The following is a 57,671-nucleotide window of genomic DNA, read 5'->3' on the forward strand; positions in this document are numbered from 1 at the left end:
TCAGTACCCACCTGCACTTCACGAATACGTTCCTTGCGGTCACTGAGTAAACGCTCTTCATGTGTGACTTTCTCCCCGTCGAGTGTCAGGCGGATCAGCGACTCTGACGCCAGCGCGCCGACAAACAGCGAGTTTTTCCATTGCGGGAATTTCTGCGCATTATAAAACGCCATGCCACTTAATGCCGGTGAAACTTTCCAGTAATAAATCGGATCTTCCGCGCCTGCTAACGTGGTGCCTTTGGCCTCCGGGATCGGCTGTCCGGAATAGTTGATCCCGAATGTCGCCAGCGGCCAGCCGTAGTTTTTACCGGCTTTCGGCAGATTCACTTCATCGCCGCCGCGCGGACCATGTTCGGTTTCCCACAACGCGCCGCTCCACGGATTAACCGCCAGCCCCTGCGGATTACGATTACCGTAGGTCCAGATTTCCGGTTTCGCACGTTTGTCGTGAACAAACGGGTTGTCCTGCGGCACCCCGCCTTCCGCTGTCAGACGTAAAATTTTGCCTTGCAACTGGTTGAGATGCTGCGCGTTAATGCGCTGGTTATTGTCACCGGTGGACAGAAAAATATTGCCCTTGTCATCAAATGCAATACGCCCGCCGAGATTAATGCCGCTTTGTAAGGCCGGTTGCTGAACAAATATGACCTTAAAATCTGCCAGGGTTTTATTGTCCGCCGACAATGTGCCATAACCCAGGGCGGCATGTGGTTCACCCTTTTCTCCCGGTTGCGCAAATGACAGATACACCCGGCGGTTACTGTCAAAATCAGGCGATAAGCGCACGTCCCACAAACCGGCCTGTCCTGCGACCCAGACGGCCGGTACACCGTTCAACGGCGCAGACAATCCTGAGTCCGGCTTCCACAGCCGCAGTTGTCCGCTGCGTTCGGTAATCAATGCCCCCTGATTATCGGGTAAAAAAGCCAAAGACCAGGGGTGATCGAGCCCCCTGGCCAGTTCCGTTACCTGTGCGCCGGCCAGCGGCGGTGGAACGGGGGATTTCGGGGCGGCACAGACGTGGGTGGTTAACATCATCGCTATAAAAGCAGGCAGTAATGTGTCGCGCAAAGAAAATGGCATAGCGCTTCTCCCGAAGTGATTTTTGCAGGTGAAGAGGAAAACATGAGAATCACAGACAAAATTCAGTTTAGGCCATGTCCCTGATTTTGCTCAGCGGTTGCGTACGGCTATAACCTACAGGAATAACAGCGCTGCGAAATATAATAACAACAAGGCATTCCCTCTTTTGTAACATACCGGTAAACTGCCCTCACAGAATAGACGTCCAGACAGACAGACTTCTGCACATCCTCAATCTGGAAAGCCGCATTGCCTTCCCGGATTTACGCCCAAAAACACCAGAAAAAACATCGCGTCCGACGGAGCTGTTCAATAATGAAAAAAATATCCGCCTCCCTGCTGGCATTAAGCCTGTTTTCCGCTCTGCCGGCGTTCGCTGCCGGTGAAACACCCGCGCCGGTTCCTGCGGTTATTGCTCAGCACAACGGTCCTGTGCGCATTGCGGTTATCCGTAATCTGGGCTCCGACGATAACACCACGCAGTTTCTGGCCGGTGCCATTAAACAGGGACGCGCGCTTGGCTTTAAAGTGGATACTTTCCTCAGTAATGGCGATGACGCGAAATTTCAGGATTTCGTTAATCAGGCTATTAGCCAGAAATACGACGGTATTATCCTGTCACAGGGGCGCGGCCCGTATTCTGAGGCGCTGGTGAAACGCATCGCGGCAGCGGGTATTGCGGTGTCCGCATTTGATACCGAAGTGCCGGAAAACATTCCTGGCGTTACGGTCACCCGCCAGGACGATGCCTCGCTGGCGAAAGCATCTGTTGGTCAGCTGGTGAAAGATTTCAACGGTAAAGCCAATATCGTCAAATTGTGGGTGGCCGGTTTCCCGCCAATGGAACGCCGCCAGAAAACCTACGAAGCGATTTTGAAAGAGAATCCGGGCATTCATCAACTGGAATCTATCGGCGCAGTCTCTTCTGATGTGCAGGGCGATACCGCAAACAAAGTCGGTGCAATTCTCGCCAAATATCCGAAAGGGCAAATTGACGCTATCTGGGGTGCATGGGATGCCTTTAGTCAGGGCGCATATAAGGCGCTGAAAGAAAATGGCCGTACCGAGATTAAACTTTACAGCATCGATGTGTCGAACCAGGATTTACAGCTGATGCGCGAAAAAGACAGCCCGTGGCAGATGACGGCTGCGGTGGACACACAGCTGATTGGTGCGGTTAACCTGCGAATTGTGGCACTCAAAATTGCCGGCGAGAAAACCCCGGCAACCTATGAATTCCCGGCGCAGACAATTCCGCAATCTTTGCTGCTTAGCCAGCCGGACGGCATCAACGTGACCGGACTGAGCAAAATCATTCCTGGCTGGGGTAAATCTGCAGATTTCACCGCACCGTGGTTTGCGACGCTGGAAGCCAAATACAAAAAATAATCCCCTGGACCTCCCGGAAACGGGAGGTTTTTTCAGCATTTTACGGGTCTATATCAGGCGCTTCCCCTCACTTTTCCCGCTCAACATTCCCCCGTTTGCCTTGTGCGATCACAGAAATAAAGAAACATAAATTCAGAAACAAAAATCTCAATAGCCGCAGACCCCCGCCAACCGTTAAAAACGTACTCTCCCTTTTCATATGGACATTCACGCAATGAGTACAGAAATCCTTTCGGTCAAGGAAAAGATTGGATACGGATTAGGTGACGCCGCCAGTCATATCATTTTCGATAACGTCATGCTCTACATGATGTTTTTCTATACCGATATTTTCGGCATTCCGGCGGGTTACGTCGGTACAATGTTCCTGCTGGCCCGCGCACTGGACGCGATCTCGGACCCGTGCATGGGATTACTGGCAGACCGTACCCGCACGCGCTGGGGAAAATTCCGCCCTTATGTGCTCTTCGGCGCCATTCCTTTTGGCATCGTCTGCGTATTCACCTACACCACGCCGGAGCTAAGCATGACCGGCAAAATGATTTATGCCGCCATCACATATACCCTGCTGACGCTGATGTATACCGTGGTCAATATTCCTTATTGCGCTCTCGGCGGTGTGATTACCTCTGACCCGGCGCAGCGGATTTCGCTGCAATCGTACCGCTTTGTTCTCGCCACGGCAGGCGGCATGCTAAGTACCGTGCTGATGATGCCGCTGGTTAACTTTATCGGCGGTGAAAATAAAGCGCTCGGTTATCAGGGCGGGATTGCGGTACTGGCGATTGTCGCTGCCGTGATGCTGGCGATTTGTTTTGCCACGACCAAAGAACGTATTGACCCGGGCAAACCGACCGGCACCATGCGCGAAGACTTACGTGACATCTGGCACAACGACCAGTGGCGTATTGTCGGCCTGCTGACCATCCTCAATATCATGGCGGTCGCGGTTCGCGGCGGCGCCATGATGTATTACGTGACGTACATTCTCGGCAATCCGGTGCTGTTCGCCTGGTTCCTTGGCGTGTATTCCGTCGGCAACCTGATCGGCAGCGCACTGGCGAAGCCGCTTACCGACTGGAAATGTAAGGTCAGCGTTTTCTGGTGGACTAACGCCATTCTGGCGGTTCTGAGCATCGGCATGTTCTTCCTACCTGTTCACGGCAGCGTTGTGATGTTTATCTTTATCTTTATTATCGGCGTCCTCCATCAGCTCGTGACCCCGATTCAATGGGTAATGATGTCTGACACTGTCGATTACGGTGAATGGAACGACGGAAAACGCCTCACGGGTATCAGCTTTGCAGGCACTCTGTTTGTGCTGAAACTCGGTCTGGCACTGGCTGGTGCCATGATCGGCTGGATGCTGGCAGGTGCCGGTTATCAGTCCGGTGCTGCCACTCAAAACAGTGCCACCATGACCAGCATTGTCGCACTGTTTACGGTGGTTCCGGCCGTCTGTTATCTGCTGAGCGCCATCATCTGTAAACGCTATTACATTCTTCGCACCCCGCTGCTGCGCCGCATCCTTGATGAGGTCGCACAGGGCATCCGCCGTAATCAGCAAGAATTTATGAAATAAATCTGCTTTTGAAGAACTGAAACTGTTTTAACTGAACATGCCCAAAATCATTCGTGCTGAATCAAGAGGGCAACTCAGTGAATCCCCGGGAGCATACATAAGTATGTGGCCGGGGTTCGCGAAGGCAGCCAACGCAGAGTCAGTATGAAGGATGAAGGGCTAGAGGAGAAAAATTAATGAAAATCAGTGATGGTAACTGGTTGATCCAGGATGGATTGTCACTCACGCATCCGCTTCAGGTGTTTGAAGTACAACGCTCAGGAAATGAGATGGTGATTTACGCCGCGCCGAAAGATGCATCGGAACGCGCCAGCCAGCTCGACTCACCGCTGTTTACGCTGCGTTTCTTCTCACCGCAGACCGGCGTAATAGGTGTACGCATTACTCATTTTGATGGTGAAAGAGAGAAAGGCCCGCATTACGCGTTAATCCAAACCGACACACCAGAACTGCGTTTTGAAGATAACGATGAATTCGCCGCACTGCACAGCGGTGATCTCTGTGTTCGTGTGACCAAAGGCAATAACTGGACGCTGGATTTCCTGCGCAACGGCCGCCGGATCACCGGCAGTGTTGCGAAGTCTAACGGCTATGTGCAAGATGCGAAAACACAGAAAACCTACATGATGGAACGTCTGGATCTGGGCGTCGGCGAAACGGTTTACGGCCTGGGAGAGCGTTTCACCGCACTGGTTAAAAATGGTCAGACGGTTGAGACCTGGAACCGTGACGGCGGCACCAGCACAGAGCAATCCTACAAAAACATTCCGTTCTACCTGACGAACCGCGGCTATGGCGTGCTGGTGAATCATCCCGAATGTGTGTCTTTTGAAGTTGGCTCTGAAAAAGTCTCCAAGGTGCAGTTCAGCGTGGAAGGCGAGTATCTCGAATATTTTGTTATCGACGGCCCGACGCCGAAAAAAGTGCTCGACCGTTATACCCGCCTGACCGGCCGCCCTGCACTTCCACCAGCCTGGTCATTTGGCCTGTGGCTGACGACGTCGTTTACCACCAATTATGATGAAGCAACCGTCAACAGCTTTATTGACGGCATGGCAGAACGTGAACTGCCACTGCATGTTTTCCATTTTGACTGCTTCTGGATGAAGGCTTTCCAGTGGTGTGATTTCGAATGGGATCCGCAAACTTTCCCGGATCCACAGGGTATGTTGCAGCGCCTGAAAGCGCGCGGTCTGAAAATCTGCGTGTGGATCAATCCGTACATCGGCCAAAAATCGCCGCTGTTCCATGAGGGCAAAGTAAAAGGCTATCTGCTCAAACGCCCTGACGGTCGTGTCTGGCAGTGGGATAAATGGCAGGCAGGCATGGGGATTGTCGATTTCACCAATCCACAGGCCTGCGAATGGTACGCCGGACACCTGAAACGTCTGGTGGATATGGGAGTAGATTGCTTCAAAACCGATTTCGGTGAACGTATTCCTACCGATGTTATCTGGCACGACGGCAGTGATCCGCAGAAGATGCATAACCATTATGCGTTTGTGTACAACAAACTGGTGTACGAAACATTGCAGGATAAGCTTGGTGCCGATGAAGCAGTCCTGTTTGCCCGCTCAGCCTCGGTGGGCGCACAACAATTCCCGGTTCACTGGGGTGGTGACTGTTATGCCACTTACGAGTCCATGGCTGAAAGCCTGCGCGGCGGATTATCCATCGGGTTGTCCGGCTTTGGTTTCTGGAGCCATGACATTGGCGGCTTCGAAAACACCGCACCGGCACATATCTACAAACGCTGGTGCGCATTCGGCCTGCTCTCCAGTCACAGCCGCCTGCATGGCAGTAAATCCTATCGTGTGCCGTGGGTATATGACGATGAAGCCTGCGACGTGGTACGCCAGTTCACGCAGCTTAAATGCCGCCTGATGCCGTATCTCTACCCGGCATCTGCACAGGCCGCCAGTCATGGAACGCCGGTGATGCGCGCCATGATGCTGGAGTTCCCTGAAGATCCGGCATGCGATTATCTCGATCGCCAATATATGCTCGGTGACGACCTGCTGGTGGCCCCCGTTTTCAGCGAAGAAGGCGACGTCGATTTCTATCTGCCGCAAGGCCGCTGGACGCATCTTCTGAGCAACGACGTGGCTGAAGGCTCACGCTGGCATCGTCAGCAGCATGGCTTCGACAGTTTGCCGTTGTATGTCCGTCCGAATACCTTGCTGGCGCTTGGCAGCAATGATCAGAAGCCGGATTATGTTTACAACCAGCAGCCTCAATTCCATTTGTTCGAACTGGAAGAAGGCGCGGTCGCGGAAAGCGCGATCACGGATCTGAGCGGGAAAACCGTCTTCACTCTCAGCGCGGTGCGCAATGGCAACACCATCATTCTGACCAGTAAAGGCGACGCGCCAGGCTGGACGCTCTGTCTGCGTAATATTCAGCAGATAGCCGGTTTTAGTCAGGGCACATCAGCAATTCAGGCATCGGGCATCGTCCTGACACCCGAAGCGGGCTGTAAAGAGTTCGTGATTACGTTATAAAATTCATCAATAACCGGCCTCGCCGCCTTTCCGGGCTGCGGGGCTTTTTTATGCGGTGCCTAAACGTCCTGATAAACACTTTCGCCATGAATGCTACGGTATTCTTTAGGCGTCATTTCATAGCCTTTTTTAAATACTGAATAGAAATATTGCAGCGAGGGATAACCGCACATTTGCGAGATCTCATTGATGGAAATCGAGGTGGCGGCCAGCAGATTGCGGGCACGATCGAGTTTTTCTTCGTGGATCACTCCGTGAATCGTTTGCCCGGTTTCATCTTTAAAACGTTTCTCAAGGTTAGATCGCGACATGCCAATGGCATCCAGCACCTGCTCAACTTTAATCCCTTTGCAGGCGTGATAACGGATGTAATGCATAGCCTGAATGACGGCAGGGTCACGCAGTGATCGGAAATCCGTTGAACGACGCTCTACTACCTTCACCGGCGGCACCAGAATACGCTGTAACGGCAATTCGCGCTGATCCAACAACTGATGCAAAAGTTTCGCGGCGCGATAGCCCATCTGACGCGTGCCCTGTACTACGGATGACAACGCGACACGCGACAGGTAGCGCGTCAGTTCCTCATTATCGATACCAATGACGCAAAGCTTTTCTGGCACAGGAATATTCAGATGCTCGCATACCTGTAACAGATGCCGCGCCCGGGCGTCGGTGACAGCAATAATGCCGGTTTGCTGTGGCAGTGTCTGGATCCAATCCGCCAGCCGGTTCTGGGCGTGCTGCCAGTTTTCCGGTGCGGTTTCCATGCCCTGATAGACTACGCCCTGATACTGCTCGGCAGACACCAGCTTTCTGAACGCATGCTCGCGTTCCTGCGCCCAGCGCTTTCCCCCTGCATCAGGCAGACCGTAAAATGCAAAACGGTTAATCCCCTTTTCTTTCAGGTGCATAAAGGCCGCTTCAACCAGTGCGTAGTTGTCGGTAGCGATATAATGTACCGGCGGATAATCTTCTTCCTGATGATAGGAACCGCCCACGCCGACAATCGGCACGTTGAGACCTTCGAGCAACGTTTCAATTTCACGGTCGTCAAAATCGGCGATCACGCCATCACCTAGCCAGTCTTTAATGTTGTCGATGCGACAGCGGAAATCTTCCTCAATAAAGATATCCCAGTCACTTTGTGAGGCCTGAAGGTATTCACCTACGCCTTCGACGACCTGACGGTCATAGACTTTATTGGCGTTAAATAACAACGTGATCCGATAACGTTTTTCAAACATACCTGTTTCTCACCGATGATCTAATAGACTAAAGCCTCATTCATTTGCACTAATGAATGAGGCTGATTGGGTTGGTCAATAGCACAACACAAGGGCTTACGTAGATTTGGCATAGCGAATTTGTGAGGCTCCTCAGGTTTTCCTGAATGACAGTCCGCCATCACGGTGATCTTCGCTGACTTTATGCGCGCCGTTTGGTCGCAGAATCCATCCAGACCGCCAGCAGTAAAATCGCGCCTTTGACGATGTATTGCCAGAACGTCGGCACATCCAGCATACTCATGCCGTTATCCAGCGAGGCCATAATGAAAGCCCCCATAACGGCACCGGCCACGCTGCCAACACCGCCTGCAAGGCTGGTTCCGCCAATAACACAAGCCGCGATGGCATCCAGTTCCGCGATATTGCCCGCCGAAGGCGAACCAGCCCCCAACCGCGAACTGAGGATCAGACCGGCAATCGCTACCATCAGCCCGTTGATCGCAAACACCGCCAGTTTGCTGCGCTCCACGTTAACGCCGGATAACCGTGCCGCTTCTATGTTGCCGCCAATCGCATAAATACGGCGACCAAATGCAGTACGGGAGGCCATGAACATGCCGCCCAGCATCAGCGCCACCAGAATCAGCACGGGCGTCGGCACACCGCGATAATCATTGAGCAGGTAAATAGCCCCCAGCGCAATAATCGCAGTGAGAGCCTGACGGGTCACATCACTTTTTGCTGCTGTCAGCGGCAAACCCAGTGCCGCCCGCTGTTTGCGCCTGCGCCATTGCCAGCCAATGAACAGGGCCAGCGCAATGGCGCCAATACCAAAACCGAAAGAATCAGGCAGATAACTCTGACCAATTAATGACATGGCAGGGGTTGTCGGCGATACCGTGGTGCCGCTGGTGATACCAATCAGAATGCCGCGAAACGCCAGCATTCCGGCCAGGGTTACGATAAACGAGGGGACCTTGCGATACGCGACCCACCAGCCATTCCAGGCACCCAGTAACAATCCGAGCGCCAGTGTCACCACAATAGTGAGCGGCAACGGCCAGCCGAGCCAGACATCGAAAATTGCCGCCGCGCCACCGAGTAATCCCATCATGGAGCCGACTGACAGGTCGATTTCCGCCGAGATAATGACAAATACCATACCGACAGCCAGAATGCCGGTGATTGCCGTCTGGCGCAGCAGGTTAGACACGTTACGGGCACTGATATATGCGCCATCGGTGGTCACGCTGAAAAAGACAATAATCACCGCAATGGCCGCCAGCATGACGAATACCTGCAGGTTAATGCTTTTTAGTTTCTGTATCGAAAATAACACGTCAGCCTCATCGGGACGGGCTGACGCAGACGGGGTTCCCGGCTGTGGAAATTTAGACATAAGATTCACTCCTCAGTGCGGCTTCCATGACCTGTTCCTGACTTAAATTATTGTTATCCAGACAGGCTTTGACCTGCCCGAGATGCATCACTACTACCCGATCGCTGAGCCCCAGCACTTCGGGTAACTCTGATGAGATGACGATAATCGCCATTCCCTGCGCCGCGAGCTGGCCGATCAATTTGTAAATTTCATGTTTTGCCCCGACGTCGATCCCGCGCGTCGGTTCATCAAGAATGAGGATTTTAGGTTTGAGCAGCAGACACCTCGCCAGAATGGCTTTTTGCTGATTGCCACCACTGAGCCGCCCGATCGCCAGTTCGGGAGAAGATGTTTTGATTTTGAGTTGCTTCACTGACTCACTGATAGTGTGCTGTTCCTGGGCTTCGCGCAGAACACCGCCGCCGCTGAACTGACTTAACGCCGCCAGCGTAATGTTGCTGCCAACCGCCATCACCGGCACGATGCCGTCACGTTTACGGTCTTCAGGCACCATCGCCAGCCCGCGGCGCATCGCATCACGGCAATCGGTGATCTGCACTTTTGAACCTTGCAACCAGATATCTCCCGACCAGCGCCCGGGATAAACACCGTACAAACATTCCATCATTTCTGTTCTTCCGGCACCCACCAGCCCGGCGACACCCAGCACCTCGCCCTGCCGCAGGGTAAAACCGGCGTTATCCACCCGTTTGATATGCCGGTTAACCGGATGCCAGGCAGTGAGATTTTCCACCCGTAAAATTTCTTCACCGATCTGGCGTTCACGGGACGGAAAGAGTTCAGTCAGTTCGCGCCCCACCATCATGGCGATAATTTCTTTCTCAGATGTCCCTGCGGCATTGCAGGTGGCGATATGTCTCCCATCACGGATCACACACAGTTTGTCGGAAATGGCTTTGACTTCGTTGAGTTTGTGGGAAATGTAAATGCAGGCGATATCGTGATGACGCAGGTCACGAATGATATCGAGCAAAATCGCCGTTTCACTTTCGGTCAGAGACGCCGTCGGTTCGTCCAGCACCAGCAACCGGACCTGCTTGTTCAGCGCTTTGGCAATTTCAACCAGTTGCCGCTGCCCAAGGCCCAGTTCACCAACCCGTGTATGCGGGTCAATATTGAGTTTGACCTGCGCCAGCATGCGCTGGCAGCGCAAATACATTTTATCGGTATCGAGCATCCCGTAACTGCCCCACTCATTTCCCAGAAACATGTTTTCCAGTACGCTCAGTTGTTTTACCAGCGCGAGTTCCTGATGAATAATCGCAATTCCTTTTTGCTCGGTATCCCGGATACCCTTCGCTGTAAGCCGTTCTCCTGAAAAATAAATTTCACCTTCAAATGTGCCTTGCGGATAAATACCGCACAACACTTTCATTAATGTGGATTTACCTGACCCATTTTCACCGCACAGTGATAACACTTCTCCCGCAGATAACGTCAGGCTAATATTATCAACGGCTTTTACCACACCAAACCTCTTAGTGATATTGCGCATATCCAGCAACGGTAATTTTTCATATTGTTCTGGCATTTTCACCCCCGGCAGAAACAACACCTCCACAAGGAGGTGTTGTTTCCATAGAAAATATTGAAAAATTAAAGGTCTGACTTTTTGTGGAATCCATCAGCCACTACGGTGCTTTCAATATTACTTTTATCCACCTGAATCGGTGTCAATAAATAAGATGGCACCTCTTTTTTACCATTATTTAATGTGGCATTTGATTTAGGGGTTTCTCCTTTACCTAACTGCACTGCAATTTCTGCAGCATCATTGGCCAGTTTAGTAATTGGCTTGTAAACGGTCATGGTTTGAGTGCCGGCTTCGATTCGTTTAATTGCAGCAAGGTCGGCATCCTGCCCCGAAATAGCCACTTTCCCTGCCAGCCCTTGTGCTGACAGTGCCTGCACTGCGCCCCCGGCTGTTGCATCGTTAGATGCCACCACCGCATCAATTTTATTGTTGTTAGCGGTCAGGGCATTTTCCATAATTTTTAAGGCGTTTTCCGGCAACCACCCGTCAGCCCACTGATCGCCCACGATTTTAATCTTTCCGTCTTTGATGAGCGGATTCAGCACCTTCATCTGGCCAGCGCGGAACAGCTTGGCATTGTTATCCACCGGTGAGCCCCCCATCAGGAAATAATTTCCCTGCGGTACACGCTGAACCAGGCTTTGTGCCTGGAGTTCGCCGACTTTTTCATTGTCAAAAGAGATATAAAAATCAATATCCGCGTTGTTGATCATGCGGTCATACGCCAGCACTTTGATGCCTTCCTGCTTAGCTTCGGCAATCACGTTACTGAGCACTTCGCCGTTGTACGGAATGATGACCAGCACATCAACGCCGCGATTGATCATATTTTCAATCTGCGCCATTTGTGTTTCTTCATTGCCGTTGGCGGATTGCACAAAAACATCCGCTCCCAGCGTTTTGGCTTTAGCCACAAAAATATCACGGTCTTTTTGCCAGCGTTCTAAACGTAAGTCATCAATAGCCATGCCAATTTTAATTTCTTTCGCTAACCCTGACTGGCTAAAAAGCACTAATGCGGCACAGGCAGAAAGAATTACTTTATTCATTTTCATCATGTCAGACCTTTTATAAGAATAAGTAGAGGCAGATACAGAGAAGTATGTACAGCAATGACACAAGGATTGTTGTCGCTGGGTAATTAATCGGCAATTGCAGATTTTAATCACTGCATTACGATTTTTTGTTTATTTTAGGAACTATGATGGTGATCATGGTTTGATTGTAATACGCACAAGCCAGGTACTTTTATTATCGTGATGTCATGGAAAGCGGGTAAAAAATGACAAGAAAAAGGGTTATTTATGCGATCTGCCGCACACTTAATAATTCTATTAAATTGAGTGTGAAATAACGTAATTGTGAGATTAAACGTCAACTCCGAAGATAGAGCCTCAGCCTCCCAGTCCCGCTGGGCCCGTTTTCAAGGAGTTATCAATGCACGCATATTTCGACAAACTCGACGCAGTCCGCTACGAAGGTGCTAACAGCACTAACCCGTTGGCATTCCGTCATTACAACCCTGAAGAAGTGATCCTCGGCAAAACGATGGCTGAGCATCTGCGTTTCGCCGCCTGTTACTGGCATACATTCTGCTGGAACGGCAACGATATGTTCGGCGTGGGTGCCTTTGATCGCCCGTGGCAGCAAGCGGGCGATGCGCTGGAACTGGCTAAACGCAAGGCGGATGTTGCATTTGAATTTTTCCAGAAACTGAACGTCCCTTATTATTGCTTCCATGACGTTGACGTCTCGCCGGAAGGCGCATCAATTAAAGAATACGTGAATAATTTTGCCATCATGACCGATGTACTGGCGCAAAAACAGGAAGCCAGCGGGGTAAAATTATTGTGGGGTACAGCTAACTGCTTCACCCATCCACGTTACGGCGCAGGCGCAGCAACCAATCCTAATCCAGAAATTTATACTTGGGCCGCCGCACAGGTTGTGCACGCTATGAACGCCACCAAACAACTGGGCGGCGAAAATTACGTGCTGTGGGGTGGCCGTGAAGGGTACGAAACCCTGCTCAACACTGATCTTCGTCAGGAACGCGAACAGCTGGGTCGCTTCATGCAGATGGTGGTTGAGCATAAACATAAAATTGGTTTTCAGGGCACGCTGTTGATCGAACCCAAACCGCAGGAACCGACCAAACATCAGTACGATTATGATGTCGCTTCCGTGTATGGCTTCCTGAAACAGTTCGGTCTGGAAAAAGAGATTAAAGTGAATATCGAGGCCAATCATGCCACGCTGGCCGGTCACTCATTCCACCATGAAATTGCTAACGCAATTGCTCTCGGTATCTTCGGTTCCGTCGATGCTAACCGTGGCGACCCGCAATGTGGCTGGGATACCGATCAGTTCCCGAACAGCGTGGAAGAAAATGCACTGGTAATGTATGAAATCATCAAAGCAGGCGGTTTCACTACCGGTGGTCTGAATTTTGACTCGAAAGTTCGTCGCCAAAGCACCGATAAATATGACCTGTTCTACGGCCATATCGGCGGAATGGACACCATGGCGCTGGCGCTGAAAGTGGCAGCCCGTATGATTGAAAGCCGTGAGCTCGATAAGCACGTTGCCCAGCGTTACGCTGGCTGGAACACAGAATTAGGTCAGCAGATCCTGCAGGGCAAAATGTCACTGGAAACCCTGAGCAGCTATGCGCAACAAAATGCGCTGGCTCCTCAGCACCAGAGCGGTCAGCAGGAGCGTCTGGAAAATCTGGTTAACCGCTACCTGTTTGGTTAACCGGTTAAAATAAGTTGGCGCCCTGCCCGCTATTGGCGGAATTGCAGGGCGTTAAACGTTACAGGTTCGGATCAACAGATAAGGGAAAATTATGTATCTCGGATTAGATCTGGGCACCTCTGGCGTCAAAGCCATTTTGCTTAGCGAAGAAGGTGGGGTGGTCGCCAGCCACAGTGAGGCATTAACCCTTTCCCGCCCGCATCCGTTGTGGTCTGAGCAAAATCCTGCCGACTGGTGGGATGCAACGGACCGCGCAGTATCTGCACTGTCACAACAACACTCTCTGCGGGGTGTAAAAGCGATTGGCCTGACCGGTCAGATGCATGGCGCTACTCTGCTGGACGCACAGCAAAAAGTCTTACGTCCGGCCATTTTATGGAACGACGGTCGCAGTTTCAGCCAGTGTCAGCAACTGGAGGCGGAAGTCCCTACGTCCCGCCAGATCACCGGTAACCTGATGATGCCTGGTTTTACTGCCCCTAAGCTGCTCTGGTTGCGTAAAAACGAACCGGCTGTATTTGCTAAAATAAACAAGGTCTTGCTGCCAAAAGATTATCTGCGCTGGCTGATAACCGGCGTTTTCGCCAGCGATATGTCAGATGCCGCTGGCACCATGTGGCTGGATGTTGCCAGGCGCGACTGGAGCGACGCATTACTTACTGCAACCGGCCTGACCCGCGAACAGATGCCCGCTCTTTTCGAAGGCAACCAGATTACCGGGCATCTGCTGCCTGAAATCGCCTCACGCTGGAATATGGATTCCGTGCCCGTGATTGCCGGTGGTGGTGATAATGCGGCGGGTGCCGTCGGTGTCGGATTATACAAAACCGGACAAGCTATGCTTTCCCTCGGCACATCCGGTGTATATTTCGCCGTCAGCGACGGTTTCCTGAGTAATCCGCAGCAGGCAGTACACAGTTTCTGTCATGCGCTGCCGGATACCTGGCATTTGATGTCCGTCATACTTAGCGCCGCCTCATGTCTGGATTGGGCCGCAAACCTGACTGGCTCCGCATCCGTTGGCGAACTGATCAATCTGGCTGAAAAGGCTCCGGTCGCAAATGCACCCGTATGGTTTTTGCCGTATCTCTCCGGCGAGCGGACTCCGCATAATAACCCGAATGCCAAAGGTGTTTTGTTCGGTCTGACACATCAGCATGGCCCTGCGGATATCGCCCGTGCCGTTCTCGAAGGTGTCGGTTTCGCACTGGCTGACGGCATGGATGTGCTGCATGCAACCGGCCTGATACCGCACAGCGTCACCCTCATTGGCGGCGGTGCCCGCAGCCCGTACTGGCGTCAGATGCTGGCAGACATCAGCGGCAAAACGCTGGAATACCGCACGGGTGGCGACGTCGGCCCGGCACTTGGCGCAGCGCGTTTAGCGCAAATCGCCATGAATCCGGGAAAACCGCCGGAGCAGTTCCTGCCGGAACTGCCACTTGAGCAAGTGCATCAGCCGGATGCTGATAAGCACACTGCGTATGCGGAACGGCGGAAAGTGTTCAGGGAGTTGTATGTGAGACTTGAGGGATTGATGTAATGGCGGATTGGCCATCAGGGCAATGTCAATGAAGGCCTGATCGGGAAGATTTCGGTTTCTCAAGTGCAGCGGTCACCTGAAGCACAGTGCCGAAACCGACCAGAGGGGAAAAGCTTTTCCCCTCTGAACTCCCCTCGCTTTTTCAAACACGTGATCCGCGCGCCGGCTATGTTTCAGGTATCGCAGCGACAGGCTGGAAATCTTGCCGCTGCGCGGTGCCTTCTCTCGGTCCTGGAGCCTCTGGTCTCCAGGCCGCTCCGTTCAGCAAGATTCCTGAATCGCCCGCACGATCTTTAAATCAACGGCAGACTGTTTTTCATCTTTTAAAAGGTTGATTGGCGTGCTCAAAAATGGCACCGAATGAATGGTTCGAGACCTATGGCTCGAAGCCTGAAATTCGGGAATCGCGCAGCGATGACATTTTGCGCCACACACTGATGCACCAGAATATGTCCTTCATACCAGCGATAGCGCGCAATGGCCACACACTGATGCACCAGAATATGTCCTTCATACCAGCGATAGCGCGCAATGAAAAAAGCGCGGAGTCCAGAGGCCCGCGCGTTACCGGGTCTCTGGTCGGTGTGGGCCGACGCCCACGGTTTTGCAGTTGCAGTTAAAAATGACAGGTCAAGGGTAAATCCCCTTGAAGGTTGTCTTCTTCCTCGGCTCCGACATAATCCCCTCCAGCGCTTCGACACATTTCAGATAATGCGCTGTTTTTTTGTGCGCCAGTACAGCCTCGTTATCCTGATAGGCTTCATAGATAAAGAATCGTGTCGGTACCGACTCATCCTGCAGCACATCAAACCTGAGATTTCCCGGTTCCTTCACCGCGCCCAAATGATTAGCGTGAAATACCGCCAGGAACTCATCCACCTTTTCCGGGTGAATGTTAATTTCGACCAGTGTCACTTCCATGATTCACCCCTTTTCGCTCAGGAACAGTTCGTAGGCATGGACCACGCTGGCGTTTTCATGTACCACCGCCTTCACCGCTTTTAGCATCGCGACCGGCGATTCAGACTGGAAGATGTTGCGCCCCATATCCACTCCGGAAGCGCCCTGATCAATAGCCTGATAACACATCTCCAGCGCCTCACGTTCCGGCAGTTTTTTACCGCCTGCAATCACGATGGGTACCGGACATCCCGCTGCCACACGCTCAAAACCTTCATCGACGTAATAGGTTTTGATAATGTTCGCGCCCATTTCAGCAGCAATTCGGGTTGCCAGCGAGAAGTAACGCTGGTCACGCGCCATATCTTTACCCACACCGGTCACCGCCATGGTCGGCATGCCATAACGCATCCCCTGATCAACCAGCTGGATGATGTTTTTAATCGACTGATGTTCATATTCACTGCCGATATATACCTGTGCCGCCATTGCTGCGACATTCAGGCGCAGCGCATCTTCTATCGCTACCGCCACCGCTTCATTTGAGAGTTCAGTCAGGATAGAGTTACCGCCGGAAGCCCGCATCACTACGGGTTTGTTCACCGCAGCAGGCACCACGCTGCGCAGCACGCCACGGGTACACATCAGTACGTCAGTGTGCGCAAACAAAGGCGCAATATTAATGTCGATACGTTCAAGACCCGTCGTCGGCCCCTGAAAATAGCCATGATCAAATGCCAGCATAACCGTCCGGCCTGAATGAGGATTGAAAATCCGCGCCAGCCGCGATTGCATTCCCCAGTCAAGCTGACCGCTGCCTTTAAGGAAGAATGCATGATTGTCCTGCGGCGTGCCGATGCCGAAATTTTTACCGTCTCTGATATCGTCCAGATCTGCCATTTCATTTTCTCCTTACTCGTCAGAAGTCATATTTGCCAATGTTGTCTTTGGTGAAGACCACGCGTTCGGGCAGTAAAACGATGCCGTTACCTTTGGCCTCATACTGGTAGCCCTGCACACTGTTCGGTACCACTTCCACCGCTCCGACGTCCGGCACATCCAGTTTGTCGCCCACGTTAAGCTCGCCTTTTTTCAGTAACTGATCAGCAACGTAAACCGAAATCTTGCCCTGACTGACCACATCCCACAGGCCAAACTGTTTCACCGTGCCGCGTTCAACATACGGCCGCATAACGTTTGGTGTGCTGAAGCCGACGATAGTCACGTTCGTCCGTTTAAGATTTTCCGCCGCCTGCGCGGCTGCCGGTAATGCGTTGGCATCAGGCGCAATGATTGCGTCGAGGTCCCCGTAGGATTTAAGGATACCTTCGGCGGTTTGTAGCGATTTGGTGGCGTCGTTATAGCCGTATTGTGTGGTGACGATTTCCCAACCCGGATGCTCTTTGGCGATTTTGGTTTTTGCCTCTTTCACCCACTGGTTCTGGTCGGTAACCGTCGGGCTGGAATAAAAAAACGCCACCTTGGCCTTTTCTTTTTTCACCTGACTGGAGGTCATATCCACCAGCATCGAGCCAAGTTGCTGCGGCGTGCCCTGATTGATGTAAATCGAGCGGCATTCCGGTTTGGTATCAGAATCCCAGGTCAGCACTTTCACGCCACGTTGCATGGCACGTTTGAGCGCCGGGCACAGACCATCGGGTGACACTGCAGCAACCACAATCGCGTTATATCCCTGATTGACGAAGTTGTTGATCATCTGCACCTGACCGGACACGCTCGGTTCCGTGGGCCCGTCATAGGTCACGTCTGCCCCCAACGCTTTACCGGCGGCCATTGCGCCGTTACCCCCACTGGTGAAATAACCGACGCCCACCAGTTTTGGAATAAACGCGATGCGTTCAGCCGCCTGCGCATTGAGGCAGGCCAGGCTTACAGCACTGGCAATTAATAAGGTTTTCAAACAATTGGATTTCATTATTCACCCCGGCTTATTGAGAAATAGATGGTTTCGACGTCAAGGAAGAAGAAGACGCAGACCCGCGCTGGCGATAACGCTGGAATACACTGCGGATAAGATCACGATTGAGACTGGCAGAACGGCCAATAACCACCAGGATCAGCAGTGCCCCCGAAAGTGCGCTTGATACCTGGCTCGATACGCCAACCATCTGCAACCCCTGCTGGAGATAGCCGATCAGCAGCGTCGCCAGCGCCGTGCCGAGAATAGAGCCTGAACCGCCGTAGATATTGGCGCCGCCGAGCACCACAGCGGTAATCGCCGGCATCAGCAAAGCATTGCCGAGATCAGAACGGGCTGAGCCGAAGTATGAAGTCATCAGAATGGCGGCCACAGCAGATGCCAGCCCGGTCATGCCGTATAACGCGAAAACTGTGCGACTGACCGGCAGCGCGCCATAACGCGCCACACGCGAATTCTGACCGATAAGAAACACGTTGCGGCCGGTGCGACTGCGGTGCATCAATAGCCAGAATAAAAGTGTGGCGGCCAGGAAAATCAGCAGTGGCACCGGCACGCCGATGACCACCAGATTGGCGAAATTGGTAAAGGTATCTGGAAAATTACCGATGCCTTCAAAACCCGTTGCGCCCGCCAGTCCGGAAAGCAGCAAGGCGCTGCCGCCGAACAGATAAAGTGTGCCGAGCGTAATAACCAGCGGATTAACGCCGGTATAAAGGATCAGTGCTGCATTCAGTAAACCGCAGGCAGCGCCGAGCGCCAGCGTAAGGGGTATCGCCAGTACCAGCGGTACGTGTGCCTGAAATAATACGCCGAGCGCGATGGCGCACAGACCGATGGTTGAACCGAACGAAATGTCTATGCCGCCGCTGACAATCACCAGCGTCAGCGGCAACGCCACGATGCCGATGGTGATGAAATCGCTGGTGCTGAACAGCAGCGTACTGGCATCCAGCATGCGCGGATTGGCGACACCGAACAGTAAAATTTCCACGATCAACAGCGCCAGCAGCGCCGCTTCCCAGCCATATTGTTGCAGTTTGTTCATTACACCACCCCGCTCTTTTTGCCGGTACTTAACCGCCGCGTGAGATTTTTTTGCGGCTGTGATTTACGTTCAGAAGGTTTCTTTGGTGGCGGCTGAGTGGCAGAAAGAAAACGGGCGTATTTCTGGCGGCGCAGGTTTTTCTGCAAGGCCTGACGCAATCTGCCGTCGAACACCAGTACGGCCAGCAACACCAGACCGGCGATGAAATCGTTCCACCAGGCCGGAAAACGTAACAGCACCAGCACACTGTCGATTTGTGTGAGGAAATACGCCCCGAGTACGGCACCCAGTATTGAACCTGTACCACCGAGCAGGCTAATGCCGCCAAGGACACAGGCTGCGATAGCTTTCATCTCCAGCCCGCTGCCGGTCTGATTGGGCACGAAACCAATTTGCGAGGCGAATACGATCCCGGCAATGGCAGCCATCATGCCGTTAATGCCGAATGCAAGAATGCGTACACGGTTAACCGCCACGCCGAGCTGCCGTGCACCCTGTAAATTGTCACCAACAGCGTAGAAGCTGCGCCCGAATGTCGTGCGTCCGAGTATCCAGAACATCACCGCCAGCAATACAATGACCAGCCAGCCGAGCGAAGACACACTCAGGAAAACCGGTTCAGATAAAGATTTCAGCCCGGCGGGTAAGCCTTCAATCCATTTACCGCCGGTCATCAGCAGCATCAGACCGCGGTATAAGCCCAGCGTACCGAGAGTGGCAACGATTGCCGGAATACGCAGCCACGCGACCAGCACACCATTGAATAATCCGGCCAGTAAACCGGTGCCGAGAGTGAGCAGACAGGCCAGCGACAGGTTCATACCGCCGTTAAGCAGGACGCCCAGCGTTACGGCGCACAACCCCGTAACGGAGCCGACCGAAACGTCGATATTGCGGGTCAGCATGACGACGGTTGCCCCCATTGCCAGCAACATCAGGATCTGCGCACTGCCGAAAATCATGCCCAGCGTCTGGAAGCTGAATGACTGACTGTCCATCGTACCGAGCAAGGCAAACAGCGCAATAATCGCTATCAGCGCCGTCAGTTCACGGTTGTTTTGTATCCGCTTCAGCATGAGGTTCCTCCGGTAGCGGGAGTGTTGGCATGATTACCAAACGCAATGTGCATGATGTTGCTGACGTTGATGTCGCTGCCCTGCAACTCGCCGCTCATTTCGCCCTGATGCATGACGAATACCCGATCCGCCAGCCCTTCGATTTCATCCAGATCAGAAGAAATCAGGATCACTGCAACGTTCTGTTGCACCACGCTGCGCAACAGCTGGTAAATGTCAGCACGTGCTGACACATCCACGCCGCGCGTTGGTTCATCGACAATCAGCACCGCAGGTTGTGCTTCCAGGCATTTAGCAATAAGCAGTTTTTGCTGATTTCCGCCGGAAAGTGTGCGGGCGGTTTGTGCACCGTCGCGGTATTTAATACCCAGCGCACGGTGATAACGTTCCAGCACGGCGGCTTCACGTTTGATATTTAGCCACCAGCTCTGACGGTTGAAGGTCAGTGATGTGGTGTTCCAGCTTAATGGTGCATCGAGATAGAGGCCGGACGCCTGGCGGTCTTCCGGCAGATACACCAGCCCCTTTTTCAGCCGCTGTAATGTGTTCATTCCGCTGATGTCTTGTTGCATCAGTACAACCTGACCACTTTGCGCCCCGCGCAGGCCATACAGGGTTTCGGCCAGTTCCGTACGTCCTGCGCCCACCACACCTGCCAGCCCGACGATTTCTCCTGCGCGGGCGCTGAATGAAATATTGATAAACCCTTCGCCGGTCAGGTTTAGTACCTGTAAGACGGGCTCACTGCCGGCCCTATCACGCCGGGAGCCGGGTAAATCCAGCCACAGCTTTTGTTCTGCCGGCAGCGCGGTGTCCTGTGAATGCGGGGTAATGGCACAGATCAGCGCATCGTTATCCAGTTCGGCAAGCCTGCCGCTGAGCGCAATTTTGCCATCACGCATCACACTGACCCGGTCCGCAATGGCTCGAATTTCAGGCAGTTTGTGCGAGATAAACACCACGCCGACACCCTGTCCGGTGAGATGCCGGACCTGGGTGAATAAACGGGCGGATTCTGCCGGTGTCAGCGAGGCGGTCGGTTCATCAAGGATCAACAGTCGCGCGTCACGCATCAGCCCGCGCAGAATTTCCACCAGTTGCTGATCGGCCACTTCAAGGGTTCCGGCCAGCGCACCCAGCGGTAAATTGCAGCCCAGCCCAGTGAGCGTCTGCTGCAATTTTTTTTCGCTTGCCTGATGTGCAGGCAGACGGAAAAGAATGTTTTCGCGCACGGTCAGACTGGGGAACAGCATCGGCTCTTGCGGAACCAGATAAATCCCTGCCTGATGTGCTTTCGCCGGTGACAGCGCCAGTAAAGGTTCGCCGCCAAGCAGTAACGTGCCGCAATCGGCCATTTCTACACCGGCAATAATTTTCATCAGTGTCGATTTACCTGCCCCGTTGCCGCCCAGCAGCGCGTGGACTTCTCCGTACAGCAGGCTGAAATCGATGTCTTTCAGCACCGCCACACCGGAGAAGCTTTTACTGACACCGCTGACCTGCAACAGCAGGTCCGTGGTTTGCAGGTCTGCTGATAACTGTTTGCTGCTCTGCATACACCGGCCTCTGGCTTGATACATTTATTGAACAAATGTATTTATGATTTAACATTGTTCATAAAACTAGACCGAGGCGACAGGGAAAACTTTTGTACTGATCACAGTTTGTTCAACTCATATACTCTGCGTTATGATTCAGGCGGTAATCATTTGAATTTTGCCAAACACATCACAGTTAACAACATTTCGTTAACGAACAATTGATCTACATTTTGATAAGTGTTCACTATGAATGATAAGACAACGCTTTCCGATTTGACTAACCATCCGGAATTCAGCATGGGTGAAGAGGAACTGCTGGCGCGCACCGCGTGGTTTTATTACCACGACGGCCTGACCCAGAATGAAATTGGTGAACGGCTTGGTTTGACGCGGCTGAAAGTGTCACGCCTGCTGGAAAAAGGCCGACAGTCAGGGGTGATCCGCGTACAAATTAACTCGCGTTTTGAGGGGTGTTTATCGCTGGAAAACACACTGCTCAAACGCTTTGGTTTACAGCAGATCCGTGTGCTGCCCCAGTTGGCCGACGGTGCGTTGAGTGCAAGGCTGGGGATTGGCGCAGCGCACATGCTGATGGCATTGCTCAGGCCGGGGCAATTGCTGGCGGTGGGTTTTGGTGAAACGGCGATGAGCACGCTGCAACATCTGAGCGGGTTCATCTCCTCGCAGCAAATCCGCATGGTGACGCTTTCCGGCGGCGTCGGGCCTTATATGACCGGAATTGGTCAGCTTGACGCGGCGTGCGGTGTGAGCATTATTCCTGCGCCGCTGCGCGCATCATCAGCCAGCGTGGCGGCCATTTTTCGTCAGGAACGTAATGTCCACGATGTCATGCTGGCTGCCTGCGCGGCAGATATTGCGGTCGTCGGCATTGGTTCGCTGAACCAGAAACAGGATGCGACCATTTTACGCTCCGGTTATATCAGCGAAGGTGAGCAGCTATTATTTGGCCGAAAAGGCGCGGTCGGCGACATTCTCGGTTTCTTCATGCAGCGCAACGGTGAGCTGGCAGAAAACATGGCGATCCACGATGAGCTGATTGCCGTCGCGCCGGACGAACTGGCCAGCATTCCGACGGTGTTAGGCGTCGCAGGTGGTGTCGAGAAAGCCGAAGCCATCGTTGCGGCGCTGAAAGGCAAACGAATTAACGCACTGGTAACTGAAGAGAGCACAGCAAGAGCCATGCTGGCGCTGCTCGACTGACCCGCAGGGAGTGAGGGGCGTGGCGGTCAGGTAAACGGTGCCCGATAAACTGGCACGAGAGAACATTCTGATGACCTCTACCCTGAACTCTGATCACGATCGTAGCTACCTGATGGCGCTGGATGCGGGCACCGGCAGCATCCGCGCGGTGATTTTCAATTCCGAAGGCCAACAGATTGCTGCCGGACAGGCTGAATGGATCCATCTGGCGGTGCCAGATGTACCCGGTTCGATGGAGTTTGATCTGCAAAAAAACTGGCAACTGGCCTGCCAGTGTATCCGTCAGGCGTTGCAGGAGGCGCATCTTCCTGCCTCTGCGATCCGTGCCGTGGCGGCCTGCTCCATGCGCGAAGGCATCGTACTGTACGACAAATCCGGTGAGCCCCTCTGGGCCTGTGCCAATGTGGATGCCCGCGCCAGCCGTGAAGTTTCCGAATTAAAAGAGATCCATGATTTCGAATTTGAACGCGAAGTCTATGAATGCTCCGGTCAGACTCTGGCGCTGAGCGCCATGCCGCGTCTGCTGTGGCTGGCACATCACCGCCCGGACATTTACCGTCAGGCCGCCACCATCACCATGATCAGCGACTGGCTGGCGTACATGCTCAGCGGCGAACTGGCGGTTGATCCGTCAAATGCCGGCACGACCGGGATGCTGGATTTAGCCACCCGCAACTGGCGGCCTGAGCTGCTGGATATGGCCGGTCTGCGCGCCGATATGCTTTCTCCGGTGGCTGAAACCGGTACGCGCCTTGGTTATGTCACCGCCCGCGCGGCCGACGCTTGTGGTCTGACAGCCGGAACGCCGGTCGGCATGGGCGGCGGAGACGCACAACTGGGCACACTGGGACTCGGGCTGGTGCTCCCCGGCCAGACCGCCGTTCTCGGCGGCACGTTCTGGCAGCAAATCGTCAACCTGCCTCAGGCGGTCACCGATCCCGAAATGAATATCCGCGTCAATCCGCACGTCATTCCCGGCATGGCACAGGCGGAATCCATCAGTTTCTTCACCGGCCTGACCATGCGCTGGTTCCGCGACGCATTCTGTACCGAAGAGAAAACCATGGCGCACCGTCTTGGCGTAGACGCTTACAGCTTGCTGGAAGACATGGCCGCCCGCGTACCTGTCGGTGCCTGGGGCGTCACGCCAGTGTTCTCCGATGCCATGCATTTCAAAAACTGGTATCACGCGGCACCGTCATTCATCAATCTGTCTATCGATCCGGAAAAGTGCAATAAACCGGTACTCTTCCGTGCATTAGAAGAGAATGCCGCCATCGTCTCGGCCTGTAATCTGGATATGATCGCCCGGTTTTCCGGTGTACGTGCCCGTTCGCTGGTGTTTTCCGGTGGGGGTTCAAAAGGAAAATTATGGTGTCAGATTTTAAGTGACGTTACCGGTGTTCCGGTTCATGTGCCCGTGGTGAAAGAAGCCACCGCACTGGGTTGTGCAATTGCCGCAGGCGTTGCAGCAGGTCTCTACTCGTCCCTCGCTGAAACCGGCGAATCACTGGTGCGCTGGGAGCGAGAATATCAACCGGATGTCGCCAATCATGCAAAATATCTGGTGCAGAAAGCGAACTGGCAGGAAGTGTATGCGGATCAACTGGGACTGGTGGACAGGCAACTGACGACGTCGATGTGGAAAGCGCCAGGACTTTAAAGATAGTTTCGGAATGCTTCCTCCCCTGCGAAGGGGAGGAGTAATCCAAATCTGGCGTTATTTAACACTCGCCATCGGCGGATCCATCGCCACTTTGCCTTTCACGGCTTTGTTTTTCACTCTTCTCGACCACATCGCGGTCAGTATCGGCACGAGAACTGAAGTGACAATCACTGATGTGGCAACCAGCGCAGTGGCGGCCGGCGCAATCGGTTTAAACTGCGGCACCATTTCGGCAATCAGCACCGGTGTTGCCACGGCAGCACCGGCTGAACTGGAGGCCGCAATACCGGCTGTTCCGTCACCGCCTCCGATGAATTTATCGGCGAGGATCAGCGGAATACCCGTAATGACAATGACGGCTACGCCCAGTAATACGCCTAACAGACCGGTTTGCGCGATGACGGTCAGGTTGATGGTATTACCCAATGCGAAGGCGAAGAACGGGATCAGCGTTTGTACTGCTTTGCTGAAGAATTCACGCAGTTCAGGGTCGAGATTGCCTAAGCCGAAACCGACCAGAAATGGCAACACGGCGCCGACGAAGACGTGCGGTTCAAAAGAGGCGATACCGGCAGTGCCGAGGATCACCATGGTCATCAGCGGGCCGGATTCAAGAGACATCAGCACAAACGCGCCCGCCTCTTCTTTTGTGCCGTATTGTTGCATCACCGAGGCATACAGGCCACCGTTGGTCATATCCATTGATGCAACCAGCGCCAGCACCGAAAGCCCGGCGAAGAAGCCAAATTCCACACCGTTCTCCGGCATGAACCGTGATGCCACTGCCGCAACAATCCAGGCGACCGCTATCTTAGTGACAACCAGTGTGCCGGATTTACGCAATACCGTACCGGTTGCGCTGAGTTTGATGGAGGCACCCATGCAGAAAAACCACACCGCCAGAATCGGTACAGTACCGGTCATCAGTCCGTTGGTGAAGGAACCAAAATATTTACCGGAATCAGGCGCGAAGGTATGACACAAGGCACCGATAAAGAGAGGGACCAACATCATCCCGCCAGGGATTTTTTCTATCGCTCGTTTAATGTGCATAATTTTCACCTGATTTAAAAAGTAACAGACTCCGAATGCCGCTACGTTATCCATTTATCAGGCTGATAAAAGTGATTCACTTCATAAATTGAAACGATGTTTCTATTTTTTAGATCGCTAGTTTTATAAATTTATTTCGTCAATATTTGATTTCGGAGGGGAATCACATTTTCGAACTATTTGTACAAAAATTCTTAACGCACAAAAACAAAAAAGCCCGCAGCAGGGGTCTGTGCGGGCCGGGTGTCACGCAAGATATCAGCTCAGCGAGGAAGTGCCGAAAGCCTGCTGCCAGTCAGCATCAAACTTTTCCACCGCAGCCTGCACCGCTGGCGTGCTGAATAGCTGTTCAGCCACATCAACCGGCAACGTGATGGACTGACAGCCCGCCAGCAGACACTCTATGGCCTGACGCGGCGTTTTGAAACTCGCGGCCAGTACTTTTGATTGCGGCGCGTGCAGGCTCAGTAAGGTCTGTAAATCTTTCACCATGGCAATGCCGTCACCCCCCTGGGCATCAAGCCTGTTCACGTAAGGCGCGACATATTCCGCCCCGGCCAGTGCCGAGAGTAACCCCTGACCTGCCCCGTACACCGCGGTACCCAACGTCGGAACGTTCATGCCCTTGAGCTTTTTGATAGCTGCCAGACCTTCACCGGTCACCGGCACCTTCACCACTAAGCCGGACACCCGTTGTGTCAGTAACAACGCTTCTGCCACCATTTGTTCGGCATCAGCAGCCATCACCTGCGCGAATAGTTTACCGTTACCGCCCAGGGCATCACGCAGTGCAGGCAGCACTTCCCACAGCGATTTTCCTTCTTTTGCCACAATGCTCGGATTGGTGGTAACGCCCTGTAATGGCAGGATGCGCGATAAGCGTTTTACAGCGATGACATTGGCAGTATCGAGATAGAGCTCCATAACTTCCTTCCTGAACGTGTGAGTGAATGCAAAGTTCAGTGAGTGTACGCCTGGAAGCAGACGGTTTGTTGATCATCGTCAAAATCACTTTCGAATGAAAGATAGTAAATTACGAAAGAAGCATTAAACGCCAAGGAGCGTCGACATGATTTTCAATGTACAGCGTTATTCCACACATGATGGGCCAGGGATCCGCACGGTGGTTTTTCTGAAAGGTTGTTCCCTGAAATGTACCTGGTGCCAGAATCCGGAAAGCCGCTCCGCCACGGCTGACGTGCTGTACGACGCGCGTTTGTGCAGTGCGGATTGTCAGCACTGCGCAAAGACTTTTCCCCATGCGGTCAGCGTGGTAAATGGCAGGATTACGGTTCGCAGGGCGCAATTCCAGGCAGAAGATCTCTGTCAGATTGAACAGGTTTGCCCTTCCGGCGCGCTGAGTGTGTGCGGAGATAACGCGAATATTGACGCCCTGATGCAGCAAATCCTGCGGGATAAGCCTTTTTATACCCGCACCGGCGGCGGTGTAACGCTTTCCGGCGGCGAACCGTTTATGCAGCCACACACTGCACTGAACCTGCTGCAACGTTGCCGTCATGAAGGCCTGCATACCGCCGTGGAAAGCTGTCTGCATGTGCCGTGGCACTACATTCAACCCTCGCTGGGCGCGCTGGATTTAATGCTGGCCGATCTCAAGCATGTTGCCGATGAACCTTTCCGGCGCCTGACCGGGGGTTCCGCCAAAAGGGTGAAAGATAATTTCCGTCGTCTGGCCGCCGCCGGGCAAAAGCTTATCGTCCGCGTACCGTTAATTCCTGAGTTTAATGCTGATCGCGCTTCCATCCGCCAGATTGTTGATTTTGCCGCCAATGAAACCGGCTGCGAAGCTATCCATTTTTTGCCGTACCACACGCTGGGCATCAATAAATATGCCCTGCTGGGACAACCCTATCTGGCCCCGCGCCAGCCGTTAAATGACCCTGACCTGCTGACGTTTGCCGAAGAATACGCCACAGAAAAAGGACTTTGTGCACAGTTAAGAGGATAAGAAAAATGACCCAACTGAATCTGAACACCCTTTCGGCCCGTATTCTTTCTCACAAAGAAGCGCTGATCCACATCGTGAAGCCACCGGTGTGTACCGAGCGCGCACAGCACTACACGCAGATTTATCAACAGCATGCTGACAAACCGCTTGCCATTCGCCGGGCACTGGCACTGGCCGAACATTTGCGTCAACGTACTATCTGGATCAAACACGATGAGCTGATCGTCGGTAATCAGGCCAGCGAAGTGCGCGCTGCGCCGATTTTCCCGGAATACACGGTGGGCTGGATCGAAAGTGAAATTGATGCGCTTGCTGACCGGCCGGGTGCGGGTTTTGCAGTCAGTGAAGCCAATAAGAAAATCCTGCATGAAATCTGCCCGTGGTGGCGCGGCCAGACCGTACAGGACCGCTGCTACGGTATGTTCACTGATGAACAGAAAGCCCTGCTCGACAGTGGTATCGTGAAAGCTGAAGGCAATATGACCTCCGGCGATGCCCACCTGGCGGTGAATTTTCCGCTGTTGCTGCAGCTGGGTCTGGACGGGTTGCGCAGTAAGGTGGATGAGCGTCGCAGCCGCATTAAACTGACTGACTGGGAAGACCTGCATAAAGAACAACTGCTGAAAGCCATTGATATCACGCTGGCAGCTGTCAGCGATCACGTCGTGCGTTTCGCCCGGCTGGCGCGTGATATGGCTGCGACACAAACACGCGAGCCGCGCCGCAACGAGTTGCTGACGATCGCGGCTAACTGCGACGTCATTGCCCACCAGCCACCGCAAAACTTCTGGCAGGCATTACAACTGTGCTATTTCATCCAGTTGATTTTACAAATCGAATCCAACGGCCACTCAGTGTCATTCGGTCGTATGGATCAGTATCTTTATCCGTTCTGGCGTCGTGATGTCGAACTGGAACAAACGCTGGCGCATGACCAGGGCATTGAGCTGCTGCAAAGCTGCTGGCTGAAATTGCTGGAAGTCAACAAGATCCGCTCCGGTACACATTCCAAAGCCTCGGCGGGCAGCCCGCTGTACCAGAACGTCACCATCGGCGGACAGACTTTACATAATGATGTCGCCTGCGATGCTGTAAATCCGCTGTCATATGCCATTTTAGAATCCTGCGGACAATTGCGGTCCACTCAGCCCAATCTCAGCGTGCGCTATCACGCCGGAATGAGCAGTGATTTCCTTGATGCCTGCGTGCAGGTGATCCGCTGTGGTTTCGGCATGCCTGCCTTTAATAACGACGAAATTGTTATTCCTGAATTCATCAAACTGGGGGTCGAAAAACAGGATGCCTATGACTATGCTGCCATCGGCTGTATCGAAACGGCGGTCGGTGGCAAATGGGGCTATCGCTGTACCGGCATGAGTTTTATCAATTTTGCCCGCGTCATGCTTGCCGCACTGGAACAGGGGCACGATGCTAAGAGCCATACCCGTTTCCTGCCGCAGGAGCGTGGCTTGTCACAAGGGAATTTTGATAATTTCGAACAGGTGTTTGCACAATGGGACCAGCAGATCCGCTATTACACCCGCAAATCCATCGAAATTGAGTGTGTGGTAGATACCATTCTGGAAGAAAATGCGCAGGATATACTGTGTTCGGCACTGGTCGATGACTGTATCGAACGCGGGAAGACCATCAAGCAAGGCGGCGCAAAATACGACTGGGTTTCCGGTTTGCAGGTCGGGATCGCCAATCTGGGTAACAGTCTGGTGGCGGTGAAAAAACTGGTATTCGATCAGGGTGTGATCGGCCAGCAGGAACTGGCTCACGCACTGGCATCGGATTATGCGGGGCTGGACGGTGAACGACTGCGTCAGCGGCTGATTAACGGTGCAGAGAAATATGGCAACGATCATGATGAGGTCGATAATCTGCTGGTGCGTGCGTATCAGTGCTACATCGATGAACTGTCGAATTATCACAATACCCGTTTCGGACGCGGCCCGGTCGGTGGCACGTATTATGCGGGTACATCGTCTATTTCTGCCAATGTGCCGTTTGGTGCCGCCACCACGGCCACACCGGACGGACGTAAGGCTTTCACACCGCTGGCGGAAGGGGCCAGCCCGGCATCCGGCACCGATCATCTCGGGCCGACGGCCGTATTTAATTCTCTGGGTAAATTGCCGACAGCAGCTATTCTCGGCGGCGTACTGCTCAATCAGAAACTGAATCCGGCATCACTTGAAAATGAAAGCGATCGCGAGACGTTAATGCTGATGTTGCGGACATTCTTTGAGGAACATCGTGGCTGGCATGTTCAGTACAACATTGTTTCCCGTGAGACATTGCTGAAAGCCCGTGAGGAACCGCAGAATTATCGCGACCTTGTGGTACGAGTTGCGGGGTACTCGGCATTCTTTACGGCCTTATCCCCTGAGGCGCAGGATGATATTATCGCCCGTACTGAACATTCACTGTAAAGTTCGCATCTGAATTTTACTTTCTCCGGGCGGCGCAGGTCGCCCTTATTTTGGGCGGTTATGAACGACAGACAGCAAGTTATTTTGCAATGGGTCAATGATAAGCAACGCATCAGCGTCAGTGAGTTGTCACAGATTTGTCAGGTGTCGGAAGTGACGATCCGTCACGATCTTACATTGCTGGAACAGCGACATTACCTGCGACGTGCCCATGGTTTCGCTGTCGCGATCCAGACAGATGACGTGGATACCCGCATGATGTCGAACTTCGCGCAGAAACAAAAACTGGCGAAATTTGCAGCGTCACTGATCCATGACGGTGAAACCGTATTTTTCGAAAGCGGCAGCAGCATCGCCCTGCTGGCCCAATATCTTACCGACAAAAAAAATCTGACGGTGATTACCGTCAGTAGTTATGTCGCTTCTCTGCTGAAAAGTATGCCCTGTGACGTGGTTCTGCTTGGCGGGATGTATCAGAAAACCAGCCAGACCGTAGTCGGCCCGCTGACCAGACTGTGCCTGCAACAGATGAATTTCAGCAAAGCGTTCATGGGCATCGACGGCTTCACTGACACCACCGGTTTTACCGGCCGTGACATGTTACGTGCAGATGTGGTGAATGCAGTGGTGGCAAAAGGGGCGGAAAATATCGTTTTGACGGATTCATCGAAATTCGGTCAAATAAATCTCAACCCGCTCGGACCGGTCAGCGCCTTCAGCCAGGTCATCACTGACGACAAATTATTACCGGACTACCAGCAGCAACTTTCCGCCGCTGGAATTAAGGTCAGCCTGGTCGGCTGACCTTGGGTATAACGACGATCATTGACCATAGTAAGCGTTTTTGCCGTGTTTACGCAGGTAATGTTTATCCAGTAATTGCGGCTGCATATCGGGTAACTGCGGCGTTAACTGGCGGGAGAAGATGCCCATGTAGGCGACTTCCTCCAGCACTACAGCGTTATGCACGGCATTATCGGCATCTTTCCCCCAGGCAAACGGCCCGTGCGAATGCACCAGTACGGCCGGAATATCTGCCGGTGACAAATTTCTTTCTGCAAAAGTTTTGACGATCACTTCTCCGGTTTCCCATTCATAACGCCCGGCGATTTCCTCCTCGGTCATCAGCCGCGTGCAGGGGATATTACCGTAGAAGTAATCTGCATGGGTGGTGCCCCAGGCGGGGATGTCCAAACCGGCCTGCGCCCAGATGGTGGCGTGGCGCGAATGTGTATGGACAATACCCCCTGCTTCGGGGAAATTCAGATACAGCACCCGGTGGGTATCAGTATCCGAAGACGGCTTTTTACTGCCCTCGACGATTTTTCCTGTCTCCAGTTCTACCACCACCATGTCGTCCACACCCATGTGGTCATATTCCACGCCTGAGGGTTTAATCACGACCAGCCCAAGTTTGCGGTCAACGGCGCTGACATTTCCCCAGGTAAAGGTCACCAGATTATGGCGAGGCAGTGCCAGGTTAGCCTCTAATACCTGCTCTTTCAGTTGTCTTAGCATCGTGGTTTCCTCTTATTGCGATGCTTTATTGTCTGGGTGGCCGGTGGATGCAGGTATGGGGGAAATCGCTAAAGAGTACGTACAGTTCTGCTGCAAACGTAAAAGTGCCCGTTTGTTCTATAAACCGTTGAAGATCTGTCCAGCTCTTTAGTTTTTTGTGTGGTGAGGAAGAGCATCTTTAGTGAATTAAGATTATTCACCTAGTGAATAGATATCACTTTTATTATTTTTAACTCACGGATGCACAATTGCGTCTGGATAGGAGAAAAATTATGATGCTCGTAAATAAACGTGTTGCCAGTATTGCACTGGTTCTGACTCTGGCGATGTCTGTCAGCGCTTGTGGTAACTGGTCTAAGCGTGACCGTAACACCGCAATCGGTGCGGGTGCGGGTGCGCTGGGTGGTGCAGTGCTGACTGACGGCAGTACCTTAGGGACGTTAGGTGGCGCGGCAGTCGGTGGTATCGTCGGACACCAGGTCAGTAAATAAAACAACCGGGAGATGAATTCTATTTAACTGGCATCAAAAAACGTAAGCGTTAAGCAACGAATAAAGCTAAAAATAGGATTGGGTTGTTTTTCAGGTCAACTTTATTGTCATCACACAGATGACAAACAATGTGTTTTCGCGTTGTGATATCTCTAAAACCTAAAGCAAGATGCTGCACCTTTGCGGATGCAGCATCTTATTATGAACAGTCGATCATTTACCGGTCAATCAGCCACCCGCCAGTTTCACTTTCATTCCTTTCGCTTCCAGCAGCTGTTTAAGCAGGTCACGTTTATCGCCCTGGATCTCAATCACGCCGTCTTTCACAGCACCGCCACAACCGCATTTCTTTTTCAGTTCACCCGCAAGTTTTTCAAGTGCAATATCATCAAGATCGATACCGGTAATGAGGCTCACCCCCTTCCCTTTGCGCCCGCTTGTCTGGCGCTGAATACGCACTATACCGTCACCTTTCGGACGTTCCGTCACGGGTTTAGGCTCTTCAATTCTGCCGCTGTCGGTTGAATAAACTAAACGGCTGTTACTGTCATTGCTCATCGTATTTCCTTCTCAGCTCAATGAGGCAAGAATTTCACCTAAGGCCTGCGCCGGATCGGCAGCCTGCGTGATTGGACGACCAATCACCATATAGTCCACGCCCGCCGCCAGTGCTTGCTGGGGGGTCATGATACGACGCTGATCATCCGCTTTGCTGCCAGCCGGACGGATACCTGGCGTTACCAGTTTGAACGTCTGCCCGAGTGCGGATTTAAAGCGCGTCGCTTCCTGCGCGGAACACACAACACCGTCAAGGCCGCAGTCGCGAGTCAGGCGCGCCAGACGTTCAGCATAATCAGCCGGAGAAAGTTCGATACCTAAATCCGCCAGATCGCTGTCTTCCATACTGGTCAGCACGGTAACGGCAATCAGTAACGGCGCTTCTTTACCAAAAGGTGCCAGCGCTTCTTTGGCCGCCGTCATCATGCGAGCCCCCCCGCTGGCATGCACGTTCACCATCCAGACCCCCAGTTCTGCCGCAGCAGCCACAGCGCGCGCGGTGGTGTTAGGAATATCGTGGAATTTCAGATCCAGAAAGACGTCGAAACCACGGTTTTGCAGATCTTTGATCATCTGCGGACCAAAATGGGTAAACATCTCTTTGCCAATTTTCAGACGGCAATCACGTGGATCTATTTTGTCGGCGAAGGCCAGTGCCGAAGATTTATCTGCGTAATCGAGAGCGACAACAATTGGCGATGTATATAAGTCTTTGTTGTTGCTGTTATTTATGGACTTCATTTCGTCAGCCTCTTGTCAGTTTTTAAATCAGGAAGGAAAAATATCATTTTTGCCGCCCGCATTTTACATGGCAAGTCACTGAATTCACAGCTACACCTAATGTGACAGTTTTATTAAATTTTTGTGATGCACTAGACGACGCAACAAGGCTGGCATAGCTTGTTCATTTTACTCTAAGGAAAGGCTGAAAAATGAGTGAGATAACTACCCTGACCGTTAAAATCCCGGTTGAATTAAAAGAACTGATCAAAAACGCCGCTGCCGACGCGGAACATTCATTAAGTGCAGAAGTCGCGGCACGCCTGGAAGAGAGTTTTAACCCTGCTGCGCCGAAAGGTAAAAAAGCCGCAAAAGCCACTGAACACGAAATTGATAATCAGCATCTTGCAGAAGAGACGGAACCGGCACTGACCACCAAAGAAATCAAGAAATTACGCACCTTACTCAGTGCACGTAAAACAAGCAGCAAGAAAAAGTAAAAGTCATCCCGCTCCCCTTAATAATTCGCGTTACCCGGCACATGGACGAAACCCGAATCACTGCGTCATGTCAGTGATTCGGGTGGGAAAATGTCGCTGACACCTCAGCAATACGAACAGGACAGAGGAAATTATTGGCCGTCCAGGCCCCGGATTGGCTTTATCGTCGCCCAGCCACGGCATGACGGGCAATGCCAGTACAGCGAATGCGCGGTAAAACCGCATTTATGGCAACGATAGCGTGGCTTGGTGCGGATCTGTTCACCCACCATATCCCGCAGCAATACCAGACTCTCTTTCGCACGCCCTTCTTCCGCATCTGCCAGATGGTAATCCATCAGATGATGGAACACCCGCATGGTCGGATGGCGTTGCAACTGGCGGTTGATATAGCTTTGCGCGGTCTCACGCCCTTCTTCCTCATGGATGATTTCAGCCAGCAACAGCTCTGCCGTAGCGCCGGTATTTTCGTCCACGCAACGTTTGAGGAACTCCGCCCATGCCAGCGTATCGTCAAGATTCTGGTAACACTCCTGCAGCATTGGCAACGCTTCGCTGACCAGCTCTTTATCCTGTTCCAGCACACGTTGTAAGGCTTCCGTCGCTTTGCGGTATTCACCCTGCGCCAGGAAGATTCGTCCCTGCATAATTGAAACACGTGCACAAAGTTTGTCTGCTGCTGCAGCTTTCTTCAGTAAGCCGGTCGCCTTATCGAAGTCTTCCGAAACCATCGCCTGCAATGCCAGCTCACACCAGAAATGCGCAATTTCTTTGCGCCGATTTTCTTTACCGAGCTTAACCAGACGTTCTGCCACGTCGATGGCGTTCTGCCAGTCGCTGGTGGCCTGATGAATAATCAACAGCTGTTCCAGCGCAAACAGCTGGAAATCCTGCTCTTTCACCAGCTGGTTGAACATGTCTTCCGCACGGTCATAGAAACCGGCAGCCATATAATCGCGTCCCAGTTGCTGTATGGCGAGCAGCCGCTGTTCGAAAGTCAGCGAAGCGCTTTCCATCAGTGACTGGTGAATACGGATCGCGCGATCAACTTCACCGCGGGAGCGGAACAGGTTACCCAGAGTCAGGTGCGCTTCGACCGTACTGCTGTCCTCTTTCAACATTTCGAGGAACAGGTCGACCGCTTTATCCTGCTGATTGGAAAGCAGGAAGTTAACGCCCGCGACGTATTCACGTGACAGGCGGTTAGCATTTTCCTGTTTGTCCTGCTGAGAACTTCTGCGCCCCATATACCAGCCATAAGCGGCCGCAACGGGCAACAACAGAAACAGCAGTTCTAACATAGAGGATTATTCCTTGCTGACATCGTAAGATGCTGTGGGCGGCGTAACGGCAGCCGCGGGTTCGATTTGTTGCTCAAGGCGTTTGATTTTACGCTGGGCACGACCCAGTGACAGACGTACGCGCAGATAGAACAAACCACAGATTATCCAGCCAAGAATAAAACCGGTCGCGAACAGTACGGCAAGCAGTGTGGAAACACGGTAGTCCCCCTGCGCCAGCAAATAATTGAAGGTCACAGTCTGATCGTTATGGGCACCCAGGGTGATAGAAATCACAACGATGACCAGCAAAAATAAAAAAATCAGCAGATATTTCACATTCATTCCTGTAATGCCGGATGTACCGGATGAATTATGCCAAAAACTCTCGTTCCGACCTAATAAGTTAGCATTTCCGCACAAAGCAGGGAAACATTGCGAAGGCTTTAAATGCAGTCTGTAGAGACTTTATTCGACATTTTTGTGGTGCCGTGAACACCACCGCAATCTGGACTATGAAAAATATATGGGGATGAAAACGATGAATTAAAGGGGGGCAGAACAAGCCCCCTGAGGTTTCGGACCGTCTGGGATCAGAAGCCGTGACTATTCTCGCTCGCTGATTTCCCGCTTTTCTGCCGGTGGCGGTGTCAGCGGTCCGACATAACGCTCTGTCAGCCAGCAGGCCAGCATGACCAGAAGCCAGCTGATGCCTACAGATGCCATCAGGTCACGCGGCCAGTGCATGCCAAGCATCAGTCTGCTGCCCATCACCACTACCGCCCACACCATCAGCACGGTGACCGTTTTATAGTGTTTACGCTGCCATAAAAGACCGATACCCAGTAAAGCCCAGGTCGCGGCAAACATCGTGTGGCCTGAAGGGAACGCGTACCCTGTGTCGTTCTGCCAGCTTTTGTTCAGCCAGTGCGGGATTTGCGCATTATCGCCCAGGATGTCTTTCACCTGTCGTGCACGTGCTTTATTTTTCAGGGCGTAAAACTCACCGATGTTCATTTGATGGTCCGCCCCCAGCCATGCGACATACGGCCGGGGCTCGCGGACTTCACCTTTGATAAAATCTTTAACATACTGACCGGCCAGCAATGATAAGACGATGATCACCACCAGCACGGCTGCCGGTTTAAGCCTGAATCTCAGGCACCACAGAACCCAGCCGCAGAGGATCACAGTAGTCAAAATTCCCCATGGCTCACTCACCGTTTCCGTGACCCAATAAAGCGGACGTAGCACGGCGGGGTCACCACCCGGTGTCCACATCCAGCCGCTTATCCACACCGCAGCGGGCATCAGTAATAAAAGAACAGCTCCCAGCGCGGTGCGTCTGGCGATATCAAACATAATCGTCCCTTCAGTCATGCGAAAAAGAGTTGGAGTGTAGCAACGTTATTATTGCTTAACATTCCTTTGACGTGAGTTGTTGAAGAAGCGGTTATAATTCATAAGTTATGAACTAATCGTTCAAATATTCCCGCTAAACTGTGACCCAAACTGTGGCAAAATGATGCCTGTCATGATGGAAAGGCACCGATTCCCTATCCAGAGGCCGCATCGGAAAGTAGGATGCGCATCAACAAGTAAAATATTTACTGTAAATAAAGACTATTTGTGGTTTTTTTGGAGCGTAAAATGCAGCTGAAACGGGTGGCAGAAGCCAATCTGCCAACACCTTGGGGCGATTTCCTGATGGTGGGTTTTGAAGAATTGGCCACCGGACACGACCATCTGGCGTTAGTTTTTGGCGATATCACTGGCGATACGCCGGTTCTCGCGCGCGTTCACTCCGAGTGTCTGACTGGTGATGCCTTATTCAGCCTGCGCTGTGACTGCGGCTTTCAGCTCGAAGCTGCACTGAATCATATCGCTGAAGAAGGCCGGGGCATCCTGATGTATCACCGTCAGGAAGGCCGTAACATCGGTTTGCTGAATAAAATCCGCGCATACGCTTTACAGGACAAAGGCTACGACACGGTCGAGGCTAATCATCAGCTCGGGTTCGCCGCAGATGAGCGTGACTTCACGCTGTGCGCCGACATGTTCAAGCTGCTGGGCGTGGATTCAGTGCGCCTGCTGACCAACAATCCGAAAAAAGTTGAAATTCTGACCGAAGCTGGCATTAACATCACCGAACGCGTTCCGCTGATCGTTGGTCGTAATCCGGAAAACGAACGTTACCTGTCGACTAAAGCCGCCAAAATGGGCCACCTGCTCGATAAATAAGGCTGTTATAGTGCGATGAAAATATTAAGGGCACCTTAAGAAGGTGCCCTTTTTGATCGGCAGAAGAACAGATATTACAGCATCTTGCGGATCACATAATGCAAAATACCGCCGTTCTGGAAATACGTCAGCTCATTGCCGGTATCGATCCGACAACGTGCATCGATCGTTTCAGTATGGCCATCGGCGAAAGTGATATGTACCGCGACATCCTGCCCCGGCGTCAGGGTTTGCAATCCGCTGATGCTGATCTGCTCATCGCCGGTGAGTTTCAGCGTTTTGCGCGTCACACCCTGCGGGAACTCAAGCGGTAAAATCCCCATTCCGATCAGATTCGAACGGTGAATACGCTCGAATGATTCGGCGATAACCACACGAACGCCCAGCAGTCGCGGGCCTTTGGCCGCCCAGTCACGGCTTGAACCTGAACCGTACTCTTTACCGGCAATCACAGCGGTCGGCACATTTTCATGCTGATAGCGCATCGCCGCATCGTAAATCGCCAGCTGATCCTGCGACGGAATATGACGTGTATAACCGCCCTCCACACCCGGCACCATTTCATTTTTGATGCGGATATTGGCGAACGTTCCGCGCATCATCACTTCGTGGTTACCACGCCGTGAACCATAGGAGTTAAAGGCTTTCGGCTCGACCCCATGCTGGGTCAGGTACAGACCAGCCGGACTGTCAGCCTTGATATTCCCGGCAGGCGAAATGTGGTCGGTGGTCACTGAATCCGCCAGAATCGCCAGTATTCGCGCATCCTTGATATCTTCCAGTGCATCTGGCTCAGCCTTCATATCACTGAAGAACGGCGGATGGCGGATGTAGGTAGAATCTTCCTGCCAGGTGTAAGTTGGCGTACCTTCAACCTGGATCGACTGCCAGTTCGCATCGCCGTTAAACACCTCGGCGTACTCTTTATGAAACATGTCTGTCGTCACCTGTGCGACTGCATTGGCGATATCGTTGGCCGACGGCCAGATATCTCTCAGGTAAACAGGCTTGCCATCAGCCCCATCCCCCAGAGGATCCTGCGTCAGGTCGACATTCATATTACCGGCAAGCGCATACGCCACCACCAGCGGCGGCGAGGCAAGCCAGTTGGTTTTAATCAGCGGATGAATACGCCCTTCAAAGTTTCGGTTGCCGGAAAGCACGGCTCCGACGGTTAAATCACCCGCTTTGATCGCTGACTCAACGGGTTCCGGCAGCGGCCCGGAGTTACCAATACAGGTCGTACAGCCGTAGCCCACCAGATTAAAACCCAGTTTCTCCAGGTGTGTCATCAGACCTGCCGCATTAAGATAATCGGTCACTACTTTGGAACCTGGTGCCAGCGATGTTTTTACCCACGGCTTGCTGGCCAGGCCTTTTTCAGCGGCATTCTTCGCCAGCAGACCGGCCGCCATCAGCACGCTCGGGTTTGAAGTATTGGTACAAGAGGTGATTGCCGCAATCACTACCGCACCGGTGGTCAGCGAATAATGCTGGCCTTCCAGCGTGAAACTTTCTTTATCGCTACGCCCCGGCTTACTGTTACCCAACTCCAGTTCAGTCGCCGCTTTGAATGCTTTCGGTACATTGGGCAGCGCGACACGATCCTGAGGACGTTTCGGCCCGGCCAGACTCGGCTCTACGTCGCCCATGTCCAGCGCCAGGGTACTGGTGAATACCGGCTCGTCACCGGGATGGCGCCATAAACCCTGAGCCTGAGAATAGGCTTTGACCAGTTCGATTTGTTCGTCACTGCGGCCACTGAGCTTCATGTAACTCAGCGTCACATCATCTACCGGGAAGAAGCCGCAGGTTGCACCGAATTCCGGCGACATATTGGCAATGGTCGCGCGATCAGCCAGAGGTAAGTCCGCCAGGCCATCACCGTAGAATTCGACAAATTTCCCCACCACGCCGTGTTTACGCAGCATCTGGGTGACCGTCAACACCAGGTCAGTCGCGGTAATGCCTTCACGTAATTTACCGGTCAGTTTGAAACCCACAACGTCCGGGATCAACATGGAAACCGGCTGCCCGAGCATCGCGGCTTCGGCTTCGATACCGCCACAACCCCAGCCCAGAATCCCCAGACCGTTAATCATCGTGGTATGGGAATCTGTCCCGACCAGGGTGTCAGGATAAGCGACCGTTTTACCCTCCTGTTCTTCATACCAGACAGTTTGTCCGAGATATTCAAGATTGACCTGATGACAAATCCCGGTACCCGGCGGCACAACGCGGAAACGGTTAAAGGCTTTTTGCCCCCAGCGCAGGAACTGGTAGCGCTCTTTGTTGCGCTCCATTTCGAGACGCACATTCTCACTGAATGCCTCATCATCACCGAATTCATCGACAGTTACCGAGTGGTCGATAACCAGATCAACAGGTGACAGAGGATTGACCTGATCGACATTCCCGCCAAGGCGTTTTACCGCCTGACGCATCGCGGCCAGATCGACGATAGCGGGTACACCCGTAAAATCCTGCATCAGCACCCGCGCCGGACGATAAGCAATTTCGCGGTCGGCATGACCGGTTTTTTGCCATTCGACCAGCCCCTGCAGATCATTTTCGGTGACAGTGTCACCATCGACGTGGCGCAGTAAATTTTCGAGTAATACCTTGAGGGATTTTGGCAGACGCTGAATATCACCCAGCGTTTTGGCCGCGAGTGGCAGGCTGTAGTAGTAGAATTCTTTCTCCCGGACTGCCAGCTTATCCAGACTGTTCTTGCGAATAGACGACATAGCTTCTCCTTTAGCGCTCAGCGTGGCCATGCGTAATAACCCGCTGGCTTATAAGTGCATACTTAAAGATAACACAATTTATCGTTAACATTTTTATAACAGCTCAAACTGATCATCAGGCAAAAAAAATCCCGCCGCATCGGGTAAGGATGCAACGGGATCAGAGAGGCGCTACGTTTGTGACGACTTATTTTGTCGGCAGCTTGATGTCCTTGAACATCTCTTCAATATCTTCGTTGGAGCGCAGGGAAATAGCCGTATCCACCACGTCACGCGTCAGATGTGGCGCAAAGCGCTGGATGAAATCATACATGTAGCTGCGCAGGAATGTACTGCGGCGGAAGCCGATTTTGGTGGTGCTGTAGGTGAAAATATCACTCGCATCCACGGTCACCAGATCCGGATCCTGGATCGGATCAACCGCCATGCTGGCAATGACACCCACGCCCAGTCCCAGACGAACATAAGTCTTAATCACGTCAGCATCTGTGGCGGTGAATACAATGCGTGGCGTCAGGCCGGCGCGGTTAAATGCAGTATCGAGTTCTGAACGGCCGGTGAAGCCGAAGGTATAAGTCACAATCGGATAGGCTGCCAGTTCTTCAATGGTGACCTTCTCTTTACCCGCCAGCGGATGATCAGGCTGAACCACCACGGCACGGTTCCAGTGATAGCAAGGCAGCATGATCAGATCGTCATATAAATGGAGCGCTTCGGTAGCGATCGCGAAATCCGCATTGCCTTTCGAAACCGCTTCAGCAATCTGCGTCGGCGATCCCTGATGCATATGCAATGAAACACGGGGGTAACGCTCGATAAAACCTTTAATTACATTCGGTAAAGCATAACGTGCCTGCGTGTGTGTCGTCGCCACATACAACGAACCTTTGTCCGGATAGGTATGCTCACCGGCAACGGCTTTGATCGCATCCACTTTAGACAACACTTCACGGGCAATACGGATGATTTCCTGCCCTGCCGGTGTGACTTGCGTCAGATGTTTTCCACTGCGGGAAAAAATCTGGATCCCCAGTTCATCTTCCAGCATCCGCACCTGTTTGCTGATCCCGGGCTGCGACGTGTACAGGCCTTCTGCCGTCGAACTGACGTTCAGATTGTGATTAACAACCTCTACGATATAGCGCAGTTGCTGCAATTTCATATCTCATACCATCCTAGTTTTCGCACCCTGCCGTCATCCCTGTTCACCCGGGGGCTGAACAGACTGAAATAATTTTATAATGAATGCCGGTAGTCTGTTAACGAACGTTATTTATGCCCCAGATGCATTAACTTATTACCTGAATGCATAAGAATAAATTTTATATAACAATTATATCAATAATTAACGCGTTGTATAGCCAGAGAACATAATGACAATTGCAGGCAGCGCTGCCCTGATAAGAAAAACAGCAAATCAGGGTCGATGATAGATCTGAATGCAATAAAAAAACCAGCCCGGAGGACTGGTTTTTTACACCTGCTTAACAGAGTGAAATAAATCTGTTATCGCCTAAATAATTCGAGTTGCAGGAAGGCGACAAACTCTGGCATCCCCGGGAGCAGGCTGACCCTGTGACTGGGCCGACTGAGTGCAGCCAACGCACCGGCAACTTGAAATATGAAGGCGATAATTATTTTTTGCCTTCAACCCATTTGCCGTCCACAAAGAAAGCGGTCCAGCCCGTGGCTTTGCCGTCTTTTTCTGAAGACACGTACTGCTGCTTAGTTTTACGGCTGAAACGCACCATGGATTTATTCCCTTCCGGATCTGCCACCGGCGCATCGGCCAGATAGCTGAGTTTTTCCGGTAAGCGATCTTTGAAACGCTTCAGTTCTTCCACCAGCGGCGCACGGGTTTCGCGCGATTTAGGGAATGTGTTGGCAGCCAGGAATACCCCTGCCGCACCGTCACGCAGCACGAAATACGCGTCTGATTTCTCACACGGCAATTCCGGCAGCGGAACCGGATCTTCTTTCGGCGGCGCCACATCACCGTTTCGCAAAATCTTACGGGTGTTTTTGCACTCGTCGTTGGTACAGCCCATGTATTTACCGAAACGTCCCATTTTCAGGTGCATTTCAGAGCCACATTTCTCGCACTCAACGATCGGGCCGTCGTAACCCTTGATACGGAACTCGCCTTCTTCGATTTCATAACCATCACATTCCGGGTTGTTACCACAGACATGCAATTTACGCTGATTATCGATGAGATAGCTGTCCATCGCCGTACCGCATTTGGCACAACGGCGTTTGGCGCGTAGCGCATTAGCTTCGGCTTCATCACCTTCCAGAATGTTCAGCACTTCGGCATCAGCAATCAGGTTGATGGTGGTTTTGCAGCGTTCTTTCGGCGGCAAGGCATAACCGGAACATCCCAGGAACACACCGGTGCTGGCGGTACGTATCCCCATCGGACGTCCGCAGGTCGGACATTCAATGCTGGTCAGCACCATCTGATTCGGACGCATACCGCCTTCTTCAGGGTCTTTCTCAGCCGTTTCCAGCTGCTTGCTGAATTCAGTGAAGAATTCATCCAGAACGGCTTTCCATTCCGCCTTGTTATTGGCGACCTGATCCAGCCCGTCTTCCATACGTGCGGTGAAATCGTAGTTCATCAGTTCACGGAAGTTATCTTCCAGACGATCGGTAACGATTTCGCCCATTTTTTCTGCATAGAAGCGACGGTTTTCAACGTGAACGTAGCCCCTGTCCTGAATGGTCGAAATGATCGACGCATAAGTAGACGGGCGGCCAATACCCCGTTTTTCCAGTTCTTTAACCAATGACGCTTCGCTGAAACGCGCAGGCGGCTTGGTGAAATGCTGAGTCGGTAGCAGTTGTTGCAGTTCCAGATCCGTCCCCACTTCGATGGCGGGCAGGGTTCTGTCTTCGTCGCCTTTACGCAACGCCGGCATCACTTTGGTCCAGCCATCAAAACGCAGCGTACGGCCTTTGGCGCGCAAAGAATAATCCCCGGCTTTCACCGTCAGCGTAGTGGAATCGTACTGCGCCGGTGTCATCTGACAGGCCACAAACTGACGCCATATCAGCTGATACAGACGTTGCGCATCCGCTTCCATATCTTTCAATTGTTCAGACGTCACGGCTACGTCAGAAGGACGAATCGCTTCGTGCGCTTCCTGAGAATTCTCTTTGTTGCTGTATTGCAGCGGAGCTTTCGGCAGATATTTATTACCGAAATTTTCGCCGATATAGCCGCGCACCATTTCCACGGCATCCTGACTCAGGTTAGTGGAATCAGTACGCATATAGGTGATGTGACCGGCTTCGTAAAGACGCTGTGCCATCATCATGGTTTTCTTCACACCAAAGCTCAGACGCGTACTGGCCGCCTGTTGCAACGTGGAAGTAATGAAAGGCGCACCCGGCTTACTGCTGGTTGGTTTGTCTTCACGATCAACCACGGTATAGCGCGCTTTCTCAAGCAGCGAAACGGCCGCATGAGTTTGTTCTTTATTCACCGGTTTGAACGGTTTGTCGAGATGATGCGTCACTTCCATTTGCAGCGCGGTTTCTTTCTTCGCCAGCAAATCCGCATGCAACTCCCAGTATTCTTCCGGCACGAACGCTTTGATTTCTTTCTCACGCTCGACAACCAGACGCACCGCCACGGACTGAACGCGACCTGCGGATAAACCACGGGCAATTTTCTTCCACAACAGCGGAGATACCATGTAACCCACCACGCGGTCCATGAAACGACGCGCCTGCTGAGCGTTCACACGATCAATATTCAGTTCGCCCGGTTCTTTAAAGGCGTTCTGGATCGCGTTTTTGGTAATTTCATTAAATACGACGCGGCTGAAACGTTTGTCATCACCGCCAATCACTTCCCGCAAATGCCAGGCAATCGCCTCTCCTTCGCGGTCAAGGTCGGTTGCGAGATAGATGTGGTCAGCTTTTTCCGCTAACGCTTTTAACTCAGCAACAACTTTTTCTTTACCCGGAAGTATTTCGTATTGTGCTTCCCAACCGTGATACGGGTCGACGCCCATGCGATTAACCAGCGCGGTCTTCTCATCCTTTTTTACTTTTTTCTTTGTTTTTTCTTCGGTTGAGTCGGCGGTCTTTTTAGCAGCGGATCCACTGGTGGGTAAATCACGGATATGACCGACGCTGGACTTAACCACGTAGTCATTTCCTAAATATTTATTAATCGTTTTGGCTTTTGCCGGGGACTCAACTATTACGAGAGCTTTGCCCATAATTACCTTTACCTGAATGATTCTTCATCATCTGAAGAAGATTTTGCCTAGTTATGCCGCGGCACAATTACACGTCTTTTTTTATATTGCGGCAGTGAGTCAGAACGTCAACTGATTTCTTTAAAAGAAGGAACGCACTGACTTCCAGAGGTTCAAATCACTGATTCTGCGAGGGATTAACCAGACAGGGCTCAGCAGAACGCGCCCGTTTTTAAGTCAAATAACAACCAAGCGTAAACAAAACATTCCACCTGAAGCCACAAAATCCCACACTCTACCTGATAAAAATCGCCACGCAAACTAATTAACACGGAAAGGCCTTTTTCGCCAAATCGCATCCGCCTTTTATAGATTGCTCAAAATATAACCAGCCTGCTGAAGCGGATTACCCCCAGCAGATTTGCGGTTTTATCAACGTCAGGATTACAATAACGTCAGCAATTATAGTGGGGAGTAAATATCATGCACGAAAATACATCGGCAATTAGCCGCGAAGCTTTACTGATCGAAGCGAATAAGGTTATCCGTGAGCACGAAGATTACATGCACGGAATGCTGGCGACAGAGGTTGAGCAGAAAGGTAATGTGCTGGTTTTCCGCGGGGAGTTTTTCATGGATGAAGACGGCTTACCGACCAGAAAAACCACCGCAGTATTTAATATGTTTAAACATCTGGCCCATCTTTTTTCAGAAAAATACCATCTCGAAGATTGAGATAAAAGAATCGCTAATAAAGGTATAGGTAACCGATAAACGGCGAGACTCACTCTTTCGGATTAAAAAGGGACGAATGTCCCTTTTTCTTTTATATGTTCCGGGAAAAAATTACAACAGAGGTTTCTGACTGCGTTGTAACCAGCGCAGGAACAGGCGATCCACGCTTTGTGCCGCGCTGCCGGTGAAGCGGTCCATCATACGTTTACGGCGGCTGTAACGCACCGCAATCACTTCATGATTTTTCATTTCCGCAATCAGTAAATCATCACTGGTGCCAATAGCATCAATCAGACCGTTCTCACGCGCCTGGGTACCGAACCAGTGTTCACCGGTGGCGACCGCATCAATATCCAGCGACGGCCGGTTCTGATGTACAAATTCTTTAAACAGCACGTGGGTTTCGTTCAGATCTTCACGGAATTTTTCCCGGCCTTCTTCGGTATTTTCACCCAATAAAGTCAGGGTACGTTTAAACTCGCCCGCAGTGTGCAACTCAATATCAATGTCATTTCGTTTCAGCAGACGGTTAAAGTTAGGGATCTGGGCAACGACGCCGATTGAACCTATGATGGCAAACGGCGCGGCGACAATCCTGTCCGCTACACAGGCCATCATATAACCGCCGCTGGCTGCAACTTTATCCACCGCAACCGTCAGACGAATACCGCTCTGACGCAGACGCACCAGCTGAGAAGCCGCCAGCCCGTAACCATGTACCACACCGCCCGGACTTTCCAGGCGTAGCAATACTTCATCTTCCGGCGTGGCCACGGCCAGCACGGCTGAAATTTCTTCCCGCAGCGATGTCACTTCGTGGGCATCCATACTGCCTTTGAAATCGAGTACATACAGGCAGGGTTTGCTTTTCGGACTCCCGGTTTTGGCCTGCAGTTTTTTCTGTTTTTCCTCCGCTTTGTTCTTTTTTTTCAGCTGTTTGCTATGAATTTTTAGCTCGGCAGGGTTCATGCGCGCATGGCGCATTTCACGTTGCATTTCGCGGTACTGTTCGCCTAAATCGATTAGCTGCAACTCACCTTTACCGTGAGACTTACGTTGACGAAGACCAACAAGTAAAACGACCAGTGCCCCGATGGCAATAACTACTGTCACAACTTTGGCCAAAAACAGCCCGTAAAGAGAAAGTAAATCCACACATACCGCCTTTTCAATGTGGTAATAAAACCGTGGTGAGAAAGTTGTTAAACATTCTAAACAATCGCCGCACTGACGTCTTGTTCGAAGATGACATCCTGACTCAGGCGTAAAACAGAGTGCGTCTGTGTTCCAATTTTGTTACAAAAGAGCTGCCCGTTTTTCGGTTAATCATTGAAACTGATGCCCATTTGAGGCATATAAGCGGTGATCACTCGCGAAAAACCTAAAATTCTCATCAAAATGGCGAATTCTGGTTGAGCGCAACAACTCCCGTTTTCGCCATTGTGATATGAAGAGCGCCTGATGTGATGACGGCAGTTGGCCGCCACATAACCGCCCCATTAAGAGGACTGACCGTGCATTATCATCCTAAATCCGATTTGCTCAATCATCGTATCATTCTGGTTACCGGCGCTGGCGACGGCATCGGCCGTGAAGCCGCACTGACGTATGCCCGTTTCGGCGCGCAGGTCATTTTGCTGGGCCGTACCGAAAGTAAACTCGCCAGTGTACAGCAGGAAATTGCGGCTCGTCATTTGCGGCCGGCTTTCATTTATGCACTGGATTTACTGACCGCCAGTCAGCAGGATTGCCAGCGCGTCGCAGAGCAAATCGCTGCATGGGTGCCCCATCTCGACGGCGTTTTGCATAACGCCGGTTTGCTGACTGATATCACGCCGATGGCTGAAATTAAATTGCAGGACTGGATGGACGTCATGCAGGTCAATGTTAACGCCACGTTTATGCTGACCCAGGCGTTACTGCCGCTGATGTTGAAATCTGCCAGCTCCTCGCTGGTGTTCACGACGTCCAGCGTCGGACGCGAAGGCCGCAGCGGCTGGGGCGCTTACGCCGTGTCAAAATTTGCCACCGAAGGCATGATGCAGGTGCTGGCCGAAGAGCATAAACACACCGGCCTGCGTGTCAATTGCATCAATCCTGGCGGCACACGAACCGGCATGCGCGCCTCCGCTTTTCCTGATGAGAACAAAGATAAACTCAAAACACCGGCCGATATCATGCCGCTGTATTTGTATCTGATGGGCGATGACAGCCGCCGTAAAACCGGTATCAGTTTTGATGCCCAGCCGGGGCGCAAAGCCGGTCCGGCAGAATAACCACGGAGCCTCTGATGACCGAAGATCGCCATAAACAGCGCCAGCAAAAGCTGAAAGAACAGGTTGATGCGCGCATTGACGCCGCAAAAGAACAACGCGGGATCCTGATTGTGTTTACCGGTAACGGTAAGGGAAAAACCACGGCGGCCTTTGGTACGGTAACCCGCGCCGTCGGGCACGGTATGCGCGCAGCAGTGATCCAGTTTATTAAAGGGGAATGGCCTAACGGCGAGAAAAACCTGCTCGAACCGCACGGCGTGGAATTTCAGGTGATGGCGACCGGTTTTACCTGGGAAACGCAGAATAAAGAAACCGATACCGAAGCCTGTCAGGCCGTCTGGCAACACGGCAAACGCATGCTGGCCGATACATCATTAGATCTCGTGGTGCTTGATGAGCTGACGTATATGGTCAGTTTCGGTTATCTGGATTTGCAGGAAGTGATCGAGGCCCTGAACACGCGTCCGGCGCATCAGACGGTGATTATCACCGGGCGCGGCTGCCACCGTGATTTGCTGGAAATGGCTGATACGGTCAGCGAACTCCGTCCGGTGAAGCATGCCTTTGACGCCGGCATTATGGCGCAACAGGGCATCGACTGGTGATACCCTGTTTTCACTTTCAAAGCACGATCTGACACTCCGCCAGTGTCGCCATTTCGTTATGAACGGCGCAGGCGGCATCAATCAGCGGTAACGCCAGCGCCGCGCCGCTGCCCTCGCCAAGTCGCAAGTTCAGATCAAAATACGGTTGCAACCCCAGTGCTTCCAGTGCCAGCGTCGCGCCCTGCTCGGCTGATATATGTGAAGGAATAAGGTAGGGTTTCAGGCCGGGGGCTATCTGGCATGCCGCCAGCGCTGAGGCGTAAGAAAGATAACCATCCAGTACCAGCGGAATACCAGACGCCGCGGCTCCGATCATGGCCCCTGCCATGGCGACCAGTTCAAAGCCCCCGACTTTCGCCATCACATCCAGCGCATCTGAAGGATCAGGCTGATTTACCGCAATGGCTTTTTCGACCACGCTGATTTTATGCGCCAGTCTGTCAGGTGGCAGATTTGCACCCAGACCGACGGTTTGTGCTGGCGCAGCGCCGGTCAGTACAGCCACCATCGCAGCCGCAGCCGTGGTGTTTGCCATTCCGAGCTCACCCACAGCCAGCAGGGATAACCCGCTTTCGGCTTTCGCGATCACCCGTTCCGCACTCCAGATCAGTAAAGATTCCGCCTCTTCGCGCGTCATGGCCGGGCCGGTGGCAATATTGCCCGTTCCCTGCGCGACCTTATGATTGAGCGTTCCGGGAATATCCGCGCCAATGATACCGCAGTCAATCAGCGTTACCTGCGCACCGGCCACCCGTGCCAGCACCGAAACCCCGGCTTTCCCCTGCACAATATTGACCGCCTGGATCGCCGTTACCGCCTGTGGGGACGGCGTGACGCCTTCCTGCCATACACCATGATCGGCTGCCATCACCAACACTTCTTTGCTCGGGAAATGCAGGGGGTGGTTACCGCGAATTGAAGCCAGCTGAATCGCCAGTTGTTCCAGACGACCCAGGCTGCCCGGCGGTTTCACCAGACTGTCGAGTCGTGCCGCCGCCCTCTGAGCGGCCGGTGCATCGGGAACCGCTATCTGACGGAGAATGTTTGCCAGCGAAGCCATGGTGTCGTCCTTACGTGTTTGAAAAGTTAAATACCGCTGTCGTTAAAGCGCTGAATCACACAAGTGCCGGGGCTGAGATCAATTTCACACAAACAGCCTTGTTTAAACGGGAAACGCCACATATCCGCAGGTGCCAGCTTAAGCATCATCGCCAGCAACAGGCTGAGTGAACCCTGATGTGCCACTATCGCGAGCCTGCTTTCCTGCGGACGCAAATGCAACTGCTGCAAGGCCTGACGGATACGCGAGGTGAACGCCGTAAAGGATTCCCCCTGTGGCACCTCGGCCTTTTGCCAGTCCTGACACCAGGCCTGATAGCCTTCTGCCTGTGAGGCTTCGAGTTCATTGTGATGACGCATTTCCCACTCGCCAAACGCCATCTCCTGCAACAATGGCTGAGTCTCTATCGTCAGTTCGCGCCCGTGGGCAATGATACCGGCCATATCACGGCTGCGGCGCATATCGGTATGGATCAGGGCATCCAGCGGCGTAGCAGCCAGCTGACGCGCCACATGCTGCGCCTGTCGCTCCCCCTCCGCAGTCAGCACAATGTCGCTGCTGCCACAAAATACGCCGTTAACATTAGCCTGAGTTTGTCCGTGCCGTATCAGATACAGTTTCATTATTGAGTCCCTTTTCTCAGTGCCATAACAGGAAAAACAGGAAGAGCAGTTCGCTCAACTCGCACGCTGCGCCCAACGTATCGCCGGTCTGGCCACCGATACGCCGGGCGATAAAATACCGTAAGCCCAGCACACCTGTCAGTGTAATAAGCAGTGCCGGCAGTGTCGTGAATCCGCCGACAATCAGCGTCAGAAAGGCCATCAGCAACAAGGTGATATAAAAATGCCCCTCGCTGATTTTACCGATAAATAAATTGCCCATTCCCGACTCGCGGGCATAGGCCTGACGGTACATCATCACCGCCATCATGCCACGCCCGACCACCGGCGTGAGGATAAGACATGTCAGCACTGGCAGTCCGTCGGCGCTGAGCTGATAAATCAACGCAGTACGAAGCAGAACAGCCACAATCAGTGCCAGTGCGCCGTAGGTGCCAATGCGGCTGTCGCGCATAATTTCCAGGATCCGCTCCCGGCTGCGCACGGAAAATAAGCCGTCGCAACTGTCAGCCAGCCCGTCGAGATGTAAACCGCCGGTCAGCATGATATGTACGATGACAACGGCAATCGCCGCCGGTAGCACCCCGACGTGCGGCAGCAGAAACAGCCACACCAGCGCGGTCAGTAACCCAATGACCAGCCCGACCAGCGGAAAGCACACAATACCGCGCGCATACTCTTTCAGTCCGATGCCGTCACACCAGCGTTCCCTGACCGGGATACGGGTGAGAAACTGCAACGTTGCGAGAAACAGTCGCCATAAGGCCATAATAAATTCCCTTTCCTTCATCGTTTTATTCCGAGGTTTTCACCGGAACCGGGATGCCGGATACGATCAGGTAGACATCGTCCGCCGCAGCCGCCAGTTGCTGATTCACCCGCCCGGCGATATCACGAAAACGTCGCGCCAGCAGGTTATCCGGCACAATGCCCATTCCGACTTCATTGGTGACGATAATCACTTCGGAGTCAGCCTGTTGCGCAACTTTCGTCAGTTGCGTGGTTTGCGCAAAAATATGCTGCTCTATCGCTTCAAAATCCATATCTTCCACCGATGTTTCACCGGCAATATCAAACAAAAGATTGGTCATCAGCGTCGTGATGCACTCGATAATAATGGTCGGAAACTGTACCTGATGCTCGAGGATGATGTTTCCCAGATCCCGGTAACCTTCAAACGTATGCCAGTGAGCCGGGCGTTGTTGCTGGTGATAACGGATACGCTCCGCCATTTCCGCATCGGTTACGACCGACGTGGCGATATACAATACTTCGCCCCCGCGTTTCTCTGCCACCTGCTCGGCAAAACGGCTCTTGCCGCTGCGGGCACCTCCGGTAATCAACATCATAATCGGCTCCTTGCATTGTATTCATAAACAGGGTGTGTAACAGAAGATGGCTACGCCCTGAATTTTGAGCAAAAAAAACCGCAGTCACAGACTGCGGTTTATGAGCATAGACACAAGTGCCTCGCTTGTCAGCGATTAACCCCGTTTTGCCGGACCGGTAGTTCGACGGGCCGGTGCAACCTGAGTGTGGCGCTTAACAGCACGACGGATCTGGTTGGCTTTTACACGGCGACGGTCACGCTCAACCGGCAACTTACTGACGGTTTCTTCGGTCATGTCGACCAGTGTACGCAGATAGTTAATATCCGGCAGATCCAGCTCTTTGTAGCCGCCGCGAGGCAGGCCTTTAGGCAGGTTCAGATCCCCATAACGTACGCGGATCAGACGGCTTACCTGTACGCCAACGGCTTCCCACAGACGACGAACTTCGCGGTTGCGCCCTTCTGTCAGGGTCACATTGTACCACTGGTTCAGACCTTCCCCGCCCTGGAACTTGATCGAGCGGAATGCCGCAGGGCCGTCTTCCAGCTGCACACCACGGCTCAGTTGTTTGATTTTTTCATCATCAACCTGACCGAAAACGCGCACGGCATATTCGCGCTCAACTTCACGACTCGGGTGCATCAGGCGGTTAGCCAGTTCACCGTCGGTAGTGAATAACAGCAGACCCGAGGTGTTAACGTCCAGACGGCCTACTGCGATCCAGCGGGAACCGCGCATTTTTGGCAGACGGTCAAAAACGGTCGGGCGCCCTTCCGGATCACTGCGTGTACATAACTCGCCTTCCGGCTTGTAATACGCCAGCACGCGGCAAACGGTGTCCTGTGATTCCATCACTGACAGAACGTGGCCATCGAGACGAATTTTGGTGCCGCCGGTGACTTCCACGCGGTCGCCCAGCGTAGAAATTTTACCGTCGACGCTGACGCGGCCAGCCTGAATCATCGCTTCGACTTCACGACGTGAACCGTGGCCCGCACGAGCGAGGACTTTTTGCAGTTTTTCGCTTTGCCCTTCGGTGCTGTCCAGCGCGTTCTTCGGCTTCTGGTATTTCACTTCTTCTTCGTCACCGTTTTCATCAAACAGTGCTTCAGCTTTGGGTTTTGTCCCGCGCGGTTTCAGCGGCGCGCGAGGCTTTTCACCACGGGCATTTTCCGGACGGCCGGGCTTGCCTGTACGTGGTTTTTCAATACGGGAATTTTCGATACGTGAATCGCCGCGGCCTGCGTCAGAACGTGGTTTGTCTGAACGCGGCTTGTCGCTGCGTGGTTTATCAGTACGTGGCTTTTCGCCGCGTTTTTCAGCCCGTGACGGCTCCGGACGGCTTTTTGCTGCGCCGGAATTTCTGCCACTTTTGGGCTTGTCACCAGATGGACGTGACCCTTTGGCTTTGTCGCTGGTGTGTTTCTGGGAATTATACTTCTCGCTCATTGAGCAGCCTCATTTGTCGCCTTCACAGGCGTCGGGGGGAGCCGGCAGCACGACGTTGACCCTCGTCTGCCCGCCAAAATTCAGTTATTACGTATTATTACAATGACTTATAAAAAAGCCAGCCCGCCATTATACACAGTTATCCGCAATTTGTATCCTGCAATGGTTTGTACGGGCTGTTTATTTTTCCAACAATCGTTACCGGAAAGGCGCGGGATCACCCGCACCTTCACGCACCACTTCCGGCGCCGCTTCGGTCAGATCAATCACTGTGGTAGGCTGCTGGCCGATAGAACCGCCATCGATCACCAGATCCACAACTTTACCCAAATGATCTCTGATATCTTCAGGATCAGATTCTGCAAAATCATTGCCCGGCAGCATCAGTGTGGTAGACATCAGCGGCTCACCCAGCGCTTCCAGTAAGGCAATCGCAATCGGATTGGAGGGCACCCGCAGGCCAATCGTCTTACGTTTTTCGCTCATCAGGCGGCGCGGTACTTCTTTGGTGGCTTTCAGGATAAAAGTGTAATTACCCGGCGTGTTGTTTTTCATCAGCCGGAAAGCCGCGTTATCAACATGCGCGTAAGTCGATAGCTCAGACAAATCCCGGCATACCAGCGTGAAGTTATGGTTACTGTCTAACTGACGGATACGACAAATACGCTCCATGGCGTTTTTCTCTTCCAGACGGCAACCGAGCGCATAACCGGAATCTGTCGGATAGACAATAACCTGCCCTTTGCGCAGCAATTCTACGGCCTGATTAATCAGGCGGGGCTGCGGGTTTTCCGGATGGATATAAAAATATTGACTCATTGTTCCCTCTTAATTCTTCTTCTGCGGTCGTGCTTCAGACCGGTTCAATTTCAGGCTGTTCTCCCGGGGACGGCCAGTGTTGCCAGACCGGCTCTGCGCCTGCAGGAAGCCAAAGTTTTCGCCCCAGTTCAATCCACGAGCAAGGCTGATGGAAATCAGACCCCTGCGAGGCGAGCAACTGGTAATCACGGGCATAAGCCGCAAGTTGAGCACGCTCATTCGGTGCCTGCTGACATTGTGCGACTTCCATGGCATCACCGCCTTGTTCGGCAAAGAACGCCAGTAAGCGTTTCAGCCATTTTGTGGACAGGTCATAACGTCCCGGGTGGGCGACTACCGCCTGTCCGCCAGACTGATGAATCGCATCAATCGCTTGTTCTATTGTACACCACTGTGGCGGAACGTAGCCGGTCTTGCCCTTGGCGAGGTATTTTTTGAACACCTGCGCAATGTTGTCAGCCACGCCAGTTTCCACCAGATAGCGGGCAAAATGCGCACGGGTGACGGCGCCGCCATCGGCCAGACGTAATGCCCCCTCCCATGCCCCCTCGATGCGCGCTTTCGCCAGGCGTCGCCCCATTTCCCGGGCGCGCTGCTGGCGTAATTCCGCCTGCGCTTTCAGTAAATCCACCATCGCCTGATGGGCCGGGTCGATGCCCAGCCCGACAATATGAATCTCATGATTTTCCCACAGCGTAGAAATCTCGACACCGTTTACCAGTTGCAACGGCAGATGATTATCAGCTATCGCCTGCGCCGCGCGCGCCAGCCCTTCCGTGCTGTCGTGATCGGTGATCGCCAGTACGCCGACACGCATTTCTACAGCACGCGCCACCAGCGCTTGCGGTGTTAAATAGCCGTCAGAGGCGGTGGTATGGCTGTGGAGATCGTAAAGAGTAAAGGCGGAGCGGGTTGTCTGGTCGTCTGCTGAAGGCAAAGTGTTTGTTGGCAAAGTCATCGTCACGTGCGGATTTAACCTGTTTCTGAATGCAGTGCATATCATAACGCGTTAGGACTTTACACGTTAGGGATGATTTCACCCGGTCATTACGCGCTGTTATGGTGCTTTAACACTTTTTGCACCCTACAGGCGCACTGATGTTGGGAATGGTGGAAAAAGAGGGTTGACTTTATACCGCTGAACTAGTTTACTAGTACGCAAGTTCACGGGGCAGTTCAGCAATGAACGGCGTGACAAACCGATTCAGAAAGCTTACGTTTTAAAGACGATAGCTTCTATAAACAAACAAGAGTGTCTGATGATGAAAACTCACATGATGGCGGTTCTCAGCTGGTGGCGTACTTCCCCTTGGCGGGCGGAGTAATCACGCATAGCTGTCATCAGACGCTGCAAGATTCCCGAAGCCCGCATAATGCGGGCTTTTTTGTGGCCGCCTATCAGAAATCCGTTTCACACAAACGTTGAAAAAATTTCAGGAAGCAAAATGACTATTCAGAAACCACGTTTAGAATTGCTGACCGCAGAAGGATGTTACCGCGGCGACCCGACGGCCATTTTTCACCAGTTGTGTGGTGCCCGTCCGGCGACCCTGCTGCTGGAGTCCTCCGAAGTGACCAGCAAAGAAAATCTTCAGAGCCTGCTGATTGTGGACAGCGCACTGCGTATCACTGCACTCGGTTCCCGGGTTTTAATTCAGGCACTGACGCCAAACGGCGCGTCATTACTCTCACTGATTGACGCCGCGTTACCGGCTGAAATTCGCAACGATGTGCGTCCGAACGGACGCGAACTGCGCTTCCCGTCCATTGACCAGATGCAGGACGAAGACGCCCGTCTGCGTTCACGCTCCGTGTTTGATGCATTGCGCAGTATCCTGACCTCGGTGGAAACACCCGCTGATGAGCGCGAAGCGATGTTCCTCGGCGGTCTGTTTGCTTACGATCTGGTCGCCGGTTTTGAAGATTTACCGGTATTAGAATCCGACCAGCGGTGCCCGGATTTTTGCTTCTACCTGGCAGAAACACTGCTGGTGCTGGACCACCAGAACCGTTCATGCCGCTTGCAGGCCAGCCTGTTTACGCCGTCACCGGAAGAGAAACAGCGTCTGCATACTCGCCTTGAACAACTGCAACACCAGTTACAATTACCCCCTCATGCCATTCCGCACCAGAGCGTGCCGGAGATGCAACTGAGCGTAAATCAGAGTGATGAAGAGTTTGGTGCTGTGGTGGAGAAGATGAAAGTGGCGATCCGCGCCGGTGAGATTTTCCAGGTAGTCCCTTCCCGTCGCTTCTCACTGCCGTGCCCTGCCCCACTGGCAGCGTATGAAACACTCAAAAACAACAACCCAAGCCCGTACATGTTCTTCATGCAGGACAACGATTTCACCTTGTTCGGTGCCTCTCCGGAAAGCGCACTGAAATACGATGCGACAAACCGTCAGATTGAAATTTATCCGATTGCCGGGACACGTCCGCGTGGCCGTCGTGCTGACGGTTCACTGGATTTGGATCTCGACAGCCGTATTGAACTGGAAATGCGTACTGACCATAAAGAACTGGCCGAGCATCTGATGCTGGTGGATTTAGCACGTAATGATCTGGCGCGTATCTGTGAGCCGGGCAGCCGTTATGTCGCCGACCTGACCAAAGTTGACCGTTACTCTTTCGTGATGCACCTGGTGTCCCGCGTCGTCGGCACACTGCGTCATGACCTGGACGTCCTGCACGCCTATCAGGCAGTAATGAACATGGGCACGCTGACCGGCGCACCGAAAGTTCGCGCCATGCAGTTGATTTCAGCCTCCGAGCAAACCCGTCGCGGCAGTTACGGCGGCGCAGTCGGTTATTTCACCGCTCACGGTGATTTAGACACCTGCATCGTAATCCGCTCGGCCTATGTCGAAGACGGCATCGCCACCGTACAGGCTGGCGGCGGCGTGGTACTTGATTCCGTTCCGCAAGCCGAAGCCGACGAAACCCGTAATAAAGCCCGTGCTGTGCTGCGTGCCATCGCCACCGCCCATAATGCGAAAGAGGTATTTTAAGATGGCCGATATCTTACTCATCGATAACGTCGATTCCTTTACTTACAACCTTGTCGATCAGTTGCGTTCAAGCGGCCACAACGTGGTGATTTACCGCAATCAGATCCCGGCTGACGTCATTATCGAAAAACTCAGTCAGCTGGAAAAACCGGTGCTGGTGCTTTCGCCGGGACCGGGTACACCTTCCGAAGCCGGTTGCATGCCAGAGTTGCTCAAACGTCTGCGCGGTCAGTTGCCGATTATCGGTATCTGTCTCGGCCATCAGGCGATTGTGGAAACCTACGGTGGTTTCGTCGGGCAGGCCGGGGAAATCCTGCACGGTAAAGCCTCGGCAATTACGCATGACAATGAAGCGATGTTTGCCGGCATGCACAACCCGCTGCCGGTCGCGCGTTATCACTCGCTGGTGGGCAGCCAGATCCCCGACGGGCTGACCGTCAACGCCCGTTACGGCGATATGGTGATGGCAGTACGTCACGAAGAAGATCGGGTTTGTGGATTCCAGTTCCACCCGGAATCTATTTTAACTTCACAGGGCGCCCGTTTGCTTGAGCAGACACTGGCCTGGGCTTTGGCGTAAGGAGAACTGTCATGCAAACGCAAACTATTCCCGGCATTCTCGAAAACCTGTTTCGCGCTCAGACGATGACGCAGGAAGAAAGCCAGCAGCTATTTACCGCCATCGTGAAGGGCGAACTCGAACCGGCGCAACTGGCCGGGGCATTAATCAGCATGAAAGTGCGCGGCGAACAACCGGCTGAAATCGCCGGAGCCGCCAAAGCGTTACTGTCGCACGCCGAGCCGTTCCCGCGTCCTGATTATGCGTTCGCGGACATTGTCGGCACCGGTGGCGACGGCACCAACAGCATCAATATTTCCACCGCCAGCGCATTTGTCGCGGCGGCCTGCGGAGCCCGGGTCGCCAAACACGGCAACCGCAGTGTATCCAGCCGTTCGGGTTCTTCCGATTTACTGGCCGCGTTTGGCATCCGTCTGGATATGCCTGCGCAAGAATCACGGGCCGCGCTGGATGATCTGGGCGTGTGTTTCCTGTTTGCGCCGCAATACCACACCGGTTTCCGTCATGCGATGCCGGTACGTAAATCACTCAAAACCCGCACCCTGTTTAACGTGCTGGGTCCGCTGATTAACCCGGCGCGTCCGCCGCTGGCACTGATTGGCGTATACAGCCCTGAACTGGTGCTACCGATTGCAGAAACATTGCGGGCGCTGGGTTATGAACGTGCGGCAGTGGTTCACGGTGGTGGGATGGATGAAGTGGCGATCCACGCAGCAACGCTGGTTGCGGAGCTGAAAGACGGTCAGATAACCACTTACGAACTGACACCACAGGACTTCGGTCTGGATAATTATCCGATTGAATCCCTGCTGGGCGGTGAGCCGGAAGAAAACCGTGACATTCTGGCACGCTTATTACAAGGTAAAGGAGATCCGGCCCATGAAGCTGCGGTAGCCGTCAATGTGGCGATGTTACTGCGTCTGTTCGGTCAGGAAGATTTAAAGCAAAACGCACAACAGGCTTTGGCCGTCATGCGCAGCGGTGAACCCTACCAGCGCGTGGTGGCACTGGCAGCAAGAGGATAAGTGATGCAGCAGGAAACGGTG

Annotated in this window: 48 protein-coding genes, 1 pseudogene and 1 other annotated feature (2 of these 50 only partly in view); of the genes and pseudogenes, 19 read left to right on the top strand and 30 right to left on the bottom strand. The window is 52.9% G+C overall.

Annotated features, from left to right (window positions below):
- Positions 1–1,085 carry the 5' portion of a PQQ-dependent sugar dehydrogenase gene (locus tag ACOZIO_RS03045; RefSeq protein WP_421594924.1) on the bottom strand. The gene continues 67 nt to the left of window position 1, outside the view, so only the first 1,085 of its 1,152 coding nucleotides appear in the window; its start codon is at positions 1,083–1,085; the stop codon falls past the left edge of the window.
- Between the two features lie 315 nt (positions 1,086–1,400).
- Between ACOZIO_RS03045 and ACOZIO_RS03050 the strand changes: the two genes are divergently transcribed.
- The 3 genes from ACOZIO_RS03050 to yicI all read left to right on the top strand — a co-directional run bounded on the left by ACOZIO_RS03050 (position 1,401) and on the right by yicI (position 6,557).
- The gene (locus ACOZIO_RS03050) at positions 1,401–2,474 is read left to right on the top strand and encodes a sugar ABC transporter substrate-binding protein (protein WP_235172925.1); all 1,074 of its coding nucleotides are present in this window, start codon (positions 1,401–1,403) and stop codon (positions 2,472–2,474) included.
- A gap of 214 nt (positions 2,475–2,688) precedes the next feature.
- A complete protein-coding gene (locus ACOZIO_RS03055) occupies positions 2,689–4,056 on the top strand; it encodes a glycoside-pentoside-hexuronide family transporter (RefSeq protein ID WP_129951526.1) in 1,368 nt (455 codons plus the stop codon).
- Positions 4,057–4,232: 176 nt separating this feature from the next.
- Entirely contained in the window at positions 4,233–6,557 is a 2,325-nt protein-coding gene (gene yicI / locus ACOZIO_RS03060; RefSeq protein WP_421594925.1) for an alpha-xylosidase, read from the top strand.
- 59 nt (positions 6,558–6,616) lie between these two features.
- Here the strand turns inward: yicI and xylR are convergent, their stop codons facing one another.
- From xylR to xylF, 4 genes are all read right to left on the bottom strand, one after another.
- Positions 6,617–7,804 (bottom strand): D-xylose utilization transcriptional activator XylR, encoded by a 1,188-nt coding sequence (xylR, locus tag ACOZIO_RS03065; RefSeq protein ID WP_129951528.1) that lies wholly within the window; start codon positions 7,802–7,804, stop codon positions 6,617–6,619.
- A gap of 181 nt (positions 7,805–7,985) precedes the next feature.
- The gene (gene xylH, locus ACOZIO_RS03070) at positions 7,986–9,185 is read right to left on the bottom strand and encodes a xylose ABC transporter permease XylH (protein ID WP_129990378.1); all 1,200 of its coding nucleotides are present in this window, start codon (positions 9,183–9,185) and stop codon (positions 7,986–7,988) included.
- Positions 9,178–10,719, bottom strand: coding sequence for a xylose ABC transporter ATP-binding protein (locus ACOZIO_RS03075; protein WP_129951530.1), 1,542 nt, complete (start codon positions 10,717–10,719; stop codon positions 9,178–9,180). Before ACOZIO_RS03075 ends, xylH begins: the two co-directional genes overlap by 8 nt.
- A 65-nt stretch (positions 10,720–10,784) precedes the next feature.
- Positions 10,785–11,777, bottom strand: coding sequence for a D-xylose ABC transporter substrate-binding protein (gene xylF, locus ACOZIO_RS03080; protein ID WP_129952122.1), 993 nt, complete (start codon positions 11,775–11,777; stop codon positions 10,785–10,787).
- A 382-nt stretch (positions 11,778–12,159) separates the two neighbouring features.
- On the opposite strand from xylF, the gene xylA reads away from it, so the two are divergent.
- Together xylA and xylB are read left to right on the top strand one after the other, a co-directional pair.
- Positions 12,160–13,479, top strand: a complete 1,320-nt coding sequence (gene xylA / locus ACOZIO_RS03085) for a xylose isomerase (protein ID WP_129951531.1) — start codon at positions 12,160–12,162, stop codon at positions 13,477–13,479.
- Positions 13,480–13,570: 91 nt separating this feature from the next.
- Positions 13,571–15,022 carry a xylulokinase gene (gene xylB / locus ACOZIO_RS03090; RefSeq protein WP_235172927.1) on the top strand — a complete coding sequence of 484 codons (1,452 nt, stop codon included), beginning with the start codon at positions 13,571–13,573 and terminating at the stop codon, positions 15,020–15,022.
- 630 nt (positions 15,023–15,652) lie between these two features.
- Here the strand turns inward: xylB and lsrG are convergent.
- Genes lsrG through lsrA form a run of 6 tightly spaced genes read right to left on the bottom strand, consistent with a single transcriptional unit; the run spans position 15,653 to position 21,541 of the window.
- Positions 15,653–15,943 carry a (4S)-4-hydroxy-5-phosphonooxypentane-2,3-dione isomerase gene (lsrG, locus tag ACOZIO_RS03095; protein ID WP_129990380.1) on the bottom strand — a complete coding sequence of 97 codons (291 nt, stop codon included), beginning with the start codon at positions 15,941–15,943 and terminating at the stop codon, positions 15,653–15,655.
- A gap of 3 nt (positions 15,944–15,946) precedes the next feature.
- A complete protein-coding gene (lsrF, locus tag ACOZIO_RS03100; RefSeq protein WP_129990381.1) occupies positions 15,947–16,822 on the bottom strand; it encodes a 3-hydroxy-5-phosphonooxypentane-2,4-dione thiolase in 876 nt (291 codons plus the stop codon).
- Positions 16,823–16,841: 19 nt separating this feature from the next.
- A complete protein-coding gene (gene lsrB / locus ACOZIO_RS03105) occupies positions 16,842–17,858 on the bottom strand; it encodes an autoinducer 2 ABC transporter substrate-binding protein LsrB (RefSeq protein WP_129951535.1) in 1,017 nt (338 codons plus the stop codon).
- 13 nt (positions 17,859–17,871) lie between these two features.
- Entirely contained in the window at positions 17,872–18,909 is a 1,038-nt protein-coding gene (lsrD, locus tag ACOZIO_RS03110) for an autoinducer 2 ABC transporter permease LsrD (protein ID WP_129951536.1), read from the bottom strand.
- Positions 18,909–19,985 carry an autoinducer 2 ABC transporter permease LsrC gene (gene lsrC / locus ACOZIO_RS03115; protein ID WP_129951537.1) on the bottom strand — a complete coding sequence of 359 codons (1,077 nt, stop codon included), beginning with the start codon at positions 19,983–19,985 and terminating at the stop codon, positions 18,909–18,911. The genes lsrD and lsrC overlap by 1 nt, the downstream gene beginning before the upstream one ends.
- Positions 19,979–21,541 carry an autoinducer 2 ABC transporter ATP-binding protein LsrA gene (gene lsrA / locus ACOZIO_RS03120; protein ID WP_129951538.1) on the bottom strand — a complete coding sequence of 521 codons (1,563 nt, stop codon included), beginning with the start codon at positions 21,539–21,541 and terminating at the stop codon, positions 19,979–19,981. Before lsrA ends, lsrC begins: the two co-directional genes overlap by 7 nt.
- A 231-nt stretch (positions 21,542–21,772) precedes the next feature.
- Here lsrA and lsrR point away from each other — a divergent pair, with 231 nt between their 5' ends.
- Both lsrR and lsrK read left to right on the top strand, forming a co-directional pair.
- Positions 21,773–22,747, top strand: a complete 975-nt coding sequence (gene lsrR, locus ACOZIO_RS03125) for a transcriptional regulator LsrR (RefSeq protein ID WP_129951539.1) — start codon at positions 21,773–21,775, stop codon at positions 22,745–22,747.
- A gap of 70 nt (positions 22,748–22,817) precedes the next feature.
- Entirely contained in the window at positions 22,818–24,410 is a 1,593-nt protein-coding gene (gene lsrK / locus ACOZIO_RS03130; RefSeq protein ID WP_421595001.1) for an autoinducer-2 kinase, read from the top strand.
- Between the two features lie 57 nt (positions 24,411–24,467).
- Here lsrK and kdgT read toward each other — a convergent pair whose 3' ends face one another.
- Both kdgT and fsa read right to left on the bottom strand, forming a co-directional pair.
- On the bottom strand, positions 24,468–25,466 hold the full coding sequence (gene kdgT, locus ACOZIO_RS03135; protein WP_129951541.1) for a 2-keto-3-deoxygluconate transporter: 999 nt from the start codon (positions 25,464–25,466) through the stop codon (positions 24,468–24,470).
- Between the two features lie 258 nt (positions 25,467–25,724).
- Positions 25,725–26,390, bottom strand: a complete 666-nt coding sequence (fsa, locus tag ACOZIO_RS03140; RefSeq protein ID WP_129951542.1) for a fructose-6-phosphate aldolase — start codon at positions 26,388–26,390, stop codon at positions 25,725–25,727.
- Positions 26,391–26,535: 145 nt separating this feature from the next.
- Here fsa and ACOZIO_RS03145 point away from each other — a divergent pair, with 145 nt between their 5' ends.
- The 3 genes from ACOZIO_RS03145 to ACOZIO_RS03155 are packed head-to-tail and all read left to right on the top strand — an operon-like array spanning position 26,536 to position 30,677.
- Positions 26,536–27,435, top strand: a complete 900-nt coding sequence (locus ACOZIO_RS03145; RefSeq protein WP_129951543.1) for a glycyl-radical enzyme activating protein — start codon at positions 26,536–26,538, stop codon at positions 27,433–27,435.
- Positions 27,436–27,440: 5 nt separating this feature from the next.
- A complete protein-coding gene (locus ACOZIO_RS03150) occupies positions 27,441–29,873 on the top strand; it encodes a formate C-acetyltransferase/glycerol dehydratase family glycyl radical enzyme (protein ID WP_421594926.1) in 2,433 nt (810 codons plus the stop codon).
- A gap of 60 nt (positions 29,874–29,933) precedes the next feature.
- Entirely contained in the window at positions 29,934–30,677 is a 744-nt protein-coding gene (locus tag ACOZIO_RS03155) for a DNA-binding transcriptional regulator YciT (protein WP_129990386.1), read from the top strand.
- 18 nt (positions 30,678–30,695) lie between these two features.
- Here ACOZIO_RS03155 and araD read toward each other — a convergent pair whose 3' ends face one another.
- Entirely contained in the window at positions 30,696–31,391 is a 696-nt protein-coding gene (gene araD, locus ACOZIO_RS03160; RefSeq protein ID WP_129990387.1) for an L-ribulose-5-phosphate 4-epimerase, read from the bottom strand.
- Positions 31,392–31,663: 272 nt separating this feature from the next.
- Here araD and osmB point away from each other — a divergent pair, with 272 nt between their 5' ends.
- A complete protein-coding gene (osmB, locus tag ACOZIO_RS03165) occupies positions 31,664–31,882 on the top strand; it encodes an osmotically-inducible lipoprotein OsmB (RefSeq protein ID WP_015697121.1) in 219 nt (72 codons plus the stop codon).
- Positions 31,883–32,110: 228 nt separating this feature from the next.
- On the opposite strand, the gene yciH is transcribed toward osmB, so the two are convergent.
- Both yciH and pyrF read right to left on the bottom strand, forming a co-directional pair.
- A complete protein-coding gene (gene yciH / locus ACOZIO_RS03170; RefSeq protein ID WP_129951547.1) occupies positions 32,111–32,440 on the bottom strand; it encodes a stress response translation initiation inhibitor YciH in 330 nt (109 codons plus the stop codon).
- Positions 32,441–32,452: 12 nt separating this feature from the next.
- Positions 32,453–33,181 (bottom strand): orotidine-5'-phosphate decarboxylase, encoded by a 729-nt coding sequence (pyrF, locus tag ACOZIO_RS03175; RefSeq protein WP_217218977.1) that lies wholly within the window; start codon positions 33,179–33,181, stop codon positions 32,453–32,455.
- Between the two features lie 191 nt (positions 33,182–33,372).
- Here pyrF and ACOZIO_RS03180 point away from each other — a divergent pair, with 191 nt between their 5' ends.
- Positions 33,373–33,660: a hypothetical protein gene (locus tag ACOZIO_RS03180; RefSeq protein ID WP_015697118.1), complete on the top strand. Its 288-nt coding sequence runs from the start codon at positions 33,373–33,375 to the stop codon at positions 33,658–33,660.
- Between the two features lie 131 nt (positions 33,661–33,791).
- On the opposite strand, the gene lapB is transcribed toward ACOZIO_RS03180, so the two are convergent.
- The 3 genes from lapB to pgpB form a co-directional block, all read right to left on the bottom strand.
- Positions 33,792–34,961, bottom strand: coding sequence for a lipopolysaccharide assembly protein LapB (gene lapB / locus ACOZIO_RS03185; RefSeq protein ID WP_129951549.1), 1,170 nt, complete (start codon positions 34,959–34,961; stop codon positions 33,792–33,794).
- A gap of 6 nt (positions 34,962–34,967) precedes the next feature.
- Positions 34,968–35,279: a LapA family protein gene (locus ACOZIO_RS03190; protein ID WP_129951550.1), complete on the bottom strand. Its 312-nt coding sequence runs from the start codon at positions 35,277–35,279 to the stop codon at positions 34,968–34,970.
- A 267-nt stretch (positions 35,280–35,546) separates the two neighbouring features.
- Positions 35,547–36,302: a phosphatidylglycerophosphatase B gene (gene pgpB / locus ACOZIO_RS03195; protein ID WP_129951551.1), complete on the bottom strand. Its 756-nt coding sequence runs from the start codon at positions 36,300–36,302 to the stop codon at positions 35,547–35,549.
- A gap of 288 nt (positions 36,303–36,590) precedes the next feature.
- Between pgpB and ribA the strand changes: the two genes are divergently transcribed.
- Complete coding sequence (gene ribA, locus ACOZIO_RS03200) at positions 36,591–37,181, top strand: GTP cyclohydrolase II (RefSeq protein WP_129951552.1); 591 nt, start codon at positions 36,591–36,593, stop codon at positions 37,179–37,181.
- Between the two features lie 74 nt (positions 37,182–37,255).
- Here the strand turns inward: ribA and acnA are convergent, their stop codons facing one another.
- The 3 genes from acnA to topA form a co-directional block, all read right to left on the bottom strand.
- Positions 37,256–39,928, bottom strand: coding sequence for an aconitate hydratase AcnA (acnA, locus tag ACOZIO_RS03205; protein WP_421594927.1), 2,673 nt, complete (start codon positions 39,926–39,928; stop codon positions 37,256–37,258).
- A gap of 187 nt (positions 39,929–40,115) precedes the next feature.
- Positions 40,116–41,090: an HTH-type transcriptional regulator CysB gene (gene cysB / locus ACOZIO_RS03210; RefSeq protein ID WP_129951554.1), complete on the bottom strand. Its 975-nt coding sequence runs from the start codon at positions 41,088–41,090 to the stop codon at positions 40,116–40,118.
- Positions 41,091–41,562: 472 nt separating this feature from the next.
- Positions 41,563–44,160 carry a type I DNA topoisomerase gene (topA, locus tag ACOZIO_RS03215; protein WP_129951555.1) on the bottom strand — a complete coding sequence of 866 codons (2,598 nt, stop codon included), beginning with the start codon at positions 44,158–44,160 and terminating at the stop codon, positions 41,563–41,565.
- Between the two features lie 462 nt (positions 44,161–44,622).
- Here topA and ACOZIO_RS03220 point away from each other — a divergent pair, with 462 nt between their 5' ends.
- The gene (locus tag ACOZIO_RS03220; RefSeq protein WP_217175193.1) at positions 44,623–44,874 is read left to right on the top strand and encodes a YciN family protein; all 252 of its coding nucleotides are present in this window, start codon (positions 44,623–44,625) and stop codon (positions 44,872–44,874) included.
- A gap of 111 nt (positions 44,875–44,985) precedes the next feature.
- On the opposite strand, the gene sohB is transcribed toward ACOZIO_RS03220, so the two are convergent.
- The gene (gene sohB, locus ACOZIO_RS03225; protein ID WP_129951557.1) at positions 44,986–46,029 is read right to left on the bottom strand and encodes a protease SohB; all 1,044 of its coding nucleotides are present in this window, start codon (positions 46,027–46,029) and stop codon (positions 44,986–44,988) included.
- A 359-nt stretch (positions 46,030–46,388) separates the two neighbouring features.
- Between sohB and ACOZIO_RS03230 the strand changes: the two genes are divergently transcribed.
- Together ACOZIO_RS03230 and cobO are read left to right on the top strand one after the other, a co-directional pair.
- Positions 46,389–47,150, top strand: a complete 762-nt coding sequence (locus ACOZIO_RS03230; protein WP_129951558.1) for a YciK family oxidoreductase — start codon at positions 46,389–46,391, stop codon at positions 47,148–47,150.
- 14 nt (positions 47,151–47,164) lie between these two features.
- Positions 47,165–47,755: a cob(I)yrinic acid a,c-diamide adenosyltransferase gene (cobO, locus tag ACOZIO_RS03235; protein WP_129951559.1), complete on the top strand. Its 591-nt coding sequence runs from the start codon at positions 47,165–47,167 to the stop codon at positions 47,753–47,755.
- A gap of 16 nt (positions 47,756–47,771) precedes the next feature.
- Here cobO and cobT read toward each other — a convergent pair whose 3' ends face one another.
- The 7 genes from cobT to rnm form a co-directional block, all read right to left on the bottom strand.
- Positions 47,772–48,815: a nicotinate-nucleotide--dimethylbenzimidazole phosphoribosyltransferase gene (gene cobT / locus ACOZIO_RS03240; protein ID WP_129990390.1), complete on the bottom strand. Its 1,044-nt coding sequence runs from the start codon at positions 48,813–48,815 to the stop codon at positions 47,772–47,774.
- A gap of 26 nt (positions 48,816–48,841) precedes the next feature.
- Positions 48,842–49,438, bottom strand: a complete 597-nt coding sequence (gene cobC, locus ACOZIO_RS03245) for an alpha-ribazole phosphatase (protein WP_129951561.1) — start codon at positions 49,436–49,438, stop codon at positions 48,842–48,844.
- Between the two features lie 16 nt (positions 49,439–49,454).
- Positions 49,455–50,207, bottom strand: a complete 753-nt coding sequence (gene cobS, locus ACOZIO_RS03250) for an adenosylcobinamide-GDP ribazoletransferase (RefSeq protein WP_217158991.1) — start codon at positions 50,205–50,207, stop codon at positions 49,455–49,457.
- Positions 50,208–50,232: 25 nt separating this feature from the next.
- Positions 50,233–50,787 carry a bifunctional adenosylcobinamide kinase/adenosylcobinamide-phosphate guanylyltransferase gene (cobU, locus tag ACOZIO_RS03255; RefSeq protein ID WP_266060444.1) on the bottom strand — a complete coding sequence of 185 codons (555 nt, stop codon included), beginning with the start codon at positions 50,785–50,787 and terminating at the stop codon, positions 50,233–50,235.
- Between the two features lie 135 nt (positions 50,788–50,922).
- The gene (gene rluB, locus ACOZIO_RS03260) at positions 50,923–51,843 is read right to left on the bottom strand and encodes a 23S rRNA pseudouridine(2605) synthase RluB (protein ID WP_233432907.1); all 921 of its coding nucleotides are present in this window, start codon (positions 51,841–51,843) and stop codon (positions 50,923–50,925) included.
- Between the two features lie 573 nt (positions 51,844–52,416).
- Complete coding sequence (locus tag ACOZIO_RS03265) at positions 52,417–53,037, bottom strand: L-threonylcarbamoyladenylate synthase (protein ID WP_129951565.1); 621 nt, start codon at positions 53,035–53,037, stop codon at positions 52,417–52,419.
- Between the two features lie 34 nt (positions 53,038–53,071).
- The gene (rnm, locus tag ACOZIO_RS03270) at positions 53,072–53,995 is read right to left on the bottom strand and encodes an RNase RNM (protein WP_129952123.1); all 924 of its coding nucleotides are present in this window, start codon (positions 53,993–53,995) and stop codon (positions 53,072–53,074) included.
- A gap of 328 nt (positions 53,996–54,323) precedes the next feature.
- Positions 54,324–54,426: a sequence feature (Trp leader region), on the top strand.
- Positions 54,427–54,482: 56 nt separating this feature from the next.
- Between rnm and ACOZIO_RS03275 the strand changes: the two genes are divergently transcribed.
- From ACOZIO_RS03275 to trpCF, 3 genes and pseudogenes are all read left to right on the top strand, one after another.
- A complete protein-coding gene (locus ACOZIO_RS03275) occupies positions 54,483–56,045 on the top strand; it encodes an anthranilate synthase component 1 (protein ID WP_129951566.1) in 1,563 nt (520 codons plus the stop codon).
- A gap of 1 nt (position 56,046) precedes the next feature.
- Positions 56,047–57,650, top strand: a pseudogene (gene trpD / locus ACOZIO_RS03280) (bifunctional anthranilate synthase glutamate amidotransferase component TrpG/anthranilate phosphoribosyltransferase TrpD).
- 3 nt (positions 57,651–57,653) lie between these two features.
- Positions 57,654–57,671 carry the beginning of a bifunctional indole-3-glycerol-phosphate synthase TrpC/phosphoribosylanthranilate isomerase TrpF gene (gene trpCF, locus ACOZIO_RS03285; protein ID WP_217138338.1) on the top strand. The gene runs 1,347 nt beyond the window's last position, so 18 of the gene's 1,365 nt are visible here — the first part of the coding sequence; its start codon is at positions 57,654–57,656; its stop codon lies off the right edge, out of view.

Source organism: Rahnella sp. PD4, from assembly GCF_049199325.1.
Lineage (GTDB): Bacteria > Pseudomonadota > Gammaproteobacteria > Enterobacterales > Enterobacteriaceae > Rahnella > Rahnella perminowiae.

Coding starts and splice junctions, on each gene's coding strand:
- rnm (WP_129952123.1), bottom strand. CDS start 53,995: ATGACTTTGCCAACAAACACTTTGCCTTCAGCAGACGACCAGACAACC.
- yciH (WP_129951547.1), bottom strand. CDS start 32,440: ATGAGCAATGACAGTAACAGCCGTTTAGTTTATTCAACCGACAGCGGC.
- lsrA (WP_129951538.1), bottom strand. CDS start 21,541: ATGCAGAGCAGCAAACAGTTATCAGCAGACCTGCAAACCACGGACCTG.
- xylR (WP_129951528.1), bottom strand. CDS start 7,804: ATGTTTGAAAAACGTTATCGGATCACGTTGTTATTTAACGCCAATAAA.
- lsrG (WP_129990380.1), bottom strand. CDS start 15,943: ATGGAAGTGACACTGGTCGAAATTAACATTCACCCGGAAAAGGTGGAT.
- osmB (WP_015697121.1), top strand. CDS start 31,664: ATGATGCTCGTAAATAAACGTGTTGCCAGTATTGCACTGGTTCTGACT.
- pgpB (WP_129951551.1), bottom strand. CDS start 36,302: ATGTTTGATATCGCCAGACGCACCGCGCTGGGAGCTGTTCTTTTATTA.
- lsrF (WP_129990381.1), bottom strand. CDS start 16,822: ATGGCAGATCTGGACGATATCAGAGACGGTAAAAATTTCGGCATCGGC.
- ACOZIO_RS03150 (WP_421594926.1), top strand. CDS start 27,441: ATGACCCAACTGAATCTGAACACCCTTTCGGCCCGTATTCTTTCTCAC.
- ACOZIO_RS03220 (WP_217175193.1), top strand. CDS start 44,623: ATGCACGAAAATACATCGGCAATTAGCCGCGAAGCTTTACTGATCGAA.
- cobU (WP_266060444.1), bottom strand. CDS start 50,787: ATGATGTTGATTACCGGAGGTGCCCGCAGCGGCAAGAGCCGTTTTGCC.
- xylB (WP_235172927.1), top strand. CDS start 13,571: ATGTATCTCGGATTAGATCTGGGCACCTCTGGCGTCAAAGCCATTTTG.
- ACOZIO_RS03155 (WP_129990386.1), top strand. CDS start 29,934: ATGAACGACAGACAGCAAGTTATTTTGCAATGGGTCAATGATAAGCAA.
- xylF (WP_129952122.1), bottom strand. CDS start 11,777: ATGAAAATGAATAAAGTAATTCTTTCTGCCTGTGCCGCATTAGTGCTT.
- topA (WP_129951555.1), bottom strand. CDS start 44,160: ATGGGCAAAGCTCTCGTAATAGTTGAGTCCCCGGCAAAAGCCAAAACG.
- lsrR (WP_129951539.1), top strand. CDS start 21,773: ATGAATGATAAGACAACGCTTTCCGATTTGACTAACCATCCGGAATTC.
- acnA (WP_421594927.1), bottom strand. CDS start 39,928: ATGTCGTCTATTCGCAAGAACAGTCTGGATAAGCTGGCAGTCCGGGAG.
- ACOZIO_RS03275 (WP_129951566.1), top strand. CDS start 54,483: ATGACTATTCAGAAACCACGTTTAGAATTGCTGACCGCAGAAGGATGT.
- ACOZIO_RS03180 (WP_015697118.1), top strand. CDS start 33,373: ATGAGTGAGATAACTACCCTGACCGTTAAAATCCCGGTTGAATTAAAA.
- pyrF (WP_217218977.1), bottom strand. CDS start 33,181: ATGAAGTCCATAAATAACAGCAACAACAAAGACTTATATACATCGCCA.
- cobS (WP_217158991.1), bottom strand. CDS start 50,207: ATGGCCTTATGGCGACTGTTTCTCGCAACGTTGCAGTTTCTCACCCGT.
- lsrD (WP_129951536.1), bottom strand. CDS start 18,909: ATGAACAAACTGCAACAATATGGCTGGGAAGCGGCGCTGCTGGCGCTG.
- ACOZIO_RS03265 (WP_129951565.1), bottom strand. CDS start 53,037: ATGAGTCAATATTTTTATATCCATCCGGAAAACCCGCAGCCCCGCCTG.
- lsrB (WP_129951535.1), bottom strand. CDS start 17,858: ATGAAATCCAATTGTTTGAAAACCTTATTAATTGCCAGTGCTGTAAGC.
- cobO (WP_129951559.1), top strand. CDS start 47,165: ATGACCGAAGATCGCCATAAACAGCGCCAGCAAAAGCTGAAAGAACAG.
- lsrC (WP_129951537.1), bottom strand. CDS start 19,985: ATGCTGAAGCGGATACAAAACAACCGTGAACTGACGGCGCTGATAGCG.
- xylA (WP_129951531.1), top strand. CDS start 12,160: ATGCACGCATATTTCGACAAACTCGACGCAGTCCGCTACGAAGGTGCT.
- ACOZIO_RS03055 (WP_129951526.1), top strand. CDS start 2,689: ATGAGTACAGAAATCCTTTCGGTCAAGGAAAAGATTGGATACGGATTA.
- lsrK (WP_421595001.1), top strand. CDS start 22,818: ATGACCTCTACCCTGAACTCTGATCACGATCGTAGCTACCTGATGGCG.
- cobT (WP_129990390.1), bottom strand. CDS start 48,815: ATGGCTTCGCTGGCAAACATTCTCCGTCAGATAGCGGTTCCCGATGCA.
- ACOZIO_RS03145 (WP_129951543.1), top strand. CDS start 26,536: ATGATTTTCAATGTACAGCGTTATTCCACACATGATGGGCCAGGGATC.
- lapB (WP_129951549.1), bottom strand. CDS start 34,961: ATGTTAGAACTGCTGTTTCTGTTGTTGCCCGTTGCGGCCGCTTATGGC.
- yicI (WP_421594925.1), top strand. CDS start 4,233: ATGAAAATCAGTGATGGTAACTGGTTGATCCAGGATGGATTGTCACTC.
- xylH (WP_129990378.1), bottom strand. CDS start 9,185: ATGTCTAAATTTCCACAGCCGGGAACCCCGTCTGCGTCAGCCCGTCCC.
- ACOZIO_RS03075 (WP_129951530.1), bottom strand. CDS start 10,719: ATGCCAGAACAATATGAAAAATTACCGTTGCTGGATATGCGCAATATC.
- cysB (WP_129951554.1), bottom strand. CDS start 41,090: ATGAAATTGCAGCAACTGCGCTATATCGTAGAGGTTGTTAATCACAAT.
- ribA (WP_129951552.1), top strand. CDS start 36,591: ATGCAGCTGAAACGGGTGGCAGAAGCCAATCTGCCAACACCTTGGGGC.
- ACOZIO_RS03050 (WP_235172925.1), top strand. CDS start 1,401: ATGAAAAAAATATCCGCCTCCCTGCTGGCATTAAGCCTGTTTTCCGCT.
- kdgT (WP_129951541.1), bottom strand. CDS start 25,466: ATGCACATTAAACGAGCGATAGAAAAAATCCCTGGCGGGATGATGTTG.
- cobC (WP_129951561.1), bottom strand. CDS start 49,438: ATGAAACTGTATCTGATACGGCACGGACAAACTCAGGCTAATGTTAAC.
- araD (WP_129990387.1), bottom strand. CDS start 31,391: ATGCTAAGACAACTGAAAGAGCAGGTATTAGAGGCTAACCTGGCACTG.
- fsa (WP_129951542.1), bottom strand. CDS start 26,390: ATGGAGCTCTATCTCGATACTGCCAATGTCATCGCTGTAAAACGCTTA.